The sequence below is a fragment of the Azospirillum sp. BE72 genome (assembly GCF_031455875.1).
GTDB lineage: Bacteria > Pseudomonadota > Alphaproteobacteria > Azospirillales > Azospirillaceae > Azospirillum.
In genome coordinates this window covers 1-57671 of record NZ_JAVDTO010000009.1, presented here as the reverse complement: position 1 = coordinate 57671, position 57671 = coordinate 1, and the positions used below count along the sequence as shown (strand labels likewise).

The 57671-nt window shown below is 68.5% G+C and carries 44 protein-coding genes and 1 rRNA gene; 23 read left to right on the top strand and 22 right to left on the bottom strand.

Features of this window, described 5'->3' with window-relative positions:
- Positions 1-36: 36 nt before the first annotated feature.
- Positions 37-456 carry a flagellar basal body rod C-terminal domain-containing protein gene (locus J2Y49_RS20600; RefSeq protein ID WP_310116815.1) on the top strand — a complete coding sequence of 140 codons (420 nt, stop codon included), beginning with the start codon at positions 37-39 and terminating at the stop codon, positions 454-456.
- 32 nt (positions 457-488) lie between these two features.
- On the opposite strand, the gene J2Y49_RS20595 is transcribed toward J2Y49_RS20600, so the two are convergent.
- Entirely contained in the window at positions 489-689 is a 201-nt protein-coding gene (locus J2Y49_RS20595) for a hypothetical protein (RefSeq protein ID WP_310116814.1), read from the bottom strand.
- Positions 690-715: 26 nt separating this feature from the next.
- Entirely contained in the window at positions 716-1288 is a 573-nt protein-coding gene (locus tag J2Y49_RS20590) for a hypothetical protein (protein WP_310116813.1), read from the bottom strand.
- Between the two features lie 258 nt (positions 1289-1546).
- On the opposite strand from J2Y49_RS20590, the gene J2Y49_RS20585 reads away from it, so the two are divergent.
- A complete protein-coding gene (locus tag J2Y49_RS20585) occupies positions 1547-2449 on the top strand; it encodes a tetratricopeptide repeat protein (protein ID WP_310116812.1) in 903 nt (300 codons plus the stop codon).
- 9 nt (positions 2450-2458) lie between these two features.
- Here the strand turns inward: J2Y49_RS20585 and J2Y49_RS20580 are convergent, their stop codons facing one another.
- Positions 2459-3712 carry a tetratricopeptide repeat protein gene (locus J2Y49_RS20580; protein WP_310116811.1) on the bottom strand — a complete coding sequence of 418 codons (1254 nt, stop codon included), beginning with the start codon at positions 3710-3712 and terminating at the stop codon, positions 2459-2461.
- A gap of 109 nt (positions 3713-3821) precedes the next feature.
- Here J2Y49_RS20580 and J2Y49_RS20575 point away from each other — a divergent pair, with 109 nt between their 5' ends.
- From J2Y49_RS20575 to J2Y49_RS20565, 3 genes are all read left to right on the top strand, one after another.
- Entirely contained in the window at positions 3822-7403 is a 3582-nt protein-coding gene (locus tag J2Y49_RS20575; RefSeq protein WP_310116810.1) for a tetratricopeptide repeat protein, read from the top strand.
- On the top strand, positions 7403-8095 hold the full coding sequence (locus J2Y49_RS20570; protein WP_310116809.1) for a tetratricopeptide repeat protein: 693 nt from the start codon (positions 7403-7405) through the stop codon (positions 8093-8095). Before J2Y49_RS20575 ends, J2Y49_RS20570 begins: the two co-directional genes overlap by 1 nt.
- Before the next feature lie 233 nt (positions 8096-8328).
- The gene (locus tag J2Y49_RS20565) at positions 8329-8508 is read left to right on the top strand and encodes a YdcH family protein (protein ID WP_044551486.1); all 180 of its coding nucleotides are present in this window, start codon (positions 8329-8331) and stop codon (positions 8506-8508) included.
- Between the two features lie 116 nt (positions 8509-8624).
- Here J2Y49_RS20565 and J2Y49_RS20560 read toward each other — a convergent pair whose 3' ends face one another.
- The 11 genes from J2Y49_RS20560 to pseI form a co-directional block, all read right to left on the bottom strand.
- Positions 8625-12806 carry a tetratricopeptide repeat protein gene (locus J2Y49_RS20560; RefSeq protein ID WP_310116808.1) on the bottom strand — a complete coding sequence of 1394 codons (4182 nt, stop codon included), beginning with the start codon at positions 12804-12806 and terminating at the stop codon, positions 8625-8627.
- Entirely contained in the window at positions 12803-13252 is a 450-nt protein-coding gene (locus tag J2Y49_RS20555; protein WP_310116807.1) for a flagellar biosynthesis repressor FlbT, read from the bottom strand. Before J2Y49_RS20555 ends, J2Y49_RS20560 begins: the two co-directional genes overlap by 4 nt.
- 142 nt (positions 13253-13394) lie before the next feature.
- Entirely contained in the window at positions 13395-15254 is a 1860-nt protein-coding gene (locus J2Y49_RS20550) for a flagellin (RefSeq protein ID WP_310116806.1), read from the bottom strand.
- Between the two features lie 202 nt (positions 15255-15456).
- The gene (locus tag J2Y49_RS20545) at positions 15457-16515 is read right to left on the bottom strand and encodes a ketoacyl-ACP synthase III (RefSeq protein ID WP_310116805.1); all 1059 of its coding nucleotides are present in this window, start codon (positions 16513-16515) and stop codon (positions 15457-15459) included.
- Positions 16516-16558: 43 nt separating this feature from the next.
- The gene (locus J2Y49_RS20540; RefSeq protein WP_310116804.1) at positions 16559-17320 is read right to left on the bottom strand and encodes an SDR family oxidoreductase; all 762 of its coding nucleotides are present in this window, start codon (positions 17318-17320) and stop codon (positions 16559-16561) included.
- The gene (locus tag J2Y49_RS20535; protein ID WP_310116803.1) at positions 17317-18501 is read right to left on the bottom strand and encodes an AMP-binding protein; all 1185 of its coding nucleotides are present in this window, start codon (positions 18499-18501) and stop codon (positions 17317-17319) included. Before J2Y49_RS20535 ends, J2Y49_RS20540 begins: the two co-directional genes overlap by 4 nt.
- Positions 18498-18776: an acyl carrier protein gene (locus tag J2Y49_RS20530; protein ID WP_310116801.1), complete on the bottom strand. Its 279-nt coding sequence runs from the start codon at positions 18774-18776 to the stop codon at positions 18498-18500. Before J2Y49_RS20530 ends, J2Y49_RS20535 begins: the two co-directional genes overlap by 4 nt.
- Before the next feature lie 6 nt (positions 18777-18782).
- On the bottom strand, positions 18783-19631 hold the full coding sequence (locus J2Y49_RS20525; RefSeq protein ID WP_310116800.1) for an alpha/beta fold hydrolase: 849 nt from the start codon (positions 19629-19631) through the stop codon (positions 18783-18785).
- 3 nt (positions 19632-19634) lie between these two features.
- Entirely contained in the window at positions 19635-19868 is a 234-nt protein-coding gene (locus J2Y49_RS20520) for a phosphopantetheine-binding protein (protein WP_310116799.1), read from the bottom strand.
- An 83-nt stretch (positions 19869-19951) separates the two neighbouring features.
- Entirely contained in the window at positions 19952-20698 is a 747-nt protein-coding gene (locus J2Y49_RS20515; protein WP_310116798.1) for a glycosyltransferase family protein, read from the bottom strand.
- A complete protein-coding gene (gene pseI, locus J2Y49_RS20510) occupies positions 20691-21746 on the bottom strand; it encodes a pseudaminic acid synthase (RefSeq protein ID WP_310116797.1) in 1056 nt (351 codons plus the stop codon). The genes J2Y49_RS20515 and pseI overlap by 8 nt, the downstream gene beginning before the upstream one ends.
- 304 nt (positions 21747-22050) lie before the next feature.
- Here pseI and J2Y49_RS20505 point away from each other — a divergent pair, with 304 nt between their 5' ends.
- On the top strand, positions 22051-22269 hold the full coding sequence (locus J2Y49_RS20505) for a hypothetical protein (protein ID WP_149228901.1): 219 nt from the start codon (positions 22051-22053) through the stop codon (positions 22267-22269).
- A gap of 17 nt (positions 22270-22286) precedes the next feature.
- On the opposite strand, the gene J2Y49_RS20500 is transcribed toward J2Y49_RS20505, so the two are convergent.
- The 4 genes from J2Y49_RS20500 to J2Y49_RS20485 form a co-directional block, all read right to left on the bottom strand.
- A complete protein-coding gene (locus J2Y49_RS20500) occupies positions 22287-23582 on the bottom strand; it encodes a pentapeptide repeat-containing protein (protein ID WP_310116795.1) in 1296 nt (431 codons plus the stop codon).
- Between the two features lie 61 nt (positions 23583-23643).
- Positions 23644-25917: an ATP-binding protein gene (locus J2Y49_RS20495; protein WP_310116794.1), complete on the bottom strand. Its 2274-nt coding sequence runs from the start codon at positions 25915-25917 to the stop codon at positions 23644-23646.
- Between the two features lie 552 nt (positions 25918-26469).
- A complete protein-coding gene (locus J2Y49_RS20490) occupies positions 26470-26814 on the bottom strand; it encodes a hypothetical protein (RefSeq protein ID WP_310116793.1) in 345 nt (114 codons plus the stop codon).
- A 19-nt stretch (positions 26815-26833) separates the two neighbouring features.
- A complete protein-coding gene (locus tag J2Y49_RS20485; protein ID WP_310116792.1) occupies positions 26834-27235 on the bottom strand; it encodes a helix-turn-helix domain-containing protein in 402 nt (133 codons plus the stop codon).
- 301 nt (positions 27236-27536) lie between these two features.
- On the opposite strand from J2Y49_RS20485, the gene gpmA reads away from it, so the two are divergent.
- Complete coding sequence (gene gpmA, locus J2Y49_RS20480; RefSeq protein ID WP_310116791.1) at positions 27537-28295, top strand: 2,3-diphosphoglycerate-dependent phosphoglycerate mutase; 759 nt, start codon at positions 27537-27539, stop codon at positions 28293-28295.
- A gap of 9 nt (positions 28296-28304) precedes the next feature.
- Here gpmA and J2Y49_RS20475 read toward each other — a convergent pair whose 3' ends face one another.
- The gene (locus tag J2Y49_RS20475; protein WP_310116790.1) at positions 28305-30584 is read right to left on the bottom strand and encodes a helicase-related protein; all 2280 of its coding nucleotides are present in this window, start codon (positions 30582-30584) and stop codon (positions 28305-28307) included.
- A 422-nt stretch (positions 30585-31006) separates the two neighbouring features.
- Here J2Y49_RS20475 and J2Y49_RS20470 point away from each other — a divergent pair, with 422 nt between their 5' ends.
- The 5 genes from J2Y49_RS20470 (at position 31007) to J2Y49_RS20450 (ending at position 39703) form a co-directional block, all read left to right on the top strand.
- A complete protein-coding gene (locus tag J2Y49_RS20470) occupies positions 31007-31831 on the top strand; it encodes a WecB/TagA/CpsF family glycosyltransferase (protein ID WP_310116789.1) in 825 nt (274 codons plus the stop codon).
- 3 nt (positions 31832-31834) lie between these two features.
- A complete protein-coding gene (locus J2Y49_RS20465; RefSeq protein WP_310116788.1) occupies positions 31835-34177 on the top strand; it encodes a polysaccharide biosynthesis tyrosine autokinase in 2343 nt (780 codons plus the stop codon).
- Positions 34178-34549: 372 nt separating this feature from the next.
- Positions 34550-35836: an endo-1,4-beta-xylanase gene (locus J2Y49_RS20460; protein ID WP_310116787.1), complete on the top strand. Its 1287-nt coding sequence runs from the start codon at positions 34550-34552 to the stop codon at positions 35834-35836.
- Between the two features lie 168 nt (positions 35837-36004).
- Positions 36005-36970 (top strand): class I SAM-dependent methyltransferase, encoded by a 966-nt coding sequence (locus J2Y49_RS20455; protein WP_310116786.1) that lies wholly within the window; start codon positions 36005-36007, stop codon positions 36968-36970.
- Between the two features lie 222 nt (positions 36971-37192).
- Positions 37193-39703, top strand: coding sequence for a cellulase family glycosylhydrolase (locus J2Y49_RS20450; RefSeq protein WP_310116785.1), 2511 nt, complete (start codon positions 37193-37195; stop codon positions 39701-39703).
- An 87-nt stretch (positions 39704-39790) separates the two neighbouring features.
- Here the strand turns inward: J2Y49_RS20450 and J2Y49_RS20445 are convergent, their stop codons facing one another.
- Positions 39791-40438, bottom strand: a complete 648-nt coding sequence (locus tag J2Y49_RS20445) for a serine acetyltransferase (RefSeq protein ID WP_310116784.1) — start codon at positions 40436-40438, stop codon at positions 39791-39793.
- A gap of 32 nt (positions 40439-40470) precedes the next feature.
- Entirely contained in the window at positions 40471-41949 is a 1479-nt protein-coding gene (locus J2Y49_RS20440; RefSeq protein ID WP_310116782.1) for an oligosaccharide flippase family protein, read from the bottom strand.
- 851 nt (positions 41950-42800) lie between these two features.
- Between J2Y49_RS20440 and J2Y49_RS20435 the strand changes: the two genes are divergently transcribed.
- From J2Y49_RS20435 to J2Y49_RS20385, 11 genes are all read left to right on the top strand, one after another.
- Positions 42801-44252 (top strand): exopolysaccharide biosynthesis polyprenyl glycosylphosphotransferase, encoded by a 1452-nt coding sequence (locus tag J2Y49_RS20435; protein WP_310116781.1) that lies wholly within the window; start codon positions 42801-42803, stop codon positions 44250-44252.
- A gap of 272 nt (positions 44253-44524) precedes the next feature.
- A complete protein-coding gene (locus J2Y49_RS20430) occupies positions 44525-45853 on the top strand; it encodes an O-antigen ligase family protein (RefSeq protein ID WP_310116780.1) in 1329 nt (442 codons plus the stop codon).
- Between the two features lie 89 nt (positions 45854-45942).
- The gene (locus J2Y49_RS20425; RefSeq protein WP_310116779.1) at positions 45943-46974 is read left to right on the top strand and encodes a glycosyltransferase family 2 protein; all 1032 of its coding nucleotides are present in this window, start codon (positions 45943-45945) and stop codon (positions 46972-46974) included.
- Between the two features lie 23 nt (positions 46975-46997).
- Positions 46998-48200 (top strand): glycosyltransferase family 4 protein, encoded by a 1203-nt coding sequence (locus tag J2Y49_RS20420; protein WP_310116778.1) that lies wholly within the window; start codon positions 46998-47000, stop codon positions 48198-48200.
- Positions 48201-48578: 378 nt separating this feature from the next.
- Positions 48579-49748 (top strand): glycosyltransferase family 4 protein, encoded by a 1170-nt coding sequence (locus J2Y49_RS20415; RefSeq protein WP_310116777.1) that lies wholly within the window; start codon positions 48579-48581, stop codon positions 49746-49748.
- A 71-nt stretch (positions 49749-49819) separates the two neighbouring features.
- Positions 49820-50752 carry a polysaccharide deacetylase family protein gene (locus tag J2Y49_RS20410; protein WP_310116776.1) on the top strand — a complete coding sequence of 311 codons (933 nt, stop codon included), beginning with the start codon at positions 49820-49822 and terminating at the stop codon, positions 50750-50752.
- A 331-nt stretch (positions 50753-51083) separates the two neighbouring features.
- The gene (locus J2Y49_RS20405) at positions 51084-51377 is read left to right on the top strand and encodes an acyl carrier protein (protein ID WP_310116775.1); all 294 of its coding nucleotides are present in this window, start codon (positions 51084-51086) and stop codon (positions 51375-51377) included.
- 94 nt (positions 51378-51471) lie between these two features.
- Entirely contained in the window at positions 51472-53070 is a 1599-nt protein-coding gene (locus tag J2Y49_RS20400) for an AMP-binding protein (RefSeq protein WP_310116774.1), read from the top strand.
- Positions 53071-53188: 118 nt separating this feature from the next.
- Complete coding sequence (gene asnB, locus J2Y49_RS20395; RefSeq protein ID WP_310116773.1) at positions 53189-55228, top strand: asparagine synthase (glutamine-hydrolyzing); 2040 nt, start codon at positions 53189-53191, stop codon at positions 55226-55228.
- Positions 55229-55284: 56 nt separating this feature from the next.
- Positions 55285-56301 carry an NAD(+) synthase gene (gene nadE, locus J2Y49_RS20390; RefSeq protein WP_310116772.1) on the top strand — a complete coding sequence of 339 codons (1017 nt, stop codon included), beginning with the start codon at positions 55285-55287 and terminating at the stop codon, positions 56299-56301.
- Positions 56298-57404 (top strand): GNAT family N-acetyltransferase, encoded by a 1107-nt coding sequence (locus J2Y49_RS20385; protein WP_310116771.1) that lies wholly within the window; start codon positions 56298-56300, stop codon positions 57402-57404. The genes nadE and J2Y49_RS20385 overlap by 4 nt, the downstream gene beginning before the upstream one ends.
- A 172-nt stretch (positions 57405-57576) precedes the next feature.
- On the opposite strand, the gene J2Y49_RS20380 is transcribed toward J2Y49_RS20385, so the two are convergent.
- Positions 57577-57671, bottom strand: a 23S ribosomal RNA gene (locus tag J2Y49_RS20380); the annotation flags it as partial.

The window sequence follows — 57671 nt, the reverse complement described above, 5'->3', positions numbered from 1 at the left end:
GACGCAAGACACCCGTCGTACGGAGGAAGGCCCGCCATGGTCGGCAGCATCGGCATTGCGCTCAGCGGCTTGACCGCACAGACGCGCCGGCTCGACGCGTCAGCCTCCAATGTGGCCAATGTCCGCTCCACCGGCACCATACCGGCGGCGGACGGCATGACGTCGAACGGCACGGGGGGAGACCAGCGCGCGGCCTACCAGCCGCTGGCGGTGGCCCAGACCGATGCCAACCCCGGCACGCGGGCGACCTTCACGCCGATCACTCCGGCCTATCTGCAGGAATACGCGCCGGACGACAGCGCCGCCAATGCCGACGGCATGGTCGCCGCACCGAACGTCGATCTGGCGAAGGAGCGCGTCAATCAGATCGCGGCCAACCGGGCCTATGGCGCCAACATCGCCGTGGTCCGCACACAGGACGAGATGCTGACGTCGCTGCTGAACTCGAAAGCCTGAGGACCGGAAGCCGCCTGTCCCGACCGTATCGGTCAGACGGTGATGTTCAGGTTTTGCCCGCGCGTCGGCGTCACGTTGCCGCCGCCGCTCCCGCCCTCCACGAGGGCCGCGACCGCCGCCTGCTGCTGCTCGGCATTCTGGTTCAGCGCCTTGACGCCGAAATCCATCTGGCCCTGCGCCTGCTTCAAGGCGATTGCCGCACCGGCGGTCGAGGAGGCGATGTCCATGCCCATGACGGAACCCTTGGGAGAGGAAGCTCTCAGATCACCACATTGACCCGCGCGGCGGACGTGCCGGTGGAAACGGCGGTGGTCGTCGCCGACTGTGACACAGACGCCGCCGCGGCGGAAGCATCAACACCGCCCGCCGAACCGGCAGCACCGCTGAGCCATCTGCCGCTGCCGATCGAGTTGCCGGCGGTCCCAAGTCCGGAAGCAGCCGCCCCGGCCGCCGCATTGCGACCGTAGGCCGCGGACGCGGCACCGTCGGGCCGGCCATTCTCCGGGCCGCCGCCCTGCGATCCGCCACCTTGCGCCCCACCGACCGTCAGTTTCAGCAGGGCGGCGCGTTCCGCGTTCTTTTCCTGCTGCTGGGCTTCCTTGTATTGCTTCAAGGCCGCTTCGGTCGGGATTTGCGAGACGGTCTTTCCATTCGCCGGATCACGGTACAGCATCACCAGCCGCGAGGCATCGGTGTCGTAGCTGTAGGCGATGGTCGGGAAACGGTTGACGAGAGGTTCCGCCTCCTCCGCACCGGCGGTCCTGCCGGTGGTGGTGGACGGAGTCCGGGTGCCTGCCCCACCATCGACGGCATCGCTGCCGCGGGGCGTCATGAAAGCGAACGGCCGTGAGGCCGTCGATGTGGCGGAAGCCACGTTCATGACCGGCTTACCCGAATCTGTGATAATCGGACATTAAATTACCGTAATCCCGGCACGCCGTAAAGGCTTTCTTTACTCTTATTTGAGTTTGCAAAACTAACCCGCATGGTGAAAGGGGAATACTCAATACGGGAGTATTCCTGCCTGAATCCGGGGCTGCCGTCGCGCGGACTTGCGGCCATGCCGTCAGGCGTCCTAAAGCGTTGCCCCATGGCCACGATCCTCGAAGCCCTGACTCTCGCGCTCGACCTGCACCTCGCCGGCCGTTTCGGCGAAGCGCAGGAACTGTATGCCCGCATCCTCGACGCCGAGCCGGATCAGCCCGACGCGCTGCATTACCTGGGCGTCCTGGCCGGGCAGATCGGCCATGGCGACTTCGGCCTAACCCTGATCGACAAGGCCATCGCCCTGCGGCCGGAGGCGGCCGACATTCGCGCAAACCGGGCGAACCTGCTGCGCGGCTTGAAACGGCTGGACGAGGCGGAGGCCGGCTATCGCTGCGCGCTGGCGCTACGCCCCGACTTTGCGGAGGCCTGGACCGACCGCGCTTTCGCCCGCCATGGCCGCGGCGATGCCGGTGCCGTCGATGTCGCGGCGGACCTGCTGGAACGCGCCCTGCGGATCGAACCGTCGCTGGAGCCAGCACGGGAGAAGCTGGTCGCCCTGCTGCACGCTCGCGGACGGCTGCGGCTGGAGACCGGACAGGTGATGCCGGCCCTGGTCGATCTGATCCGCGCGGCATCCCTGGAACCGCAGGACGCCGACATCGCCTTCCTGCTGGGCAATGCCCTGTTCGCGGCGGGGCTCCGGGCGGATTCGGTGATCGCCTTCCGCAACGCCCTGGCGCTGGTGCCCGATTTCCTGTCGGCGGCGTTGAACCTGGGCATCGCACTGGCCGCCACCAACCGCCCCGACGCCGCCCTGGTGCCGTTGCGGCACGCCGTCCGCATCGATCCGGCCCATCCCGCCGCACGCGACACGCTGGCCCTGGCGCTGCGGTCGCTCGGACGCGCCGCTGAGGCCGATGCCCTGACGGTGCCCGCCACGGAACCGGCAGCGGCACCCAAGCCGGCCGGCAAGCGCCCCTCCCCCCGCCGGTCGCGGAAGTCCTAGGCGGCTGACCTAGCCGGCAGGCCGTACGGCCAGAACCACCAGCCCCATCACCGGCTCCCCGCTTTCGAAGCGCAGCCGCTCATGGTCGCAGCGTCGAACCTCCAGTCCCGCTCCCGCCAGCGCGCCGCGCACATAGGCTTCGGCATGGGCATAGCGCCCGTGGGTGGCGACGCGGTGCGGGCGGGCGTCATCCGCCGCCAGCTCCTCGACCGTGAAGGCCAGCCGGCCGCCGGGGCGCAGCGCCGCGCGGGCCGCCGCGAATGCCTCGTCCAGCACACCGAAATAGCAGAACACGTCGGCGGCCAACACCAGGTCAAAGGCTCCCGGCGCAGTTGCAAGAAAGCCGACCAGTTCCGCCGCGTGCAGTTCGTCGTAGAGGCCGCGGGCACGGGCGCGCTCCAACATGCCGTCCGACAGGTCGACGCCGATCAGCCGCCGGGCGCGTGGCCTGAGCGAGGCCGCGCACAGCCCGGTGCCGCAGCCGGCATCCAGCACGTCGAGCCTGCCATCCGCCCTCTCGCCCGCCAGCAGCCCGGCCAGCAGTGCGGGTGCACGGTAGTCCAGCTCCGCCAGCTTGCGGTCGAACTCCTCCGCGAACAGGTCGAAGGTCTGGCGCACATAGTCGTCGGGCGCCCGCTGGTCGGCCTCCTCGCCGGCGATGGCGGCGCCGATATGGCGGGCCAGCGGGTTGCCGGGGTGGTCGCGCCGCCAGCGCCGGGCAAGCTCCGCCGCTTCCTCCGTGCCGCCCTGTTCGTGCAGCAGGTAGAGCACGGCGCCGAAATTGTCGTGGGCGTCCGCCCAGTCCGGCCGCAGCGCCAGCGCCAGCCGGTAGCACGCCGCCGCCTCGCCGAAGCGGTCGAGGTCGCGCCACAGGTTGCCGCGGTTGTTCCACGCCTCCGCATGCTCCGGCCGCAGGGCCAATGCCTGCTTGAACGCGTCCTCTGCCTCCGTCCGCCGTTCGGCCTGCCGCAGGACGGAGCCGAGATTGTAGTGGGCCATCCCCTCGTCCAGGCCATGCGCGATGGCGGCGCGGTAGGCGGCGGCGGCCTCGTCGAGCAGGCCCAGGGCGCGCAGGGCATTGCCGTAGTTGTTGTGGGTTCCGGCCAGCGTCGGGTCGGCGGCGAGCGCGCGGGCGTAGAGCGGCTCCGCCCCCGCCGGATCGCCGGCGGCGGCCAGCGCGTCGGCCTGCCGGCTGAGCCGGACCGCCGCCGGCAGTGCGCCCGCCCGCAAACCACCGCGCAAGGACAAGCGTGACCCGGCCATTGCGTCTTCCCCCGCCTTAAAACGTCGTCGATATCAATGGCATCTTTACCGTGATCCACCGATGATGGCACTCCCTTTGAGGGGCAGGCATCCAAGACGGGGCGGAACCGTGGCGAAGGACAGCAACAGGCTTGCGCAGGCGGTGGCGCACCATCAGGCCGGGCGCCTTGCCGAGGCGGAGCGCGGCTACCGCGCGGTGCTGTCCGCCGACCCGCGGCATGCCGACGCGCTGCACCTGCTGGGCGTGCTGTCCCTGCAATCCGGCCGCGCGGATGAGGCGGTCGCCCTGATCGGCAAGGCGCTGGAGCGCTCCAAAGGCGTTGCCGACTATTGGGACAATCTGGGCAGCGCGCTGTGCGCATCGGAGCGCGCGGCCGACGCGATCCAGGCCCACCGCACCGCCGCGACGCTCGACCCCGGCGGGGCGCAGCGGCGGCACAATCTGGGCAACGCCCTGGCTGCCCTCGGCCGCCATGACGAGGCGGAACGGGCGTACATGCTCGCGCTGGCGCTGAAGCCGGACTATGCCAAGGCCTGGTACAATCTCGGCAACGGCCGCGCTGCCGCCCGCCGCCATGCCGACGCCGCCGTCGCGCTGGATCGGGCGGTCAGGCTTTCGCCCGGCATGGCGGAGGCTCACAACAATCTGGGCGATGCGCTCGCCATGATCGGCCGGCTGGACGAAGCGGTCGCGCAGCACCGGCTGGTGACGCAGCTCAGGCCCGACGACGCCACCGCACATTACAATCTCGGCGCCGTCCTGCAGCAGAAAGGCGCCGATGAGAGTGCCGAGATCGCCTATCGGCAGGCGCTGAAGCGCAATCCGCGCCACAGCGCCGCGCTGAACAATCTGGGCAGCGTTTTGAAGCGGCTGGGCCGCCCGGATCAGGCCGAGCTGTGCCATCGGCAGGCGCTGGACCAGCACCCCGACTTCGTCGAGGCGCGCTACAATCTCGGCAACGCCCTGCAGGCGCAGGGGCGCTACGCGGAGGCGGCGGCCTGTTTCGAGGACGCGCTGGCGCAGCAGCCCGACCTTGCCACCGCCACCTACGGCCTGTCTCTGCTGGCACTTCGCCATGGCGATCTGCCACGCGGCTGGACGGGCTACGAGCGGCGTTTCGCCGCCGGGGAGGCGACGCCGGACCGCCGGATCGCAGCGCCCCGTTGGAAGGGCGAGGTGTTGCGCGGCAAGCGCCTGATGATCTGGCGGGAACAGGGGGTGGGGCACGAGATCCTGTTCGCGTCCTGCTATCCCGACGTCATCGCCTGGGCGGGCGGACCGGTCACCATCGAATGCGATCCGCGTCTGGTGCCGCTGTTCCGCCGCTCCTTCCCCAAGGCCACCGTCCGGGCCGAAAGCTGCACCGGTGACGCTTTCGGCGCCGGTCCGCGGGAGGCCATCGATCCGCCGGATTGCGACCTCCAGGCCCCGGCCGGCGACCTGCCGCACCGGCTGCGCGACAGCCTGTCCGCCTTCGAGCCGCAAGACCCCTGGCTGGTCCCCGACCCGGCGCTGGTGGAGCGCTGGCGCGCGCGGCTGGCGGCGCTGGGACCGGGGCTGCGGGTCGGCATCGGCTGGCGCAGTCAGGTGATGACGGTCGACCGCAAGGCCTCCTACGTGATGCTGGAGCATTGGGGGCCGCTGTTCGCCCTGCCCGGCGTGGTGTTCGTCAATCTGCAGCATGGCGACTGCGAAGCCGAGCTTGCGGCGGCTGAAGAGCGTTTCGGCGTGCGCATCCATCGCTGGGGCGACCTGGACCTCCGGAACGACTTCGACGGTGCGGCGGCGCTGACGGCGAATCTGGATCTGGTGATCTCGCCGGCCATGTCGGCGGGGGAACTGGCCGGGGCGCTGAGGGTGCCGGTCTGGCGTTTCGGCCACCGCGATTGGACGCAGCTCGGCACCGGCGTCCGCCCCTGGTTCCCGGCCATGCGCCTGTTCCAGCCCAACTCCGGCGAGGGGCTGGAGACGACGATGCACGCCATCGCCAGGGCCCTCCGCACTGCTTTGCCAGGGGGCGCTTTGCCGCAGCCTGCTCAGTCGCTCCCCCCACCCGCACCGCATGCCGCCCAGCCCCCGCCAGCCGACTTCGACGCCCTGCTGAACCACGCTGTCGCCTTGCACCGCGCCGGCCATGCGGCGGAGGCGGAGGCCGCCTATCGCGCCGCCCTCGCCGCCGATCCCGGGCGCGCCAACCCCGGTCATGCCGATGCGCTCCATCTGCTGGGGCTTCTTCTGCACCAATCGGGGCACAGCGCCGACGCTTTGGGCCTCATCGGCGAGGCGTTGCGGCTGGATCCCGACTTCCCCCATGCCTGGAACCATCTGGGCCTGATCCACGAGGCCGAAAAGCGGCATGCCGAATCCTCCCGCGCCTTCGCCCGCGCGCTGGCTCTGCACCCCGCCTTCCCCGAAGCGCTGACCCATCTGGGGCTTGCCCAACAGACCGGCGGCCATCAGACCGGCAAGCAGGTGGCGGAGGCCATGCGGCTGCACCGCCGCTCCATCGCGGTCCAGCCCGAGAATCCGCCCGCCTTCGCCAATCTCGGCCATGCCTGCGAGCTGGAGGGACGGAGCGGCGAGGCGACCGCCCATTACCGCCGTGCGCTGTCTCTCCAGCCGGACTCCGCCGACGCCCACAACAACCTCGCCACCATGGCGATGTTCGCCGGGCGGCAGGACGAGACGAGGCACCATCTGCAACACGCGTTGCGCATCGACCCTGGCTTCGCGCTCGCCGCCTGGAATCTCGGGCTGATCGACCTGACCGACGGCAGCCTCGCCCGCGGCTGGGATGGCTATGCCCGCCGCTTCTCCGCCCGGCAATTGCAGCGCGCCCGCAGGATCGACCGTCCGGTGTGGAATGGGGAGAGCTTGCACGGACGCCGGCTGCTGGTCTGGTCGGAACAGGGGGTTGGCGACGAGATCCTGTTCGCCTCTTGCTTCGACGCGCTGCAGGGACTGGACGGGCCGGTAACGGTCGAATGCGACAGGCGGCTGGTCAGCCTGTTCGCCCGCTCCTTCCCCGGAGTCTCGGTGCGGGCCGAAACCGCCGACGCTGCCGGACGGGAGACGGTGGACCCACCCGATTGCGACCTGCAGATGCCGGCCGGCAGCCTGCCCGCCCTGATCCGCGACCGGTTGGACCGCTTCCCGCCCCGTCCCGCCTATCTGCGCCCCGATCCGGAACGCGTCGCGCTGTGGCGGGACCGGGTCGCCGCCCTGCCCGGCCTGAGGGTGGGGCTGGCCTGGCGCAGCCAGATCGTCACAGCACAGCGCGCCGCCGCCTACACGGGTCTGGCCGACTGGCTGTCTCTGCTCGACCTGCCCGGTGTCAGCGTCGTCACGCTGCAATATGGCGACTGCGCTGCCGAACTGGCGCGGGTGGAGACGGCGACGCGCCGGCTGCATCGCTGGGACGACTTGAACCTGAAGGACGATTTCGAAGGGGTGTCCGCCCTCATCGCCAATCTGGACCTGGTGATCGCGCCGGCGACTGCGGTGGGTGAACTGGCCGGCGCGCTGGGCGTTCCCGTCTGGCGGCTGGGCACCCGCGACTGGACCCAACTGGGCGCCGGCGTGCGGCCCTGGTACCCGTCGATGCGGCTGGTCCAGCCAGCTCCGGGCGAGGGGCTGGCCGTTGCAGCCGTGCAGGCGGTGCGTGCGCTGATCGCGCTGGCCCCGGCCTGATGCCCGCCATCGGCACGCTGCTGGCGCGGGCCTTCGACCACCACCAGGCCGGCGGCTTCGATGAGGCCGAAGCGCTTTACCGCCATGTTCTGGAGAGCGATCCGGCCAGCACGGAAGCACTGCACCGCTACGGACTTCTGATTGCCCAACTCGGCCGGCTGGAGGACTCCGATGCGCTGCTCGCCCGCACCCTGGTGCTGGAACCCGCCGATGCGGAGGCAGCGGTCAACCATGCCAAAATCCTGCGCGCGCTGCGGCGGACCGACATGGCGGCTCGTCGTTTCCGCCATGCCCTGGTCCTGGCCCCCGCCCTGCTTGCCGCACAGGAAGGGCTCGGCCATGCGGAGCGGGAGCGCGGCGACGCCCCGGCGGCGGCAGGCGCCTATGGCCGGGCAGCACTGCTCGGTGCCGGTGCGGCCCTGCTGCATCAATGGGGGATCGCACTCGACGGCCTCAGCCGCTCTGGAGACGCGGTGGCGGCGCTGCGCCGGTCGGCCCAGCTCGACCCGACGGTTCCATCGGTCGCCGCGCGACTGGCTGCGATCCTCTACCGGCTCGGCCGCCATGGCGAGTCCGCATGGTGGTATCGCCGCATGCTGGTCCTCCAGCCCGGCCATGCGGAGGCCCGGCGCGCACTGAACGTCATCGCTGGGCGGGCCGTTGGACACGACGATGGACAAGATCAGGTATAACCCTTCGGGTCAAAGGGTGAGATGGCCTCCGGTTGGTGCTGCGCAAAGTGATTTCAAGATCCCACCCCTGCGACCCACTGTCATACAACCGAACGGTTGAGGCACTTTTTCGCATGGTTCGACCGCATGAAACGCAAGATTAGGGTTGTTCTGCGGTTCAGATGGGTGAACACTCATGTCACCGGCCCGTCACATTGTGGCGGGACACGGACTGATCCTATGGAGAGCGACTCATGCACACTGAAGCTCGCCTTTCGTCTCTGCAAGAAAAGCACATGCGCCTTGATCGCGCGATCCTCGACGAGGAAAAGCGGTCCTGGCCGGATGACAGCGCGGTGAAGCGCCTCAAGCTCGAAAAGCTGCACGTCAAGGAAGAGATCGATCGCCTGACGCGCTCCGGCACGATAAATTAATCCCCCCAATCACAGCATCGCCCCTGAACGGGGTTACGAAAGCCGGGTTGAGGCAATTGCCCTCACCCGGCTTTCTAATTGGCGGCTTTTCAACGGCGACTTTTACCGAACTCCGTTCAGCCAGCCGGCTTTTTGAGGCGCGACAGCTCCGACGCCACCGCCGGCAGCAGATCGGCAACCTGCTGCCCCGGGCGGGTCCAGAACAGCCGCATCGACGGGAACCAGGGCCGCACGGCCGTTCCCAATGCCGTCCAGTCTCCCGCCCGCGCCAGCCGCCAGACCGGGACGCCCAACGCCGCCGCCAGTTCGCCTGTCGAGGTGGCGGGCGCGATCACCAGATCCAACGCCGACATCAGCGCCGCGGTGCCGTCCAGATCGTTGCGCAGGTCGAGGTCGGGGAGCAGCCGCGGCGCTTGGCCGAAAGCCTTGGCCGCCACCGCCAGTTCCGTCCCGCAGTCGCCATATTGCAGGGTGACCGGAACGAGTCCGGGCAGGGTCAGCACCGGCCCCCAATCCTCGATCCGCGTGTAATCGGGCATGCGGTCCGGATCCAGTTGGCCGCTGCGCCAGGCGATGCCGAGCCGCAAGCCGTCGCCCAGCGCGGCCAGCCGCCGCCGCCATTCTCGCACCGCCGCCGGATCGGCCCGCAGAGCCGGTCCGACATCGGTGAAGTCGGCCAGCGCGCCCCCGAGGTGGCGCGACAACGAGCCGATCGCGGCATGGCAATCGACATCCGCAGCGGGTTCGTTCGACGATGCCGGACGGGGACGGACCGTCGTCTGCGGGAAGGACCGGGCAAACAGCGGGACGAAGCGCGGATCGCATTCCACCACCACATGCCCGGCACGGGCGATCAACTCCGGCAGGCGTTGCACGAACATCAACTCGTCGCCGATGCCCTGCTCGCGCCAGACCAGGATCCGCTTGCCCGCCAAATCCTCTCCGCCCCAGGCCAGCACGCCGGGGCGGCGGGCCGCCGTTACAAGATCGCGCGTGTCGAAGCGGCGGTCGTAGCCGCCCCACCCCTGCGCCAGCCGCCCCGCGGCCAGATGCAGCACCCCGCCGTTGAAGGCGGCGGAAGCGTGGCCGGGCTCCACCGCCAGGGCGCGGGCGCAGGAGAGGCCGGCCGCCGCATCCTCCCCCAGTTCACGCAGAAGCCTGCCGCGGTTCGCCAGCCCATCGGCCAATGCCGGCTGCAGCGTCAGCGCCAGACGCCCGGCGCGGTCCGCCGCACCCCCATGCCCGAGGCGCCGCAGAGCCACCGACAGGTTGATCCAGCCGGCCACCAATTGCGGCGCCCGGCGCAGCGCCTGGACATGCGCCTGCTCCGCTTCGCTCCAGCGGCCGAGCCGGGCCAGCATCGCGCCAAGATTGTCATGCGCCTCCGCCAGTTCAGGGTCGGCGGCGACCGCCCAACCCTGCACCCGCAGAGCGGCCCCGCTCCGCCCCTGGCCGTCCAGGGCGTTGCCGAGATTGGTCAACGCCACAGCGTCGGCCGGCTGGAGGGCGAGTGCCGCCCGGAAGCTCGACGACGCCTCCGCGGCCCGGCCGAGCGCCAGACGGACATTGCCGAGGCTGATATGCGCCGTCGCATATCCGGGAACGGCGGCCACCGCGGCGGCGATGCGCGGCTCGCCCCTTTCCGATGCACCCAACTGATGGTCGAGCAGGCCGGACAGGTGCAAGGCCACCGGATCCCGTGGTCGGCGGGCGAGCACACGCCCATAGAGGGCGGCGGCCCTGGCCGCGTCACCGCCGCGGTGGGCGGCGACCGCCTGCTCCAACAGATGGTCGGGGTCGATATCGGGAACCGGGTCCGGATCGGCGGCTTCGCCGTCTTCTGCCGCCACGCCGGCCGACGGACGGCCCCCGTCCGGACCAACTTTGTCCTGTGGCGAAGCGCAGTCGCGCAGAGCCTTGGCGATCCGCCCGAGCGCCGCCTCCAGACCCTCGCCGGGGTTTGGCTGGAACAGGCGCATGGCCGGGAACCAGGGGCGGACGCCGGTGCCGAGCTGCGTCCAATCGCGGTGGCCGAAACGCCAGACCGGCACTCCCAGCGCCCCGGCCAGTTCCCCCGCCGACATGGCCGGCGAGATCACCAGATCCAGATTCGCCGTCAGCGCCGCCGCACCGTCGAAGTCGTTCCGGAGGTCCAGGTCGCCCCAGCGATGGATGCGCACGCCAAAACGCTCTTCGGCCGCCGCAAGCTCGGCTTCGCAGTCGCCGTATTGCAGGTTGACGAACACCACGCCCGGAACGGCGAACAGCGGCCCCCAATGCTCCAGCATCACGTAGGAGGCCTTGCGGTCGGTCGTCATCACCTGACTGCGCCAGCCGATGCCGACCCGCAGCCCCGGTCCCAGCGCCGCCAGCCGCGCGCGCCAGCGTTCCACCAGCGCCGGGTCGGGGACCAGCCAGGGGCCTTGCGGTCCGAAGGCGGACAGGCTGTTGCGCAGCAGTCCCGGCAGGTCGCCGGCCGCCACATGGGCATCGACGTCCGGCGGTTCGATCAGTTCCCGGCCGGCCGTGTCGACCGACTGCTCCCGCACCGTCGCCGTTGGGAAGGAACGCGCGAACAGCGGCACCAGACGGCGATCGCACTCGATCACCACATGGCCGGCACGCGCAATGAGCGACGGAAAGCAGGAGGCGAACAGGATTTCGTCACCCACCCCCTGCTCCCGCCAGACCAGCAGGCGCCGGCCGGCCGGCGCCTCGCCGCGCCAGGGCGGAACGGCAAGCCGCCGGCTCACATACCCTTTCGCCCGGAAGCGCCAGCGGTAGTCGTCCCAGCCGCCGGCAAGATCCCCGCCGGCGAGCCGCAGCAGGCCGCGGTTCAGATGCGCGCTGCCCAGTGCCGGATTGATCGAGAGGGCCAGCGACATCCAGGGTTCGGCGGCATCCGCATCCTGGCGATACTGCCAGATCAGCATACCAAGATTGCCGGCGGCATCCGCATTGCGGGCGTCGATCGCCAGCGCCCGTCGGTGGGCCGCCTCCCCCTCTTCGATACGGCCGCGCATCTGCAGTGCCAGACCATAACCGGTCAGCGTCTCCGGCCGGCCGGGGTTGATCGCCAGCGCACGCCGGTACAACCGCTCCGCCTCGGCCAGATCATCGCGGTCCAACCGCCGGCTGGCCATATTGGCATAGGCCTCTACATTCCTCGGTTCGGCCGCCACCGCACGACGATAGAGATCCTCGGCCGCATCGGCCTGCCGCATGGCGCCGTGGACGCCGGCAAGATTGATCAAGGCCTTCCCATAATCGGGACGCAGCCGAAGGGCGCGGCGGTACCATCGCGCCGACGGCTCCGGATCGGCGTCGGGGTCGTACCGGTTCTCCAGCGCGGTGCCGTGGTTGTTGACCACCATCGCGTCGTCCGGGCTGAGCGCCATCGCCCGGCGCAGGACCGGCGCCGCCGCGTCGGGATCCCCCAGGTCGAGCAGCGCCACGCCCAGGTTGTTGCAGGCGCCCTGCATCGTCGGCTCGCGCCCCAGCGCATGGCGAAGCCGGGCGACGGCCTCCGGCAGGCGGCCCAAGCCCTGCAACGCGGTGCCGAGCGTGAAATGCAGCAGCGCGTTGCCGCCTTGGGCCTCCGCAGCAGGCGCCAGGACGTCGTGGGCTTCCCCATAGCGCCCCTGGGCGTTCAGCATCACGCCCAGTTCGACCAACAGTTCCTCGTCCGCCGACGCATCGACAAGCGCGCGCCGCAGGCAATCCTCGGCGTCCGGATGGCCCAGCCCGCGCAGGCAGATCGCCAGATGCCGCCACGCATCGGGATAGGATGAGTTGGCCTGCACCACCGCGTAGAATGCATTGGCCGCCGGCGCTATCCGGCCCAGTTCCCGTTGCAGGATGCCGTAACTGAAGCGGGCAGCGATGTTGTCCGGCCCGTAGGTCAGGGCGCGGACATAGTCCTCGACCGCCTCCTCCCGCCGGCCGAGCCGCCGGAGAACCGTTCCGCGGTTGTTGTAGGCTTCGACATAATGGTCGTCCTGCCCGATCGCCCGCGCATAGGCGTCCAGCGCATCGTTCAACCGGTCCATATCCGCCAGGATATTGCCGAGACTGTTCCAGGCCACCGGGAAATTGGGCTGCACCGTCAGCGCAGCCCGCAAGCGCTTCAACGCCGCGGCAGGCAGCCCGGCCTGGTGGATGATCAAAGCCGACAGGTGCAACGCATCGGCGTTCGCCGGATCACCGACCAGGATCCGGCGATAGAGGCCCAGCGCCTCTGCAAGCCGGCCGGCCCGATGAAGCGGCAATGCGGCGTCGAGAAGTTCGGCGGTGGTCACGGCATCCGATCGTTTGCCGGTGCATCGTCGTCGTCGTCGCTCGCCCCGCCGTCAGCGGTTCCGCCATCGCCGGCGCCGCCATCGCCGGACTTGAACATCTTGCGGCAGAGTTTCAGCGCCCGGTAGTAGTTGCGGGCCTCTACGAGGCGTTCGATCTCGTCCAGCGTCTTGGCGGCATCGGGCCGCGCCTGGCGCGTTTCGTCAAGGATCGATGCGAAGCGCTGGAGATTCAGCGTCGCATCTTCCGGAAAGATGTAGACGAGTTGGATGACGAAATAGAGCTTCTTCTCGATGGAGTCGATCTGCTCTTCCTTCAGGACTTCGCGCCCTCTCAGGAAATTTGCGGTGTTGTAGAGAAAGAATGAGCCCGGACGGTCGCCGGCACCGATGACGGCGCCGTTGATGATGACCTTCTCATTGGGACGAAGAACGAACTTGAGCGGCATGAGTGCGGAACCCGGGGCTTGCGGACCCTTGCCGTCCGGCCTTTGCCGACCCGGTCGGGCCCAAAAAAGAAACGGGCGGCGGCCTGATGCCGCCGCCCGCCGGGCGTGATCCTACCCGAACTCCCTACCCGAACTCTACGCCTTAGAACAGACGCAGGATCGACTGCTGCGACTGGTTGGCCAGCGAGAGGGCGATGGTGCCGAGCTGCTGACGGGTCTGCAGCATCAGCAAGCCGGCGCCTTCCTCGTTCTGGTCGGCCAGCGTCAGCTTGCTGGCGCCTTCCGACAGCACGTCGCTGAACTCCTTGGTGAAGTTCTCGCGGGTCGTGATGATGTTCAGGTTGGTCGACAGCGACTGCGACGCGGAACGGATCGTCGACTTGGCGTTGTCCAGGCCGGCAACCGCCTTGTCGATGTCCGCGCGGTCGGTCCAGTCGTTCTGCGCCTCGTCGAGCTTCAGGCCCTGGCCGCCTGTGGTCAGGTTCACGGCGTTCACGGTGATCGAGTTGGTGTTCGTCTCGTTCAGCTGGACCGTGATGTCGTTCGACGAGTTGGCGTCCGAGATCTGCTTGGTGACGATGTTGGCCGAGCAGTTGGCCGTCGCCGCCTGCTGGATCGTCGCAGCATCGACGTTCACGCGAACGGTGCCGCTGTCGAAGGCGAACGCCTGGTCGCCGCCGGCCAGCTTGCCGTCGCCCTGCTCGTTCATGCCATCGCGGGTGATCTGGGCGCCGTTGGAGTTGGTCACCTGGATCTGCAGGTCGACCTTCTTCTCGATGGTCGAGATGCCGTTGCCCTGGTTGTTCGCCGCTTCCAGCAGCTTGCGGTCGACGGTGAAGGACACCACCGTGCCCGACGCGAAGCTTTCCGAGATCCTCTTGGTCAGCGCGTTGGTCGTGCTGGCGGTCACGGTGAAGTCGCGGACCTCGCCGGCTGTGGCCTCACCGGTCAGGATGATCGTGCCGCTGCCGCCCACGCTGGCGGTGGCAACGTCCTTGCCCTGCAGGCGTCCGCCGGAAATCGCGCTGCTGATCGAAGCCGCCAGCTGGTTCGCGACGTTCGTGCTCGCGGTCTGGCCCATGGCGACGTCGCCGGCGGTCGCGGTGTAGCTGAAGGTCTGGCCTGCGACCGTGATGCTGAAGATGTCGCCTTCCTCGACGGTGCCCTTGACGTTCACACCCGATGTCTGCGCGTTGCCAGCCGTGGCGGGCGTCGCCAGGTTGGTCGTCATCGTCTGCGTGTTGTCGAAGTAGGAGATCGTGCGGCTTTCGTTGCCGTCCGACACGATGAAGTCGCGGGTGCGGCCGTTGGCGCCGCGGACTTCGATCTGGACGCTGGAGAAGCTGCCCGACGTGCTGGACATCGTGCCCGACAGCTGCAGGCCGGTCAGGCCATGGGCGTTCTCGGCCTTGCCGATGTCGGCGGTCTTGCCCTCGATCGAGCCGTCGCCCTGGATGCGGATCGAATAGGTATCGGCCCGCTGGACGTTGGTGACGCGGGCGTTGTCGACGCCAGTGATGGTGTTGACGGCGGCACGGGACTCGCTGGTGCTGTCCATGCTCATGCCGTTGCCGGCGATCAGGTTCTTGCCGCCGTAACCGCTGTCGGCGGCCAGCTTGTCGATCTGCCCGCGCAGCGTGTTGAACTGGGCGGCCAGCGACTTGCGGGTGGCCACGGAGGCGGCGTCGTTACCCAGTGCGGCGTAAGCGGCGGTGGTCAGGCCCTTGGCCTGGTCGACCATGGAGTCGATCGAGCTCAGGCCCTTGTCGGCGGCCTGGATGGTGCTGATCGACTGGCCCATCGCGTCCTTCAGCGACGTCAGGTCGCCGGCGCGCTGGTTCAGGCCCTTGGCCGAGAAGAAGGCGGTCGGGCCGTCGAGGGCGGTGTTGACCTTGTTGCCCGTCGACAGGATGTTCTGCTTCTTGTTGATCTGTTCCTGCGTGCTCTGCAGTTGCAGCAGGTTGGTCCGCATGGAAGCGGAGAGCGTAACGTTGCCAGCCATGGTAGCCACTCCTTTGGAGGATCGATGTCCGGCAGCGCCCCTCTTTGGAAGCGCCGATTACCGGAAGGGGACTAATTCCCCCTGCCAAAGGGGTAGGCAAGAAGCGGGCCAGTTCAAATTTGCCGGGTTTCCTTGGTAATCCGTACCGGTAGGCAGAAAAGCACCCGGCAAAATTTGCCGGCCTCTCGGCAGAATCTGCCGGTCAGGCGGCAGGGCTTGCCGGTGCGGCAGATTCTGCCGGGTATTTCCTGCCGGGCAGAACAACCGTTTCGCACATCGCGAGCGGCCCGACGGCGATTGCGGCACTGCCCCAGGACCAGCCGACGCCGAAGCCCGACAGCAGCAGCCGGCACGCCCCCGCCGCAAGCGGCGTCGCCAGCGCGCCGGCGATCGCCAGCGGGATGGAGGCGGAACTGGTATTGCCGACCTCCCGCAACGCCACGACCGTGCGCTCCGCCGCCACGCCCATCTTCTGGCCGAGATGGCGGATCATCTGGGCGTTGGCCTGATGCAGGACGAGGTGGTCGACCATGTCCATCGTCCAGCCGGCGGTATCGAGCGCAGCCCGCAAGCTGCCGGGCACTTCGCGCAGGGTGAAGGCGAAGACCTGGGTTCCATCCATGAACAGACGCGCCGGCCGGTCGGGATGACGCATCGCCCCGCCCTCCGCCGTCAGGTAGGGAGCGCCGGCACCGTCGCTGCCGAGGTCGAAAGCCATCGGCGCCGCGGCGCCGTCCAACTCCAGAGCGGTCGCGGCGGCGCCGTCGCCGAACAGCGGCGCCACCGCGCGGTCGTCCGGATCGACCAGATGGGACGTGGTATCGCCGACCAGCAGAAGCGCCCGCCGCCCGGCGGCCTTCAACAGCCCCGCCGCGGTCCACAGCCCATAGACGAAGCCGGAACAGCCATGGGTGAGATCCAGCACGGCAGCACCCTTCCGCAGCCCCAGCCGCCGATGCAGGAGCGACGCGGTGCCGGGGAGTGTGTGATCGTGGGTCTGGGTCACCAGGACCAGCAGATCGATGCTGCCGGGCTCCCAACCCAGCCCGTCGAGCAGACTGCGCGCCGCGGCTTCGGCAAGATCGCTGGTGCATTGGCCGGGGGCGGCGATCCGCCGCTCCTCGATGCCGGTGGCGGCGGCGATCCGGCGCGCCGCATCCTCGCCGAAGCGGCGCGCCAGGTCTTCGACCGTCTCGCGCCCTTCCGGCACGCAGCCGACGATGCCGCGCACGCATACCCCGTCGATCCGGCTGGCGACCATCTCCGCCTCTCCCCTGCCACCCCCGGATTGGACCGGCACCGCCTCAACAGGTGATGCCGCCGTCCACCGTAAGGGTCTGTCCCGTGATGAAACCGCCGCCGTCGCCCAGCAGGAACCGGACCAGCGGCACCACGTCCGCCGCGGTACCGAGCCGGCCGAGCGGCGTGCGGCGCACGATCTGGTCGCGTTGCCCGTCCGACAGGGTGCCCGACATTTCGGTGTCGAGATAGCCCGGCGCAACCGAATTGACGGTGATCGCCCGCCGCCCGACCTCGCGCGCCAGCGCCCGCGTCAAGCCGTCGAGTCCAGCCTTCGACGCCGAATAGGCCGCCAGCCCGACATAGCCGCGCTGCCCGATGATCGAGGAGATGTTGACGATGCGGCCCCCTTTCGGGCCGACACCGCGTTCCACCAGCTTGGCGCGCAGGAAGGCGCGGGCAGCCTGCAGCGCTCCGGTCAGGTTGGTCTGGATCACCGCCTCGGCATCCACTTCCGGGAAGGTCGCCAGCACGCCTTCGCGCGCGATCCCGGCATTGTTGACCAGCCCCCACAGCAGCGAACCGCCGCCCCAGGCGACGGCGGCGTCGAAGAAGGCGCGCACCTCGTCGCCCTCGCCGATACGGCAGGACCGCCAGAACAGGTCGGGGCCGGCCAGCCGCTCCAGCGCCGCGGAGGACGAACGGCTGCAGGTGGACACCCGGTAGCCGTCGGCCAGCAGCGCCTCCACCAGCGCAAGGCCGAGGCCGCGGCTGCCCCCGGTGACGATGACGTGACGCTTCGGTTCCAGGACTGCGGGCGGTGTCATGCGGCTCCCTTTCGGCTCTTCTTGCCCGCCGGACTCAGCGGGATATGGTCGGCGAAGGTCAGAGCGCGCGGGCGCGCGGCCGGCGGCAGGTCGGCGGTCGCCGCGCGCAGGACGGTCCGCAGCGACTCCCCGTCGACACCCGGCGCCGGCACGATGGTGGCGGTCAGAAGATGGCCGGTGATCGGGCTCGGCACCGCCGACACGGCGGCATCGGCCACCCCGCCCACCGCCAGCAACCGACTCTCCACCGCCTCCGGCGAAACCTTCACCCCGCCGACATTGACCAGCCCATCGAGCCGGCCGGCGAACAGCACGCGGCCGTCCTGCCGTTCCACCAGATCGCCGGTGGACAGCCAGCCTTCCGCATCGGCGATGCCCGGTGCCGCACGCGGACTGCGCACCTCCAGCACGCCATCCGCGATGCGCAGGGCAAGCCCGTCCGGGGCCTCGTCCAGCCAAGCCGCCGGGAAGCCGGCGCGGCCGTCAGCGACTGCGAACAGCGCCCCCGCCTCGGTCGAGGCGTAGATATGGCGCAGGCGCGCGCCGGGAAAGCGTTCCGCCAGCCGGTCGAGCAGCGGCTGGTCCGCCGCCTCCCCGCCCAGCGTCACCGTCCGGAGCGGCAATTCGGCATCGCCCAGCGCCATCAGAAAGGCGCGCCAGAAGCTTGGCGTTCCGCTGACATGGGTCACGGCATGGCGCCGCGCCGCCTCCGCCAGACCGGCGATGCCGCCACCGCCGGAAACGGCTCCGGGCAGGGCGATCAGCAGCGCCCCGGCCGCCGCCGCGGTCAGCATCACCTGAAGGCCGGCGAAGGCGCCCGGATCATAGGTCAGCAGCCAGCGCGCGCCCTCCTCCGCCACGCCGCGCAGACGCCCGCGCAGACGGTCGAAGTCGTGGCACAGGCGCTTGGGCGCTCCGGTGGTGCCTGAGCTTTCCAGCGTGACGGAGAACCCCTGCCCCGGCTGCCAGCCGTCCGGATCAGCGGCACCGCGGGCCAGCAGCAGTCCCCGGTCCGCCTCCTCGGCGGCGGCCAGCGCCGCCAGCACGCGCGACGGCCTGTCGGCCTGCACCACGCCGCCCGCCGGCACCGCCAGCCCGGCAAGCTCCGGCCAGCCGATTCGGTCCTCCCCCTCGATCAGGCGGAAGGCGGGATGGATCCAGGCGGGGCGGCGCCCGGTCATGCGGGGACGGCGTAGAGCGCCGCCAGCTCTCCGACCGTGGTGAACTGGCGGAAGCCTTCGCGGAAGGGATCCTGGCCGGTCCGCTGCTCCAGCACCACCAGCAGGGTGGCGAGGTCGAGGGAGTCGATGGGCAGGCCGCCATCCAGGAAGCGGCTGTCGGAGGTCAGCGGAGGCAGCACTTCGCCCTTGTCGGCGGCGATGCGGCCGAGTTCCTCGGCAATCAGGGCGAAGATGGAGCCGGTGGCAGGAAGGTGGGCGGCGGAATGGTGGGTCATGGAAGCTCAGCTCTGGCTAGGGGCATCGTCGCAGCCGTCCAGGAAGGCCCGGATCGCGGCAGTCACCGGGCTGGCTGCTTCGATATGCGGCAGGTGTCCGGCAGCGTCGAAGACCCGGAACGGAGCGCCCGGCGGCAGCCGGTCGGCGGGCGGCGGCGGGATGATCCCGTCGGCACGCCCCCACAGGATCTGGATCGGCATCGGGTAGGCGCTCCAATCCACCGGCGGGCCGCCATCGGCATGGGCGGTGAAGGAGACGTCGATGATCCGCTCCAGCCCCGCCCGGCGGACCGGGTCGGCGCCCTGCGCGTGCAGCACCTCGCCGAAGCGCGGGATCAGCGGCGACGGGCCGGCGAACAGGCGCGCCGCACAGGCCCGCCCCTCCGCCACGTCGGCCGGCGCCATGGCCCGCCTGAGGAATCCGAGGTCGAAGGGCGTGCCCAGTCCGGCGCTGGACAGCAGGGTCAGGCTCGCCACCCGGTCCGGCGCCAGCAGGGCCAGTTCGCGCCCCACGTAGCCGCCCATCGAATGGCCGATCACATGCACCCGCGCCAGTTCCAGCACATCGAGGAATTCGACCAGCCAGGGGGCGAAGTCGGAAACACGGCCGCTGCCCACGTCGGGGGTGGAGCCGCCATGGCCCGGCAGGTCCACGGCAACCGCACGCCGCCGGGACGACAAGGCCGACAGGTTGAACTGCCAGGTCAGGCGGTCGCCGCCGAAGCCGTGCAGAAGCAGGACGGGCACGCCGCCGCTGCCGACCGACAGGTAGGCCGCCGGACCGCCGGCGACGGTCGCGACACCGGCGCGCAGGCGGCTGCCTTCCGAAACGGGCTTGGAAACAGGCCGGGGCACCGGTCAGGCCGCGACCGGGGCACCCGCCAGGGCCAGCAGGTCGGCGACGGTCTTGGCCTTGGCCAGCTTCTCGCCTTCCACCACCACGCCGGTCTTCTCGTCGACCAGCGCGATGAAGCTGATGACGGCCAGCGAATCCCAGGCCTCCAGCGATTCCAGGGCCTCGTCGCCGGTCAGCGTGCCGGGATCCAGTTCAAGCATCTCGTCAAGAGCGAGCAGGAAGTCGTTGCGATCCATAAACTGATCTCCTTGATGGGCCTTGTGAAGCCAGATCGGTGGGATCCGATCGACCGGCCCCTTTTCTGAACGGGCGTGTCTCGTCAGTGCAGCGTCTTTTGCCGGACCGCACGGTTGATGTCCATCCAATCGGGGTGGTCGCGAAGCAGTTTGCAACAATCCTGCCAGCCGAAGGCGGGATTGGAGGGCAGCAGAGCCTCGATCAGGCGGCGCACCAACTCGTAGTCGGCGTGCTCGTCCACACACCAGCGCTGATCGGGCGGTTCGACCGGTTCGAGCGGCACCAGTGCGGTCCCCAGCCGGAAACGCTCCGGACGGCGGTAGATGTAGGGGGTGACATGCTCCCGCTCGGCTGGATCGGTGGCGTTGGCCGCCGCCTCATCCAGCAGGCGGTGCGGGAAGATCTCCGCATCCAGTCCGCGCGGATACCGGGTGCTGTCGATCGACAGATAGTCCAGCGACGGATCGTCGCGGAAGGCGGCGATGAGGCGGCCGACGAGTGCCGGATCGATCAGCGGACAGTCGGCGGTGACGCGCACCACCAGATCCGCCCCCGCGAGGGCCGCCGCACCGGCGAATCGGCCGAGCACATCCTGCTCGTCGCCCCGGAAGACCTGTATGCCCAGGCTTTCGGCACATGCCACGACCGGATCGTCGGTGGCGTTCACCGTCGTCGCCAACACCACGGCATCCAGGCCCGGGGTGCGGGACAGCCGGTCCAGATGGTGGGCCAGCAGCGGCCGGCCGGCGGCCGGCATCAGCACCTTCCCCGGCAGGCGGGTGGAGGTCATGCGGGCCTGCGATATGGCGACGACGCTCGGCTTATCCATTCGCATCCTCCCGCCGCGGCGCCAGCATGTCCCAGCCCAGCGGCTCCCCCCGGCGCAAGGAGCGGGCGGCACGCCGGCCCAGCACGTCGGGCAGGTGTTTCGGCGCCATGCCGAAGCCGGGGCGGATGGAGCGGACATTGGCGGCGGTCAGCGGCTCACCCGCTTCGACATCGGTGACGACATAGAGTGAGCGGCGATAGTCGCGCCCGCCGGCTTCGCTGGGCTTCACCGTGTAGTCGACCCGGCCCATGGCGGCGGTCGCCGTCCGCACGGCCTCGGCCATCGCCTTGAATTCCGCCGGCTCCAGGGAAAAGGCGCTGTCGACACCGCCGTCGGCGCGCGACAAAGTGAAGTGCTTTTCGATCACCGTGGCGCCCATCACAGCGGCGGCGACCGGCACGGCGATGCCCTGGCTGTGGTCCGACAGGCCGGCGGTGATGCCGCCGAAACTCTCCGCCAGATGCGGGATCGTCCAGAGATTGCAGTCCTCCGGCGGCGTGGGATAGCCGCTGACGCAATGCAGCAGGGCCAGCGGCACGTCCCCGGCCGCCGCCACCGCCTCTTCGATCTCGCCGAGGGTCGCAAGGCCGGTGGACATGATCAGCGGCTTGCCCGACCGCGCGGCGCGGCGGATCAGCGACAAATCGATCAGCTCGAAGGACGCGATCTTGAAGGCCGGCGCGTCCAATTCCTCCAAGAGTTCGATGGCGGTCTCGTCGAAGGGGGAGCTGAAGATGGTCAGCCCCAGCGCCCGCGCCCGTTCGAACAGCGGGGCATGCCACTCCCATGGGGTGTGCGCCTCGCGGTAGAGGTCGTGCAGGGTGCGTCCGCCCCACAGCCCGCCCTCCAGCCGGAAGCCCGGACCGTCATGGGCGATGGTGATGGTGTCGGCCGTGTAGGTCTGCAGCTTGACCGCATCGGCCCCCGCCTCCTTCGCCGCCTCCACCAGCGCCAGGGCACGGCCCAGGTCGCCATTGTGGTTTCCCGACATCTCCGCGATCAGATAGGGCGGATGACCCCGTCCGATCGGCCGACCGGCGATGGACATCGGGGGACGGGCTTTGGGGGGACGGGAAATCGGGGGATGAGCGGAGTCAGTGTTCGGCAAGGGTCGGCTTTCCAACGGGATACGGGGCGACTGGATCAGTCTTCCATGAAAACGTGAAGGAAGGTTAATTCGTGCCGGCGCGTTCGGCGCGCAACGGTGCCGGTCGCCGATCACGGCCATGCAAGCGGGCCATGCCGGAACGCGAGAGCACCCGTCTCATTGTGCGGCGCAGCAGAAGACGTTGCGCCGCAAGCGGGAATGCGACACACTCGGCAAAGACCACAATTCAATAATGGATGTTCCCATGGCTGGTTTCGACAGCGCCGCCGGACCGGCCGGCGTGGTGACCGGATTGATTGAGAAGGCGGCGGCGGAATTGGACGCGATGTCCGACGCGGCGGGCGAGATCGCTCCGGAGGTCGGCGATCTCACCGGCATTCTGGTGGAGGCGCAGCGCGTCGCCGACCGCGCCGCGCTGGAACTGCGCCGGCTGGCCCGGAAGGTGCCGCGCGCAACGGCCTGATGCCGCGCGCGGCCTGCCTACAGCTTCAGACCGGCAACCCCATCCAGGATCGCCCCCTCGGCCAGCGATCGGCGCTCCAGCTTGGCGCCGAACAGCTTGGCCCCGGTCAGGTCGGTGCGGGCAAGGTCGCAGCCGCGCAGGTTGGCGAAGGACAGATCGGCGTTGCCCAGATTGACCGAACGCAGGCAGGCACCGCTGAGGTCGGCGTAGCGCAGCTTGGCCCCCGACAGGTCGGCGGGGCGGGAGCGCTGCTCGTCGAACACCAGAGGCCGCAGGTTGACGTTGCGCAGGTTGGCGTTGTTCAGCTTCGCATGCCGCAGGCTGATGCCGCGCAGGTCGCCGTCGGCAAGGCTGGCGCCGCGCAGGTCCGATTTGTCCAGCACCGCCGCCTGCAACTGAACGCCCGACAGGTCCAACCCGTAGAGCGTCGCCCCCTGCGCCCGCAGCATCGTCAGGCACATATGGGCCAGCGACGGCGCGTGGCGCAGGTCAAAGCCCGACAGGTCCAGCATAGTGCCCTGCGCCCCGCTCGATCCGACCCAGGCCATATGGTCGGCCAGCAGTTCCTCCAGGGTCCGCCCCAGTTCTGCCACCACGCGGCCGACGGGCTTGTCGGTCAGCGCCTCCTCCACGTCGGCGTCGGTCAGGTCGGTCATCACCATGGTGGCGCCGGTCAGCACCGCCCCGCGCAGGCAGGCGCCGCGCAGGTCGGCGCCGGACAGGTCGGCGCCTTCCATGTTGGAACCGGTGAAGTTGGCGCCGCGCATGGTGGCCCGCACCAGCTTGCAGCCGCGCATCACCGCATCGGAAAAGTCGGTATGGATCGCCATGACGCCCGACATCCGGGCGTTGGTCAGGTTGGCGCCGGACAGGTCGGCGCCATCCGCCTCCGCCGGGTTGGTGTCGATCTGCACCATGTGCAGATGGCCGGACCGGTCCTTCTCGGCCAGGGAACCGTCGCGCAGATCCGCCTCGAACAGGTTGGCGCCGACCAGGATGGCGCCGCGCAGGCAGGCGCCGCGCAGGTCGGCCTTGATCAGGCTGGCGCCGTCGAAATTCGCCTGCCGCAGATCGGCGACGAAGAAGGAGGCGCAGTCCAGCCGCGCCCCCGCCAGATTGGCGCCGCGCAGGCCGGCCCCGACGAAATCCGCATGGGCAAGGTCCCGGCCCGACAGGTCGAGCCCGGATAGATCGCAGAAGGACAGGTTGGCGCGGGCACCGCCTATCCGGGCATTGCGGAACATCTCGTGCCGCCGCACCGCCTGGTCGAGCTGCGTCTGGTCGAGACGCTTGAGCGTGCGATTCTGCACCATGGCCCCATGAACTCCCTTTCCGGCACCAGTCTGGCAGCATCCGGCTTCAGAAAGGGTTAATTCAGGCCGCCGACTGGTCTTCCAGCGTCTGTTCGCCGCCGTCGGCCGAACGGCCGGCCGGCCGTTCGGATAGGATTGCGGCGATGGCGTCCCGCAAATCGTCCGGCGTCACCGGCTTGTGCAGCAGGCGGCAACCGGTCGCCACCGCGTCGCGGATGCGCTCCGGCGCGGTATCGCCGGTCAGGATCAGTCCCGGCACAGCACGGCCCAACCGTTCGCCGACCTTCGTCACCGTCTGGACGCCGGTGAACCGGCCGGGAAGGCGGAAGTCGCTGACGATCATGTCCGGATCAGGCATATCGGGCACCTCCCCGGCACCTTCCGCGAACAAGGATAGCGCCGCCTCGCCGTCGACCGCTTCGATCACGCGGTGCCCCCAGCTTTCCAGCAGCAGGCGCACGGCGTCGCGCTGGACCGGGTCATCCTCCACCACCAGGATCAGGCGGTCGCCGGTTTCGGCCGGTGCGGCATCCTGCACCGTCACCGGCGCCTGCAGCCGCTCGGTTCCCACCACCGGCACATTGACGGCGAAGACGGAACCGCGGCCGGGAAGCGACCGCACCTCCACCGCATGGCCCAGCAGCGCCGCCTTGCGCCGCACCTTGGCGAGGCCGAGGCCGAGTCCCTGCCGGCGGTCGCGCTCGGGATTGCCGAGCTGCACGAAGTCCTCGAAGATGTTGTCCAGCTGTTCGGCCGGAATGCCGGCACCGGTGTCCCACACCTCGATGCGCAGCCAACGCCCCCGGTGCCGGCAACCTATGGTGATGCGCCCGGAGTCGGTGAAGCGGATGGCGTTGCGCACCAGATCGCCCAGCATGCGGGTCAACAGCGTCCGATCGGTGCGGATTACCATCCGGGCCGGGATCGCGCGCAGCACCAGCCCCTTTTCCGCCGCCATCCCGCGGAACTCGTTCACCAGTTCCTCGAGCACGGCGGACACCGGCACGTCGGCCAGCTGCGGCCTCACCACGCCGGCATCGAGCGTCGCCACCTCCAGCAGGGCATGCAGCAGCTTTTCCCCGGCATCCAGCGCTTCGCCCATCTTCTCGGCGATGCCGCGGTCGCGGGGGTCGGCCAGACGTTCCATCAGAATGTGATGAAACAGCCGTAACGCCTGGAAGGGCTGCCGTAAATCATGGTTGGCCGCCGACAGGAAGCGGCCCTTGGCCTGGTTCGCCCGCTCCTTCTCCTCCAGCGCCCGGCTCAACTTCAGATTGGCGGAGCTGAGGGCGGCCGTGCGCTCCTCCACGCGCTGCTCGAGCTGCGCATTCGCCAGTTCCAGCTGGGCGTTCGCCTCGGTCAGCGCATGGCGGGCTGCGGCCTCGCGCCGCAGGCTGGCCAATCCCAACAGCGACAGTCCGGCAAGCGCCGCGACACCGGCGACGATCACAGCCAGTCCGCGCTCCATCCGGGCGTACCATGGTGCCAGCACGGCCGGCCGCGGGATCGCCACCGCCGACAGCACCGGCAGGCGCGTCATCCGCTTCAGGCCGAGGACCGACCGCTCCCCACCGACCGTCCACTCCGCCTCCACCCGCTCCGCACCCGGCTCCAGCCGGGGTAATATGCCAAGCGATTCAGCAACCTCGCCGGCGAGCCGCACGCCGTCCGGACGGTACAGCCCGACCACGCGCTGTGTGTCGTCGGCGAAGGCGTTCAGCACGGGGGTCAGGGCCGATACTGGCACCGCGACCAGCAGCGCGCCGTCGAGTGCGCCCGTCGCGCCGTGGATGCGGCGGGCAAGGAGAATGGAGGGCTGTCCGGCCATGTGACCGGCCGCCGACTGGATCGCATGTTCCTCATCCGGCGGCAGGGGACGGACCAGCAGGGACAGGCCGTCGGCGGTCTCAGGCTCCGCAAAGGCGACGGAGGGGCCGAACTGCACCGACCCATCGGCACCGATCAGGGTCATGCGGCCGAATCGCTCGACCGCCATCGCTTCGGCAAGGCTGCGCTCGGCCCAGGCCCCAATGCCGCGGCCATCCATGCGGCCGGCGACGCGCTCCAGCAGATTGACGCTCGATTCCAGCACGCCGCGCGCATGGCTGTCGAACAGGACCGCGGCCTGCCGTGCGTCCTGCTCGGACCGTTCCAGCGTATCCTGATAATCGAGCACCGTCACGGCGGCCCAGGAAGCGGTTCCCAGCAGGGCCAGCGTCGTACACAGGACGGCCAGCAGCGCACGGGGGGAAGAGGCGATCCGGCGTAGAAGCGTGGAGGAGCGCCGCCGGCTGTCGGCGGCGCCGTCGGATGTCGGCATGCGGAGGTCGGACATGCGATGCGATGACCCGGTCCGGTCAGGCCGGCGCCGGCAGGACCGGCGGAACCTGCCGGCACCCCATCAACGGCTTCGGGTGCATAAGGGTCATCAGGGAGCGGTCCTCGACAATGGCGTGGGCAGGCGGCGAGCCGGCTGGCATGGACAATCAAAGGTTAAGCTGAAGAAAACCGATCCCGACAAGGTGAAGCTTACGATCTCCCGAATGTTCGACCGCCAGACCGGCAGAGCATCATCCAATGGGTGAATGCCTTTGGAACAATAGCTTAGCTCTACCGCACCGGGGAACAATATCACACGAAGAAATGTAGTGCGATCCACCTTGGCGACTATGACCATCATCATAATCGATGCGTCCATTGGGTGAATGGGCAGACGCTCCGGTCTTGTCTTCCGGGCAGGTTCAAAAGGTTCATACGAGAAAAACAAAAGAAAGCCGCACGCGCTGGATGCGCGGCGGCTTTCGACAGAGGCAGGCCGTGTCGGGAGGGGGGACAGGAACCGGGACGGTCACGGGTCAAGGCGGCAACGGCTCAGCACCGCTGCGGCTCAGGGCGGCGGGGCGCTGGTGGCGGTTTCGCCGCGCACGATCAGGATCAATCCGTCGTCGGCCGCCTCAAGCTCCTTCCCGGCGTCGCGGGGAATGGGAACCTTCTGGCGGCGGCAGAACAGCAGAAGCAGCGCCAGCGTCTTGCTGGGCGTGAAGACGACCTCCCGCGACCTGGAGGCGCCGCTCTGCTGGATTTGTACCGACAGTCCGCCGTCGGGCTTGGGCGCCACCGAAGTGACGACGCCCAGCGGCAGGTCCGTCTGGTTGGGGGCCTTTTGGTACCAGGCGATGGCTTTCTTCAGGGCGGAATTTGTGAAGAACAGTTCACGGGTCTCGACGATCATTCCATCCCTGACCAAACACTCAGGCCCGGCCGCCCTCCAGTCCCGGATTCAGCCGGAACGTGATCGCGCGCCCCAGTTTGGATTCCCGCAGAAGGATCTGCTTGGTTTCCAGCAGCTTGATGGCCCGGTTCACATTGGGCCGCTGCATGCCCAGCGCATCAGCCAGCTCGGACTGAAGCACCGGAACGGAGCGATCGAAATGGAGCCTCCGGCTCAGATAAGTGAACACACGAAGCGCCTCCAGAGTGATCTCGCGGTCGGTCGACACAGCTCTGGAGATGACGTCATGATGATGCAGCATCGTGGCCTCGGTACGCAAGGTTGTCAGGTTGCTGGGGCGATAATCGGAAAGCGTGGGCGTGCCCGGCAGGCCCGCTGTGCGGTGCGAGGAGAGCTGCGTTCCGGCATCCGGTTCCGCCATCGTCCCTTTTCCTTCCGCAGGGGCCGGCTGGGCCGGCAATTTCAACAGCACTGACGCTACCGCACGATTATTGTCCGAGTATGTCGCCATGATTTCGCGGCTGACATAATTGGTGTCTCCGGAAGCAATCATGAAATCGGACTGAAACGGACCGCGTTCAGGCCGCCCCGGCCGAACAGCTGCGGCGATCCGCCGCGGGAACCCGCAGGTTGCGGACCTGTTTCAAACCGGATGCGTCCGGCCGCGGCACGCCGCCCACATGCCTGCCGAACCTGCCTGCCGAAGCAAGGGGAGACCCGCCATGCACCGACTGATCCTGCTGCGCCATGGCCAGAGCGTATGGAATGCGGAAGACCGCTTCACCGGATGGACCGACGTCGGGCTGACCGACCGCGGCATCGCGGAAACCCGTCAGGCGGCGGAACTGCTGAAGTCCGCCGGCATCGATGCCGACATCGCCTTCACCTCGGTGCTGAGCCGCGCCATCGAGACGCTGCACCTCGTCCTGCGCGACATGGACCGGCTGTGGCTGCCCGTGCACAAGCACTGGCGCCTGAACGAACGGCATTACGGCGCGTTGCAGGGATTGAACAAAGCGGAGACGGCCGAACGCCATGGGGCGGAGCAGGTGTTCCAGTGGCGGCGCAGCTGGGACATCCCGCCGCCGCCGATCGAGCCGGACGATCCGCGCTCCGCCGTCACCGACCGCCGCTATGCCGGACTGGCCCGGTCGAACCTGCCGCGCGGCGAAAGCCTGAAGGACACCACCGCCCGCGTCGTTCCCTTCTGGACCGAGGCGATCAGCCCGGCACTGCGATCGGGCGCCCGCGTCCTGGTATCGGCGCACGGCAACAGCCTGCGCGGGCTGGTCAAGCATCTGGACAACGTCGCCGACCGGGACATCCCGCTGTTCGAGATCCCCACCAGCCGCCCCCTGGTCTATGAACTGGGCGCCGACCTGACGCCGCTGCGCCGCTACTTCCTGGGCGAGAACGGAGCGGTGGAGGAGATCACCTGGCCGAAACACGAGACGGGTCGGGACAGCAGCGCGGCGGCTTGAAGCGACGCTTTATGGGGTCGCGCCGCGCCGCTTGGGACCGCCGCGACCGGTGCGGGGAGCGCCCCGACCGGCGTCCCGGCCACCCTCCTTCGCCACCGGGTGGTGGAAGTGATGCTGGTGGCCGGGGGTCTTCTCGCCGTTGCCGCGCGCCGGCCCGCCGCGATGGCCGCCGCGGCGTTCCTCGACGCGGCTGCTGTAGCAGTTGTCGCAGACGCGGAACCGGTGGTTGGCCTTCAGCCGCGTGCCGCAGACCGGGCAGGCGCGGGCGAGCGAGCGCTCGGCGAGCGTCCGCTCGATGAAGGCGTTCAGATGCGCCCGGCGCTCCTGGCACAAATCCATCTCGGGATAGGCGTCGGGGAAGCGGTAGGCCAGCCACGCATAGGCGGTCAGCTCCTTCACCGCGCGCTCGGCCTTCTCCAGTTCCACGTCGGTGCCGACGCTGTGGCGGAACCGCTCGGCCGCGTCGGGGGCGGCGTTGGGGATGCCCCGGCCCTGGTTGACCGCCCAGCCGCCCAGAAGGCGCAGGTTGTTCTGGTCGCGGGTGTCGATCGGGCAACGGGCCAGCATGTCGCGCTGCGCCAGCGGCAGCTTGGCGCGATCGACCGCGGTTGCCGCCTGGATGCGCTGCTCCAGGTCGGTCATACGGAAGGTCTGGTTGGCGCGCAGCAGTTCCTGACCCGCCGTGCGCAGCACCTTGGCCAGGCTATCGGTGTCCAGCTCCTGCGCGATGGCTTCGACATGGCTGAGGTTGGGCGAAATCCACGAGCGCGGGTCTTCCGGCGGCACCGGCGGCGAGGTCAGCGCCCGGCGCACCGGGTTGATGTTCTCGCCGTCCAGCACGGCGACGCGGCCTTCCTCATGCATCCCGAACCGGCCGGCGCGGCCGCCGATCTGGCGGATCTCCGACGCGGTCAGCTCGCGCTCCTCCCGCCCGTCATATTTGCGGGTGGTGGACAGCACGACACGGGCGACCGGCAGGTTCAACCCCATGCCGATGGCGTCGGTCGCCACCAGCACGTCGGCGGTGCCCTCGCGGAATCGGCGCGCCTCGGCCCGGCGGACCTCCGGCGACAGGGCACCGTAGATCACCGCGACATTGTGGTTGCGGCCCAGCAGGTCGTGGCGGAGCGCCATCACGTCCTTGCGCGAGAAGGCAATCAGGGCGTCGCCGGGCTTCACCTCCTCCAGCTTCACCCGCTCTTCCTGGACGCGCAGCGGCGACTTGCGGGTGAACTCGACGACCTCCAGTTCCTCGCCCATCGCATCGGCCAGACGCTTGACGTAGGGGATGGCGTCGGCGGAGCCGGTCATCAGAATTTCCGGTGCCGCCACGCCGGCCACCGCCTGGGTCCAGGCCCAGCCGCGGTCAGGATCGCCGATCATCTGGATCTCGTCGATGACGCAGGCGCCCCAGACCTTGGACGTGTTCACCATCTCGATGGTGGAGGAGGTGAAGGCGGCGCCCGGACGCACGTCGCGCTCCTCGCCGGTGACGAGGCTGCAGGGCCGGCCGCGCGTCTCCAGCGCCTCCTGCCCTTCCAGCGCCAGCAGGCGCAGGGGCGCCAGATAGCAGCCGCTCTCCGCCTCCGCCAGCCGGTCCATCGCCGCGTGGGTCTTGCCCGAATTGGTCGGGCCGACATACAGCCGCAGCTTGCGGATCATCGCGCGGGCGGTGGTGAAGCTGTCGAGATAGACGCCCATCCCGGACGCGTCCTCCAGCCGCTCCCGCCGAACCTTCAGGCCGGCGCGGGCGGCGGCGGTCGAGAACGCCTCCTCCATCGCGTCGAGCAGGGTCTGCAGGCGCGGAATGCGGCCGCCAAAGCCGATGACGCGGCCCAGCTCGTCGGCAAAGCCCTTCGGCCGCCAGGACTCGCCGAAGCCCGACGCCCGCTGCGCCATCGACGCGAACCAGCCGTCGACCCGGTCCCTCGCCTTGGCGATGGCGGGGGAGGACAGGCAGGCGCCCTTCACCCGCTTGCCCAGCGCCTTGGCCTGCGGCCGGCCGAACCCCTCGTCGGTGGTCAGCAGGCCCCACAGGTCGGCCTCGATGTCCGGCAGGGGGCCGAGCGCCACCTTGAAGCGCAGCTTCAGCTTCCGGTCGGTGCCGGGGATCTGGACGACGTGGTTGACCGCGACCGACCAGCGCGCCGGGGTGCTGTCGGAGTCCACCTCGATCCCGTCGCCGCGCACAACGGCGGCCACCGCGCGCAGAGCGACGCGGCGGTCGAATTCATCGGCAGTGCCGGGAGTACGGCCCGAGCGGGCGTTGTCGGAAGTGTCGTCGGTCATGATCGTCTTTTCTTGGAATTGCCCCGGTCATGCAAGCGCTTCGGCCGGGCATATCGGCCTAGAGGCCAGTCCGGCAGGGCGGGCGGCTCTGTCCTCGGACAACAGCCATAGAGCGCCAGGGTCTCTCTTTATGGCCGGGGTCTCTCTTTATGGGTCTGACCGGCCGATTCGGCAAGCCGAATCCCCCGAAGGGAGCAAGCCCGGGCTAATTCGAATCCGTCGCCGTTTCGCCGATCTCGCCCGTGCGAAAAGGGGGGAGCACCGGCCACATAGAGCCACGCAGGTTTGGTGGTCCGCCCCCAACGGGTTAGCCGCCGCTTCCCGGCGAACGGGCCGAACCGAACCGGCCGCCGGATCGGCAACAGGATCCGGCGTGAAACGATCAACGCTTTGCTCTGACTAATTTTCATTGGGAGATGCGCATGCCGAATCCTCGTGAGGTCCTGGAACTGATCGAGCGCATGCGGTGTATTTCGAACGACGGCGAGCGCCGGGCCCTGGTCGATCGGCTGGGCGCGGTGGACCGTCCGACGGTGCTGTCCTTCCTGAACGCGCATGGGCTGAACGTCTGCATGGGGTCGGACGAGGCATTGGCCGCCTTCGCCGCCTCGGACGTGCTGCTGCGCGACGGGATAGGGCTGCAGGCGGTCCTGCCGGTGCTGGGCATGCCGGCCGGCCTGAACATGAACGGCACCGATTTCATCCCGCTGCTGCTGAAATCTCTCACCCCCCGCGCAATCGCGATCTACGGCACCGCCACCCCGTGGCTGGACCGCGCCCGCGTCTTGCTGGAGGAGGCCACGCCGCACCGCTACGCCGACCTGCAGCACGGTTTCCACCCGGTGGAGCATTACATCGCCCAGGCGCGGGCCACCCGCCCCGACGTGATCCTGCTCGCCATGGGCATGCCCAAGCAGGAACAGGTCGCGGCGGAGCTGAAGCGCGCGCTGGACCACCCGGTGCTGATCGTCAACGGCGGCGCCATCGTCGATTTCCTGGCAGGCCGCTTCAAGCGCGCCCCGGAGGCGGTCCAGCGTTCCGGCATGGAATGGGCCTTCCGGCTGGCGCAGGAGCCGCGCCGCCTGTTCCGCCGCTATTGCATCGGTGCCTTCGGCTTCGCCTGGAGCACCCTTCGCCTTCGTCGTGCCGCATCCCTCCGCACCCGCGAAACGGGCGCCGCAGCGCCCGATCCAACCCGGATCGCTCCGTCACCGATCCGGCGGTCGCCCATCCAGAAGGAGCTTTGAGACGTGGAAAATCTTCCCCAGATCAATAACGGAGGCCATGGCGGCCCGCCGGCTCCGGCGTGGCCCACCCAGGTCGGCCACCATGTGCCGCGCGAGTTCGACGGCCCCGCTCCGGCCATGGGCCCCGACTTCCGGTTCATCCTGCGGGTGCTGGCGGCGCACAAGACGCTGATCGTCGTCATCGTGCTGGCGCTGACGGCCCTGTCGGCCTTCGCCGTCTCGCTGATGAAGGACAAGTACACCTCCGAAGCCCTTCTGCTGGTCGACAACCGTCAGGTCCGGGTCGTCCGGGCGGAAGACCAGGCGCTGAACGCCATCACGCCGGAAGACGGCGCGATCCTCAGCGAGATCGAAATCCTGAAGTCCACCGCCGTGCTGAGCCAGGCCGTCGCCGACCTGAAGCTGGCGACGAACCAGGAGTTCAACCCGCCGGTCCAGGCCGACGAGACGAAGCCCTTCGTCGAGCGCGCCACCGCCTGGACGCGCGAGCAGGCCCATGCCGTGTTCGGCCCCGAACTGCCGGGCGTCGTCCAGGCCGTGCTAGCCCACGGCGACGACATGACCAAGGACACCCAGCTGCGCGAGACGCGCGCCGCCGATAGCATCGACGGCGTCCTCGACCGCGTCCGCCGCAACCTGGAAGTCGGCGTCGTCGGCCGGTCGCGCGTGATCCAGGTCCGCTACACCGCCCGCGAACCGGAGATCGCCCAGAAGGTGGTGGACACCGTCGTCCGCCGCTACATGGAAACCCGCCAGCAGATGGACCGCGACCTGTCCACCAGCGCCGTCGCCTGGCTGGAAGACCGCATCGCCACCCTGCGCCGGGAAGTGGCGGAGGCGGACACCAAGGTCGACGCCGTCCGCTTCAAGGCCGGCCTGGTCAAGAACGGCACCAACGGCCTGATGGCCACCACCGAGCTTGAACAGGCCCGCCTGCGCCTTGCCGAGGCCGCGGCTCTCCGCGCCCGCGCCGTCGCCCAGGCCCAGACGCTGGAGCGCAGCTCCGGCAACGGCGGCAGCCTCGCCTCCCCGGTCGTGGCCCAGCTGCGCGCCACCGTCGCCTCCATCTCCACCGAGTTGGCCCAGCTGTCGCGCCAGTACGGTCCGAAGCACCCGCGCATCCAGGAACTGCAGGCCCGCCTGAACGAGGCCAACTCCTCGCTGCAGCAGGAGGTCCGCCACGAGATCGCTGGCGTCCGCGAGGCGGCAAACGTCGCCATCGAGCAGGAAAACGCCCTCAAGGGCATGATCGCCAAGCTGGAATCCGGCTATCAGACCATGGCCGTGGAAGCGGTGCCGCTGCGCACGCTGGAGGCCGAGGCCCAGGCCAAGCGCCAGCTGCTGGACAGCCTGCTCGGCCGTCTGGAAGAGGTGCAGGCCCAGCAGGACAACCGCGCCTTCCCGACCGCCGTCAAGCTGGTGTCGGCGCCGCAGGTCCCGCATGAGCCGTCGGGTCCGTTCCGCATGCTTCTGCTGCTGGCCGGCTTCGTCGCCTCGCTCGCCGTCGCCATCTTCATCGTCTTCGGCATCGAGCTGTTCCAGCGCCGCATCCGCACCCCGGACGCCGTCCGCCGCATCCTGGGCGTCGGCACGGTCCACATCGTCCCGCACCACTCCACCCGCGGCACCCGCGGCCGCCTGGACCAGATCTTCCAGAACCATCCCTTCTCGCTGTTCTCGGAATCGATGCGCGCCCTGTTCCGCAACCACCTGTCGGATCTGGGTCCGGTCGGCTCCATCGCCGTCACCTCGGCCCGCCCGCAGGACGGCAAGACCTCGATGAGCCTCGCCGTCGCCCAGGTCGCGGCCCAGGCCGGCCGCCGGGTCGTGGTGGTCGACACCGACTTCCGCCGCTCGCGCATCGACGGCCTGTTCAACCTGTCGGCCAAGAAGGGCCTGTCGGACTGGATCGCCGGCACCGCCACGCTCGACGAGATCGTGCACAGCAGCGACCAGGCGCCCTACGCCATGATCCCGGCCGGCCGCCTGATGCCGGAGACGCTGGACCGCTTCAACGTCGACGGCCTGATCCACCTGATGGCCGGCCTGTCGCCGCACTTCGACCTGGTGGTGTTCGACACCGCCCCGGCGCTGGCCGTGTCGGATGCCCGCATCGTCTGCGGCGCCGCCTCCAAGGTGCTGTTCGTCAGCCGCTGGGGCCACACCACGGCCAGCGACCTGCAGGCGGTCGCCGACCTGGGTCCGATCGACCACAGCAAGTTCGTCGCCGTCATGACCGACGTGAACCTGAAGAAGGCGGCGTCGCGCGGCTACCAGGGTCCCTACAACAGCTACATGGCGACCCGGAAATACTATGGCGACACCACCCTGCGGACCGCTCCGTAAGCGGCCCGTAGAGCGGGTGACCTGAAGCTCCTTCTACCCCGAGACCCTTTTCCTCCGGACGCTGCGGCGCCCGGAGGGAGGGGTCTCTTCATGACCACAGGCAATTGCATTCAACGTGTTCGCTGAGACAGCCCCTCTCCCCCTGTGGGAGAGGGGTTGGGGTGAGGGGTCGCAAACCCATTGATTCCCTCCGGCCTGCGGCCGCCGCACCCCTCTTCCCAACCCTTCTCCCTCAAGGGGAGAAGGGCATCCGAAGCGCGACGTCGCTCGATTAACCGTATGTCGTTGTCCTGCCAAGGACAGACTCGTCGTTGTCCTGCCAAGGACAGACTCAGCGACCGGCCACCGCGACCAGAGGAGACCCCCCTCCCCATGATCACGCTTCCGAAGCCCGGCCTTCCCAAATGGCGCCCCTCCCGGCGCGAGCTGCTGTGGACCGCCGCCGCCGGCGCCGTGCTGGCCAGCTGCCGCGGCGCCTCCGGCCCGACGCCGGCCGAGGCCGCCTCTTCCAAAGCCGCCACCGGGGCTGCGGAGCCGGCGGTGACGCTGCGCGACGCCTGCCGGGCGCTGGGCATCCGCCACGGCGCGGCGCGTGACCACTACATCGACCCGGACGACCCGATGCTGGATCGGCTGATGGCGCGGGAATGCGACGTCGTCACCCCCGAGAACGGCGGCAAATGGGGGCTCTTCCAGCACACCGAAGGCAATTACGACTGGCGCCGCTTCGATGCGGCGGTCGAGTTGGCGCGGTCGATCGGCGCAACGCCGAACTGGCACACGATCATCTGGCAGCATATGGGCATGCCGCCCTACATGAAGCTTCCGGCGGCCCGGCAGGCGGAGCTGGGCATTTCGGAAAGCGCCTATTTCTCGCCCGAAGGCACGTTGAGCGAGGAAAACGTCTGGCCGCGCTTCACCGGCGTGGTGGAGGCGGTGCGCCAGCGCTACGGCGACATCTTCTACCGCATCGACGTCGCAAACGAGGTCTTCTTCTGGGAGACGGAGGAAAGCCACCCGCGCCAGCAGGACCGCTACGGCTTCCGCCGCGGCATGTGGTGGGTGGCGGCAGGCGGCGCCGAGAAGGGGCCGGAATGGCTCGACCCCTTCTTCCACCATGTGCACAAGGCCTTCCCCAAGGCGAAGCTGGTGCTGAACGAGTTCGGCATCGAGATCGACGAGGGCTGGCAGCAGCGCAAGCGCGCCTATCTGCTGGACTGGCTGACCGGGGCGGTGAAGCGCGGCGTGCCGATCCACGGCATCGGTCTGCAGAGCCACCTGATCGGCGGCAAGCCCTATGACAGCGCGGGCATGCGCAAATTCCTCCGCGCGGTCGACAAGCTGGGCCTGTCCGTCCATCTGACGGAGATGGACGTCGACGAGACGCGCCTGCCCCGTTCCTGGTCGCGGGCGGAGAAGGACCGGGCGATGGCCCTGCTGGCCCGCAACTATCTGGCGGACGTGCTGGACAATGCCCGGCTGGAGGAGCTGTGCTGGTGGCACCTGCGCTCCGACCTGAATTTCATCGCCAGGGAGCATGCGGAGCTGAAGCCCCATCCCTCGCCCTATGATGCGAATTCCCGGCCGTTGCCGCTCTATGCGGCGGTGGTGGACACGTTGCAGGACAAGGCGCGGACCGGCAAGGCACGGTCGGGCTGAGCCGCCCGCGACCTGAAACGGTGCGGTGCGCAGCGGGGGTACGCCCTTCTCGGTTTCCACCCCCTCCGATAGGCCCGCGCCCCCGCCCCTTCGCGTGCGAGCGTCCGGTTGCGCTCCCGTTTAGAGTCCCTCAAAGCGTCCGGCACCCCCCTGAAGGAGAGGTCGATCGTGCAGAACACAGCCGACACATTGCCGATGGATCGCCTGCCCGCCGACCAAACGGGCGGAGACGCTCTCGTCGAGCGCTACCGGCGGAAGTTCCACCTCTCGCCGACCTATCCGCTGACGGCGGAGATGGTTCACCGGCACTGGGACCTGGAACGGCGCCTTGCCCGCGAATTGCTGGCGACCAAACCCGAAGAGCGCTGGGACGCATTCGAGCAGGCCTACACCACGCTCTACAGCAGCTGCCCCTGGCTGAACGAGGCGGAGGACGACGCCCACACCCGCGACGACGAGCTGGACTTCCGCCATTTCCTGACCCTGCTGGGCGGCCCGCAGGACGTGTACGAGGTGGGATCGGGCAAGGCGCGCCTGCTGCGCTATCTCGCCCGCCACGGCTATAGCTGCGTCGCCACCGAGGTGACGCGCGAACGCGGCGCCAGCTGGATCGAGCAGGATTCCAACATCACCTGGAAGAACAGCGACGGCGTGCATCTGGCCCGGTTCGAACCGGCCGACCGCTATGACAGCGTGATCTCCACCCATGTGGTCGAGCACATGCATCCCGAAGACGTCGTCACCCACATGACGAATGTCCGGACCATCCTGAAGCCGGGCGGGAAATACGTCCTGAGCATGCCGCACAAGTTCGCCGGCCCGGCCGACCTGTCGGAGGTGTTCGGACTGGACGAGCCGGTCTGCATGCATCTGCGCGAATACCGCTGGGGCGAGACGGCGGCGATGCTGCGCCAAGCCGGTTTCGACCGCGTCGAGGCGGTCTATGTGGTGCCGATGGCGGTGCGCCGCCGGTTGAACCTGCATTTCGCCAGCCGCGCCTATTTTGGCTATGTGCGGCTGGTTGAGGCATTTTTGGGACGCTTGCCGTTAACCCTTAATCGCAAGCTCGGAAGGGTTGGTCAGCTCTTTATGTTCCGCCCAGAGGTGTTCGTGGTGGCTCACAAACCGAAATGACCGCTTTTCGCGCACTTCTAAAGCACTGAAAAACAAAGATTCAGGGACACGATCTACCCCTTTGTTGCAGCAATGCATCGACAAAGGGGTTTTTCGTGTCCCTTTCTTTTCACAGGAGACAGTGGCATTAGAGCCGCATTTCCCTAAAATTTGAAATACCTCGTTAACCTTTTCCGGCCACTCTGAGCTCCAGAGAAAACACGGAAAAGAGGATTACTTCCAATGGCAACGAACCCCGTCGATATGACTTTCGTCGTCAATGCCTCGGGTGTGGCTGCCGGAGGAGTCTGGCCGCACTTCAAGTTCCTCGTCGACGGCGTCTCCGTCGGCCAGGCGACGGTCAATTCCACCAGCGCTGGCAAGTACAGCTTCACCACCAAGGTGGCGCCCGACGCCGCGCACAAGGTCCAGGTCGTGTATGACAACGACTGGCTGTCGACCGACAAGGCCGGCATGTACCGCGATCTGATCGTCAAGTCGATCGAAGTCAACGGCAAGACCATCGCTTCCAACAGCTCGACGGTCTCCTACGCCGCTGAGGGCCAGGGCACCCTGTCCGGCCGCGAAGTTCTGTCCTGGAGCGGCTCGCTCGACTTCAACATGTCCAAGGACGTGTTCGCCGGCGCCGCCGGGACCCCGACCATCCCCACCACGCCGACCACCCCGACCACCGGCGGCACGCCGATCGTCGTGAACGCCTACGGCAATGCGGCCGGTGGCGTGAACGCCCACTTCAAGGTTCTGGTCGACGGCAAGGTGATCGGTGAAGCCACCGCCGGCACCGCCGCGAAGGACTTCACCTTCAACGCCAATGTCAGCGCCGACGTGGCCCACAAGGTCCAGATCCAGTACGACAACGACGGCGTGGTCGGCGGCATCGACCGCAACCTGTACGTCAACAAGATCACCATCGGCGGTCACGCCGTCGCCCCGACCGACAGCATCGTGTCGATCGACAAGGGCGCGCTGGACGGCAGGGACGTCGTCGCCGGCCAGAAGGCGATGTGGTGGAACGGCACCATGGAGGTGAAGGCCGACAAGTCCTGGTTCGGCGGCACCACCACCACGCCGACCCCGTCCAACCCGTCGCAGCCGAGCCTGTCGGTCAACGACGTGTCGGTGACCGAGCCGACCGGCAGCACCTCCTCCGGCGGCATCCAGGGCTTCCTGAGCACCAAGGGCAACCAGATCGTCGACGAGGCCGGCAACACCGTCCGTCTCACCGGCATCAACTGGTTCGGCGGCGAAGGCTACAACTACGTGCCCGCCGGCCTGTGGGCCGACAGCTACCAGGGCCACCTGGAGAAGATGAAGTCGGTCGGCTTCAACACCATCCGCCTGACCATGTCGGACGAGATGTTCACCAGCTCGGCGGTGACCAACGGCATCGACTATTCGAAGAACCCGGATCTGGTCGGCCTGACCCGTCTGCAGGTCTATGACAAGGTCATCGACCATGCCGGCAAGCTCGGCATGAAGGTGATCCTCGACCACCACCGCAACGACGGCGGCGCCGGCACCAACGAGCACGGGCTGTGGTACACCAGCCGCTTCCCGGAATCGAAGGTCATCGAGAACTGGAAGATGCTGGCCAAGCACTATGCCGGCAACGAGACCGTCGTCGGCGCCGACCTGCACAACGAGCCGAGCGTCACGGCCACCTGGGGCGGCAGCGCCGCCACCGACTGGGCCTCGGCCGCCGAGCGCATCGGCAACGCCATCCAGACCGTGAACAAGGACTGGCTGCTGTTCGTCGAAGGCACGGAGTGGAGCAGCACGCTGGCCGGCGCGCAGTCCCGCCCGATCCATTTCGACACACCCAACAAGCTCGTCTACTCGCCGCATGCCTACGGCCACAGCGTCGGCAACTTCAGCTGGCTGAACGACCCGGCCTATCCGAACAACCTGCCGGCCCAGTACGACAAGATGTGGGGCTACCTGTACAAGAACGACACCGCGCCGATCCTGCTCGGCGAATGGGGTGGCCTGTTCAACAGCTCGGCCGAGCAGACCTGGGCCCGGACCATGGGCAAGTACCTGAACGGCGACTGGAACCTGGACGGCAAGAGCGACATCGCCGCCGGCGACAAGGGCATGAGCTGGACCTTCTGGGCCTGGACGCCGGAATCCGGTGACGTGGGCGGCATCCTGATGGACGACTACAAGACCATCAACCAGTCCAAGATCAACCTGATCAAGCCGGCCATGGAAGGCGCGATCTTCGACACCAACAGCGGTTCCAGCAGCCCGAGCACCGCCAACGCCACCTTCACGGTGAAGCTGTCGGCCGCCTCCAGCACCCCGGTCACGGTGGATTACGCCACGGTGGACGGGACGGCCAAGGCCGGTTCGGACTACGCCGCCACCAGCGGCAAGCTGACCTTCGCCGCCGGCGAAACCACCAAGACCGTCTCGGTCAAGGTGCTGAGCGACAGCGTGACGGAAGGCAACGAGACCTTCAGCCTGAAGATCTCCAACTCGACCGCCGCGACCATCGCCGACGCCACCGGCACCGGCACGATCACCTCGGCCGCCGCCAAGGCCGCCGCCGCGTCGCTGAGCTCGGCCGACCTGCTGGCCCACTCGCTGACCACCGCGAGCAGCACCGCCGCCGACCTGCCGACGGCGTCGGTTGCCAGCATCGACAGCTCGGTCACCGACCTGTCGCACGCCGCCTACGACACCGGCTACCACGGCATGGAGTGGCACGACCCGCTGGCGCACGCCGCCTAAGGGTCTGTCCTTCCGGACATCAGGCGTAACGGGAAAGGGCCGGCAGCCACGCTGCCGGCCCCTTCGCCGTTCCTGAAATCAGGAGCTTCAGCCCGGAACCGGCGAGGCGGCGGCGGTCGCCGCCATGGCGGACGGGCCGCCGACCGGCGCCGGATGCGGGATGTCGGGGATGGCGACCTCCGCCACCGCCTTGCCCGGATTGCCGGCGACGACGGTGCGCCGCGGCATCGGCTTGGTGACGACGGAGGACGCGGCGACGATGCACTCGTCGCCGATGGACACGCCGATCACCACCGCATGCGGACCGACCCAGACGCCGTCGCCCAGTTCCGGATAATGGGTCACCCGCCCGGTGGGAAGCAGGTCGTCCTTCTGGCCGAGCGTGACGCCGTGGAACAGGGTGACGTTGGCGCCGACGCGGGCGTTGGCGTTCACCACCAGCCCCCAGCCGTGCAGGATGCGCAGGCCGGGCCCGACCTCGGTTTCCCACGGCAGGTCCATGGCGGCGGAATGCTGGGTCCAGCGGTGCAGCAGCCGGCAGGCGGCCAGCAGCGGCTTGCGCAGCGGCCCGGCCATCCGGTCCGCCGCCTGGCAGCTGCGCAGGGTGAAGGTCACCCGGAACATGCGGTTGCCGGCCAGCAGTTTCAGCACCGCCCCAAGGCCGGAGCCGCCGCCGTAGCGGACGGCGTCCGCCGCGACGGTCTGCCGATAGGAGTAGCGGGGAGCGTCCTGCATCGCGGTGTGATCCTCCCGGGGGTCAATCATTGTCACGCTGTCTGCGGGCGGCGAAGAAACCGGCCGGCCATGCGGAACAGCATCGCACGGTCGGTCTTGCCGAAGCTCGGCCCGAACAGGGCGACGATGGCGAACAGCATGGTCAGGCCGACCTTGGCCGCGGCGTAGGTGGGGTTCACCTCGAACCCGAACAGGGCCAGCCCTGCCAGATAGGCGACGGCGCCGGGCGCCAGGATGCCCAGGATGCGGAACACGCTCAACGGCGGCTCCTTCGGGCTTAGGCGGCGGCACAGCGCCTCGGTCGAGACCAGCATCACCAGCTCGCGCCCCAGCACGCCGATGGCCCCGCCCATCAGGCCGAGCGGCCCCAGGGTGACGGCCATGATCAGCACGCCGACCGCCAGCCCGCCCAGCGAGATCGCCGGCAGCACGCCGACCTTCTTGGTCTTAACCAGCCCGACCTCGGCATGCATGCGCACGCCGTGCACCACATAGGCCAGCACCAGCAGCGGCATGCAGGGCAGCACCGTGTCGTACTCGCTGGATGCGATCAGCCACAGCACCTCCGGCGCGGTCAGCGCCATGCCCAGCGCCGCGGCCGACAGCAGGACGACGAACAGGTAGAAGACGAACTCCGACTGTTCCCGGCCGGCGGTGTTCTCCTGCGCCTCGATCCGGCTGACCGACCAGATCTGCAGGAAGGACGCGGTCAGGAACATGTAAAGCATGGTGGCGAGCCGCAGCCCGAAGGACAGCACGCCGACCGCCGCCACGCCCATCAGCAGGTTGACCAGATAGCGCATGGCGAACTGGTTGCCCATGTCCAGCATGGTCTGCGGCATGAAGGGCAGGCCCAGCACGGCCACCCGCTTCAGCAGACCGAAGGAAAATCCCAGGCCGTTCGCCACCAGGATCGCCACGGTCAGCCCGACGCCCAGCCCGACGAAGGTGATGGCATTGGCAAGGAAGATGCCGGTGACACCCAGGTCCATCCACAGCAGGAAGCTGAGGTTGAGGCCGATCAGCCCGACCGCCTTGCCGACGGAAATCAGCAGGCAGGTGCCCGACCGTTTGTGGACCCGGTAATAGGCCAGCGCCAGCTCGAACACCGCGCTGAAGGCGATGCCGGCGAAGGCGAAGGCGATGATCGGTCCCTGGTCCCGGTTGCCGAACAGCAGCTCGCTGGCGCCCCAGCCGGCCGGCAGCGCCACCGCCAACAGGGCCAGCGAGGCGGCCCACAGCCCGATCATCGTCGTGCTGACAACGCGGGACCGGCCGGGCTCGTCCGGATGTTCGAAATAGACGACGGTGAAGGCGTTGATCATTCCGATCATCAGCATGACGGCGACGATGTCGCCCACGACGCTGATCAGGGCGTAGACGCCGAACTCCGCCGGTGACAGGACCTTGGCATAGAGCGGCAGCAGAAGCAGTCCCGCGGCGCGGTTGACCACATTCGCCACCATGAACATCCAGCCATGCTTGATGATGGTGCCAGCTTCGAGAGCCATCCGGTTTCCTTCGCCCCCTGTTACCCACCGTCCCTCCCCCGCCCCGCTCGCCCCGGTCCCACTCGGGATGGGGGGCGCGGCGTCCGGTGCATCACACAGGCGCACAACGGGAATGGAGCGCGGGAAAGGACCGCGCCAAATCTCGGCGGCGGTCCGGAAAGCGTCAATTCGGCCTTGAAGCGACGACGGCACTCTTCGGTGCTAGTCACCACGGCTTCGGTCAGCGAACCCGCCAGAGGAACCGGACCTTCAGATTAGGCATTCCGGCGGACTGGCACGCTGCCTCCTACGCCCTGCAACAGGCAAGGGTGCGTTCGCGCCGCGCCTTCGCTCGGAATCGTTGACCACCCTCCATAGGGAAAGCCGGGCAGACACCCCTCCCCGCAAGTTTGGCGATTGCCCCCTTCCGCGCCACGGCGATCCAACCGGTCGAGGGAGGCCGCCGCCCATTTCTACCCACAATTCGCGGTGGGTTCAGGTGGCGACAGGGGTGCGGCACCACCTTGCCCTTACCCCGAAACGCTATCCCCCCCGGGTACAGCATCCAAAAGTATCGCCATTAATATTCGGGTGTGCGCACCCTTTGAAACTCCGGTGGTATCGCGGACGCGAAATCAACGTCCGTATGCACTGTTGCTGCCTGCGCCTCCTCATCCTAATTCGTCCTCAACGAACCGCGGATCGGCTGACAAAAATCATGAAAGAGCGATCTTTACACAAATGCGCCGCTGCGGACTTCGCGGCGCAGCAAAGTAAAGACCGGCCGTTTCCCAAGAGACGCTGATGACGAGCGACCACCCGCACGAATAGCCGTGCGGTGGCTGGCATTCCCTTCAACCACGGGACCTGCGATGAGCAAACTGGACCCAGAAGCGGTCATTGATCTGACCTCGGCAAAGAAGGCGACGTTCCCGACGATCGCCCCCGGGCTGTTGCTGGCACTCTCCGATGGCCTCGTTCTCGCCTTGGTGGGTTGGACGCTCAACCATTTCCTCGGCACCGACCCGCTGGTCGATCCGGTGGAGGCCGCCGCCTGGCAGCGGTCGCTGGTCACCGGCCTGATGCTGGTGCCGCTGGTGAAGTCGGTGTTCGGCATCTACACCCTCGGTCGTTTCGACTACATGGAACGGACGAGGCGGACCTTTCAGGCGGCCTTCCTGTGCTGCGCCGTCCTGGCCGTCCCCTTCATCGTGATGGAAGGCTTCCGCTCCTTCTTCGTGGAGGCGCTGTCGATCGCGCTGCTCGGCTTCGCCGTCACCTATGTGGCTGACCTGCTGCTGATCCAGGGGCTGCTGTCCAGCGCGCTGGACTGGCGCACGCCGGTGATGATCGTCGGCGCCGGCCCGCAGGGTGCCGCCATCGCCGAGAAGCTGCAGCGCCTGCCCTGGCTCGGCATGCGTCCGGTCGGCTTCGTCGACGACGACGACAGCCTGTGGCAGACCCGCGTCGCCGGCCTGCCGGTGATGGGTCCGGTCGAACTGCTTGCCAAATCGCCCGCCGTCGCCCGCCAGGCCACCGCCGCCATCGTCGCCGACATGGGACGCCACGGCAGCGACCTGACCGGTCTGGTGCGCACCCTGCCCTTCCGCCAGGTCTATTGCGTGCTGGGCGAGGGCAACGTCAGCGCCGTCGACGCGACCTATCACAACCTGCACGGCTCGCTGGCCCTGCGCGTCAGCGTCCGTCCGCCGACCGGCTACCTGCGCATCCGCCGCGCCATGGACATCGTGCTGTCGGCGATCCTGCTGGTCGTGGTGGCGCCGCTGATGCTGGGCCTCGCCGTCGCCATCAAGCTGGACAGCCCCGGCCCGGTGATGTTCCGCCAGAAGCGCTGGGCCGGCGGCAAGCAGACCTTCGACCTGCTGAAGTTCCGCTCCATGCATGTCGATGCCGAGGAACAACTGCAGCAGTTGCTGGAGAACGACCCGGTCGCCCGCGAAGAGTACATGACCTACCACAAGCTGACGGTCGATCCGCGCATCACCCCGCTCGGCCGCTTCCTGCGCAAGACCTCGCTCGACGAGCTGCCGCAGCTGTGGAACATCCTGATGGGCGACATGAGCCTGATCGGCCCGCGCGCCTACATGCCGAAGGAACTGCCGGAGGTGGGTGACTCCGCCACGGTGATCGGCTCCGTCCGTCCGGGCCTGACCGGCTATTGGCAGGTGTCGGGGCGCCACCGCACCACCTTCCAGGAACGCGTGTCGATGGATGTCTTCTATGTCCGCAACTGCGGCCTGCTGTTCGACTTCTTCATCCTCTGCAAGACCGCGGTGATGGTGCTGAAGGGCGACGGTTCGTAAAGCCGCCGCCCTCCCGGACCGAATGCCAGCCGGACCCCCGCGCCACCCGCGCGGGGGTCTTTTTTTCGTCAATGCCGCGCCGTTCCGGAAAATGCTTAGGGTCCATTCCCTTTTTCGGGCGGTAACGGGAGCGGGAAACGCGATTCCGGCTACCCCTTTCGGGCGCGACCTCCTTCGGTCTAATGCCACCGCCCGGCTACGAGATGGGGGGTGGCAACCGCATCTTCAGTGCTGCAAAGCCGAACCCGGAACGGCAGCCTAAGGGAAAGCCGATGAAAATCCTCGATTTTCTGGAAAAAAGCATCGCCGTCATCGGCATCATGGCCTTCGGGGGCTCGGTGCTTCCGCTGATGCTGACCGGCGGCGACCCGCTGGCCGGCGACCTGGAAGCGGCCGGGGTCACGGTCTTCTACGGCGGCATCTATGTCCTGCTGCTTGCCGCGATCGCGCTGAGGCCGGCGATCGCCTTCCAGATTCCCTTCGCCAGCCCGGCACTGACGGCGATGATCGCCTTCGCCTTCCTGACCGCATTGTGGTCCCTGTTCCCGGACGTGACGCTGCGCCGGTCGATCGCCTTCCTGTTCACCACGGTGTTCGGCATCTGGCTCGGCCTGCGGTTCCGCTTCCCCGAGATCATGCGGTTGATCGTGGTCGGGCTGTCGGTGCTGATGTTCGCCTCCTTCTTCATGATCTTCGCGATGCCGGAGATCGGGCTGGACAGCGCCCAGCATGTCGGCGCCTGGAAGGGCGTGTTCTTCCAGAAGAACGTGACCGGCCGCATGATGGTCTGGCTGATCCTGGCCCTGGTCTGGCTGGACTGGCAGAAGGAGCAGAGCCGCTGGGTCACCCGGCCGCTGATGATCCTGGCCATGCTGCTGATCGTCATGAGCCGGTCGGGCACCGGCCTGATCACCTCCATCCTGGTGTCGGTGGCGCTGCTGTCCACCACCATGCTGCGCGGCAGCATCCGCAACTTCGCCCCCACCATGGCGCTGCTGCTGGCCCTGCTGGTCATCATGGTCACGGCGGGCGCCACCTTCTGGTACGACGTGCTCTACGCTCTGGGCCGCGACCCCACCCTGACCGGACGCACGGTCCTGTGGGAGCACATCGTTCATTCGGTCGGCGAGCGTCCGCTGCAGGGCTACGGCTATGCCGCCTACTGGTTCGGCTTCAACGGTCCGGGGTCCAGCTTCACCCGCGACTGGGGCATCACGTCGGCCCACAGCGGCTGGCTGGAGCTGACGCTCGACCTCGGGCTGGTGGGCGTGGCGCTGGTGCTGGTGCTGCTCTGCCGCCTGCTGTTCCAGGGCTTCTTCGCCGCCCGCTACGGCAACAGCCGGCCCGAGGCCGCCTGGACCTTCGCCGTCGGCTGCGCCCTGCTGGCGGTGTCGGTGTCGGAGAGCGTGTTCGCCGAGCGCCATTCCATGAATTGGGTGATCGCCACCATCGCCGTGGTCCGTCTGGTTCAGCAGAGCCGTTGGCAGCGGCTGCTGAACGACCGCGCCGCGGAACAGGCCCGACTGCACCGGCATGCCCCGGCCGGGATGAACCCGTCGGGCATGGGGCCGGCCTACGCCACCCAGAGCCGGGGACTCTAGCCGCCGCATCCGCCCTTCGAACATCCGGCCTGCACAAGGCCCAAGTCACCAGCGACCTTTCCCATTTTCCTTCGACCGAAGGCAGACCCATGAGCCAGAACAACGAGCCGGCAAGCTTCAACCGTCCGGCAACCGGCAAGCAAGGCGCCGGCAAGCAAGGGGCCGGCGAACAGGCGGCCAACGACGAGGCGGCGCCCAACGAGCAGGTCACCGTCGTGATCCCCACGCGCAACCGTCCGGACATGGTGATGCGGGCGGTGCGCAGCGCGCTCGACCAGACCTACCGCGATCTGGACGTGATCGTGGTGATCGACGGCCCCGATCCTGCCACCGCCTCCCATCTGGCGACATTGGCCGATCCGCGGCTGACCGTGATGGAACTCGAGACGAACCACGGCGCGGCGGAGGCCCGCAACATCGGCGTGCGCAGCGCGCGGGGCGACTGGATCGCCTTCCTCGACGACGACGACCATTGGATGCCCGAGAAGGTGGAACTGCAGATGGCGGCCCGCCCGGCCGACGTCCGCTTCCCCATCATCAGCTGCCGCTGTCAGGTGGTGACCGCCCGCGGCACCTTCGCTTGGCCGCGCCGGCTGTCGACGCCGGCCGACGCCATCGGCGACTACCTGTTCGTCCGCCGCGGGCTGTTCAAGGGCGAGACCTTCGCCCCCACCACGACCCTGCTGACGCCCAAGGCGCTGCTGCTGCGCAACCCCGTTCCCAAGTCCCGCTTCGACGATTGGGAATGGCTGATCACCTGCGGCCGGATCGACGGCGTGGCGCTGATCCATATCCCGGACGTGATGGCCGTCCATTACACCGAGGAGAACAACCGGGTCACGCTGTCGACCTGCCACAACATCAACCACGCGCTGGAATGGGCGGAGGAGATGCGCAACCACCTCTCCCCGCGCGCATACGCCAGCCTTCTCCTCCAGGCAACCGGCGGCGAGCAGGCGGCCCGCACCGCAGGCACCCGCTGGCGGATCCTGAATTCCGCCTTACGCGACGGGCAGCCGACGCCGATGGCACTCGCCACCTTCACCATGCACTCGCTGATGCCCGTCGGACTGCGACGCCGGCTGCGCCAAGCCCTGTTCTCCGCGTCCGACGCTGCCTGAGCCGGAAAAGGACCCTGACGCCTATGGACAGCATCAACGACAGCCGTGCCCCCAGCCGCCAGCCGGAAACGGCCAAGCGCACCGTGGTCGTCTTCGCGACGCCGGGTGCGCTCGACGGCGGCGGCGGCATTGGCCGCATGACGGGCTATGTGGTCGACCAGTTCGACAAGACGGGGACGACCCAATCGATCATCCTCGATACCCGCGGCACCGGGAGCGTTCTGCTGTCGCCCTTCTACCTCGGCTTAACCCTGGCGCGGATGGCATGGATCCTGGCCCGCCGCCGGGCGTCGGTCGTTCACATCAACGTGTCGGAGCGCGGCAGCTTCCTGCGCAAGGCGGCGGTGCAGGCCGTGGCCGGGGCGCTGTCCTGCCCGACCGTCGTCCACCTGCACGGCGCGTCCTTCGTCGAATATTTCGAAGGCGGCGTCTTCGCCCGCGCGATCAGCCGCTGGCTGTTCAACCGCTGCGGCCGGGTCGTCGTGCTGGGCGACAATTGGCGGGACTATCTGGTCCAGTCGGTCCGCACCGATCCCCGCAAGATCCGGGTGCTCTACAACGCCGTGCCCGACGTCGGCGCCGATCTCGGCACCCGTCCGCCGCCGGAACCGGGGGCCGTCCTGTCCCTGCTGGTGCTGGCCAACCTGTCGGAACGCAAGGGCATCGGTACCCTGCTGCGCGCCTGCGCCCTGCTGAAGGAGCGCGGCCAGCCCTTCCGGGTCACCATCGGCGGCGGCGGCGACGTGGACGGCTACCGCGCCATGGCCGCGGAATTGGGAGTGGCGGAGGAGTGCAGCTTCCTCGGCTGGATCGGCCGGGAGGAGGCGCACGCCCACATCCGCTCCCACGACATGCTTCTGCTGCCCTCGACCCATGAAGGCCTGCCGATGGTGATCCTTGAGGCGCTGTCGGCACAGCTGCCGGTGATCACCACCCCGGTCGGCTCGATCCCGGAGGTGCTGGCCGATGGCGAGACCGCGCGGATCATCCCGGTCAACGACGCCGCCGCCCTGGCCGGCGCGATCATGGAGGTCGGCAGCGACTCGGCGCTCTACAGCCGCCTGGCGGAGCAGGGGCGCCGGCTTTTCCTGAAGCAGTTCGTGATCGACGCCTACGCCAAGTCCCTTTTGGCCATCTACCAGGAGCTGGACCGCAGCGGAACCGAGCTGTCGGGGGAGCTGGACAAGCTGGCCGGGTCGGCCGCCGCGGCCTCCAAACGGAGGTGACGGCGACCCGCCGCCGGTTCGATGATCGGGTTAGGAAACAATCAGGAAGCGTATAACCGGAATGGAGATTGAACATGCACAGGTTGGGTAACCATACCGGCAGGCCAACCCGTTCGGTCGCTCCACAGCGTGCGGGTGCGGCATCGCGTAAACTTGCACCTGCACGTCGCCCGGCCCCCGGCCGCGGAACGTTCCAACCGGCGGCAGCCGACCGGCCGCACCACTGTTTGCAGTCCCCCGGCGCCTGACCGACAGGCAAAAGGGATAGAGGCCGAAAACAAAACAAGCCCGCCGCTGCCGTCGAAGGACGGGCGTCAAACGGCTAAATGCCGGGACGCGAAAGAGGAAAGGCGGGCCGGGAAAGGATCAGGAGTGGACATGATTTACATCGTCTCCCCCGGCGGCACCCAGGAGAAAGGCGGAATGGGCCGTGTGGTCGACAACTTCACCACCGATCTCCGGCAGAACTGCCCGGACGTGAAGTTCGAAGTGGTCGACAGCTACGGTCCGGGCAAATTCCACCTGATGCCCCTCTACTTCGCACGGGCCACCGCCCGCCTCGCCGGCTGCTTCGTCGCCGGAAAAGCCGACCTCGTCCACATCCACATGGCGGAATATGGCAGCGTCCTGCGCAAGGGCATCCTGATCGCCATGGCCCGCGCCTTCGGCGTGCCGGTCGTCCTGCACCTGCATGGCGGGCGTTTCCCGAAGCACTTCAAGGACTCTAGCCTGGTCATGCGCTGGGCGATCCGCCGCATGATGGCGATGACCAGCGAGATCGTCGTGCTGGGCGAATTCTGGCGCGACTGGGTCGCCGAGGCCTTCGGGCCGGAAGCGCGCCAGCGCACCACCCTGCTGCACAACGCCGTTCCCGGCCCGGCGAAGCCCCCCGTCCGCGACGATGCGGAGGACGGCTTCGCCGGTCCCGTGCGCCTGCTGTTCCTCGGCCGGCTGATCAAGCTGAAGGGCATCGACGTCCTGCTGAACGCACTGGCGTCCCCCGCCTGCCGCGACCGCAATTGGCAGGTCACAATCGCCGGCGACGGCGACCTGGAGACCTACCGCAGCCTCGCGACGGAGCTGGGCATCGCCGACCGCGTGACCTTCACCGGCTGGCTTGATCAGACCGGCTGCCGGCGCGAACTGGCCAACGCCCATGTCCTGGTCCAGCCCTCGATGTTCGAAGGCCTGCCGATGTCGGTGCTGGAGGCGATGGCGGAAGGCCTGACCATCGTCGCCACCCCGGTCGGCAGCGTGCCCGACGCCATCGCCGACGGCGAGACCGGGCTGCTGGTGCCGCCGGGCGACGTCGCCGCGCTGGCCGACACGCTGTCGCGGGTGATCGACGACCGCACCCTGCGCCGCAACCTCGGCGCCGGGGCCCGCGCCCGGTGGGAACGCCAGTTCGACGTCGCGGTGTTCCGCGAACGGCTGCTGGAGATCTACCGCCGCAACGCCCGCGGCAGCCTGAGCACGACACCCGCCGTCCCTGCCGGGCCTGTGCCGGCCTCCGGGCCGACCGGCCACTCCAAGAGCACGACCGGCTGAAGCGACGAGACCAGCCCTACCCCCGGTCCCGGCACGGACCGGGGGCATCGACAAGAAGGAGGGTAAGCACCATGAAGAACGCCATCGCCAATCTGGTGCGCTGGTCGGGGTTCGGTGCGATGCAGCGGTTCCTGAAGGCGCGCCACGGCGTCACCATCGTCGTCTACCACGACCCGACTCCGGAAGTGCTGCGCGAGCATATGCGGTGGTATTCGAAGCACTATGGCTTCACCACCCTGGACGCGGTGGCGACCGCGATGGAAACCGGCCGGTGGGACAAGCTGCCCGCCTATCCGCTGGTGATCACCTTCGACGACGGTCATCGGAACAACACGGAACTGGCGCCGGTGTTCCGCGAATTCGACCTGCGTCCGACGATCTATCTCTGCAGCCAGATCGTCGGCACCGCCCGCCCCTATTGGTGGAAGACCCCCGCCGCCGACGGCATCGGGGTGGAACGGCTGAAGCGGGTCGCCGATCCCGAACGCCGCCGCCTGCTGGCCGAGGCCGGCAACGATCCCGACCGCGACGGCGCCGACCGCCAGGCGATGACCTGGGACGAGATCGCGCGGATGACCGACGTCGCCGATTACGGCGCCCACACCCGCACCCACCCCATCCTGCTGCAATGCGACGACGGCCGCTGCGCCGACGAGATCGCGCTGTGCCGCACCGAGTTGGAAGAGGCGCTGGGCCGGCCCTGCCGTCACTTCGCCTTCCCCAACGGCGATTTCAGCGACCGCGAGGTCGAGGAGATCCGCCGCGCCGGCTACCGCACGGCGCGCACCATCGATCCCGGCTGGAACGACGCCTCCACAGATCCCCTGCGGCTGAAGGCCTTCCCGGTGTCCGATGACGCGACGGTGGAATGGCTCAGTGTGCAGCTGACCGGCATCCCGGCATGGCTGCGCAAGCGCAAGGGCGGCACCGGCGGCGCAGAGGCCGGAGAGGTCATGTCCGGATGGTCGGGGTCGATGGCGAAGCCCAAGTCTGCAGGCGTATGACCGCCAATTACTTTCGCACGCCAAAGGTCAGGACACCGTCATCTAGCCCTATAACCAGACAACAGAGTGGCTAACCACAGACTTCAAGGCACTCCTATCCTTTGATCCCTCGCAAAGCAGCGCGATCGTCACAATAAAATTGCATATCACGCCGATGCGAAATCGAAGGCCGGAACGACGAAAGGACAGCAGGCAGGGGGTCAGCCGGAACCCGCCCCCGGACAGTCCCGACGAAGCCCCAGGACCCGGTTTCGACCGAACCCTCTTTCCGACAGAACCCCTTTTGCGACGCAACCCAAGTCGACCGAACCCAGCAGGAGTTTTCAGAGACATGCGGACCGCCACCCTGACCGACACGACCCTGACCGCTCCCGCCCTGCCGGAAATCCGCGCGTTCATCGTGGAGAACTTCCTGCTCGGCAAGGACTCCGGCTTCGACAACAGCGAATCCCTGCTGGAGTCGGGGATCATCGACAGCACGGGCATCATGCACGTCGTCGCCTTCCTGGAAGAGCGCTTCGGCATCGCCGTCGATGACGACGACATGATCGCCGACAACCTGGAATCCGTGGACCGCATCGCCGCCTTCGTCGGCCGCAAGCAGCAACTCCGCAACGCCGCCTGATCCCGCGGGAACGACGGCGGAAGCGGCCCAAGACGGACATGGCCGAGACGGGCGCGGCCAAGAAGACGGGCAAAGGCAAGAAGGACATCCTCCCATGGCCCATCTGGTTCACCAGCTCCTCACCGACACGGCCCGGCGCGATCCCGACCGCACCGCGCTGATCGCCGGGGATGCCCGCCGCAGCTTCGCCGAGCTGGATCGTGAAAGCGACGCCGTCGCCTGCGCGCTCCAGTCGGCGGGGATCGCCCGCGGCGACCGCGTCGCGGTGATGCTGGAGAACTCCATCGAGTATGTCGCCGGCCTGTTCGCCACCCTCAAGGCCGGCGGCGTCTTCGTCCCCGTCAATCCGTCCACCAAGGCCGACAAGCTGACCTACCTGCTGGCCGATGCCGGCGTCCGGGTCCTGATCGCCCCGGCGGCGCTGGCCCGGCAGGTCCTGCCGGCGCTGGAGGCGGTGGAAACTCCGCCGGCCGTCCTGTGGGTCGGGGCCGGTCTTCCGGCCGGTGCGGCGGGGCTCCTCTACGCCGACGCGCTGGCGGCCCCGCAACGGCAGCCGATCGATCCCGGTCTGATCGACCAGGATCTGGCGGCGATCATGTACACCTCCGGCACCACCGGGCGACCGAAGGGCGTGATGCTGACCCACGCCAACTACGTCAACACCAGCTGGGCGATCTCCACATATCTGGAGAACACGCCCGACGACGTGGTCATGTGCGTCCTGCCGCTGACCTTCGGCTATGGCCTGTCCCAGGTGATGACCGGCGTCCGCGTCGGCTTCACCCTGGTGCTGGAGCGTTCCTTCGCCTTCCCGATGGAAACGCTGAAGCGCATGGTCCAGCATCGGGTCACCGGCCTGCCCGGCGTGCCGACGGTCTTCTCCACCCTGCTGGGGCTGGACGCGGCGAAGACCGCCGATCTCGGCAGCCTGCGCTATCTGACCAACGCCGCCGCTCCGCTGCCGGCCGCCCATCTCCGCCGTCTGCGCGAGCGGTTCCCGCAAGCCGTCTTCCATTCCATGTACGGCATGACGGAGTGCTGCACCCGCATCAGCACGCTGAGCCCCGCCGAACTGGACGCGAAGCCGGCCTCCGTCGGCCGCGCCATCCCCAACTGCGAGGCCTTCGTCGCCGACGAGGAGGGCAACCGCCTTCCCCCCGGCCAGGTGGGCGAGCTGGTGGTGCGCGGCGCCAACGTGATGCGCGGCTACTGGAACCGGCCGGAGGAGACCGCCCGCCGCCTGCGCCGCGGTCTCCAGGGCGAGACGCTGCTGTTCACCGGCGACCTCTTCACCCAGGACGCCGAAGGTCACCTCTACTTCGTCAGCCGCAAGGACGACGTGTTCAAGTGCCGCGGCGAGAAGATCAGCCCCCGGGAAGTCGAGAACGCACTGTACGAGTTGGACGGCGTTCTGGAGGCCTGCGTGATCGGCGTCCCCGACGATGCCGACGGCTTGGCGGTCAAGGCCTTCCTCGTCCCGCGCGACGGTGCGGCCCTGTCGGAAGCGGCGATCCGGCAGCACTGCCGCGGCCGACTGGAAAGCCACCTCGTGCCGAAATTCATCGAGTTCCGGGACAGCCTGCCGAAGACCGACTCCGGCAAGATCAGGCGGGCGGAGCTGATGGGGGAAATGCGGGCGGAGCCCCCCACCCTAACCCTCCCCCGCTGGGCGGGGGAGGGGACAGGCGCCTGATCGATAAAGCAGCGGCAGTCCCTCCCCCGCCCAGCGGGGGAGGCTAGGTGGGGGTCTAACCTCCCCTACACAGAACACCACCACGAACAACACCCACCCCAGGACAGAGAGCACGCTCATGTGTGGTGTCGCCGGAGTTCTCGCAGGATCGCATGCCGAACCGCCCGGTCTGGACGAGCTGAAGCGCATGATCGCCATGCTGGGCCACCGCGGTCCGGACGGCTACGGCTTCTATCGTGACGACCGGATCGGGCTTGCCCATGCGCGGCTCAGCATCGTCGGCCTCGCCGGCGGCTTCCAGCCGATCCACAACGAGGACCGCACCCTCTGGATCAGCTTCAACGGCGAGATCTTCAACCACGTCGAACTGCGGCGGGATCTGGAGGCGCGCGGCCACCGCTTCTACACCCGGACCGACACCGAGGTGATCGTCCATGCCTTCGAGGAATACGGCCCCGCCACCTGGGCCAAACTGAACGGCCAGTTCGCAATCTGCCTGTGGGACACCAAGCGGCGCGAGCTGTGGCTGGTCCGCGACCGGCTGGGCATCCTGCCGCTGTTCTATGCCCGGCGCGGCGATCATCTGGTCTTCGCGTCGGAGGCCAAGGCCCTGTTCGGCGGCGGCCGGGTGACGCCCGCCTTCGACCCGGCCCGTCTCGCCCAGGTCTTCACCCATTGGAGCACCGCGCCGCATGGCAGCGTGTTCGCCGGTGTGGAGAGCGTGCCGGCGGCCACCGCCATCCGCGTCGACTCCACGCTCGCCCTGCATGTCGACCGCTACTGGCAGCCCGACTTCGCCACCGATCCGTCGCTCGCCAAACTGTCGCTGGACGAGGCGGCCGACCGGCTGGAGGAGAAGCTGCTCGACGCCATCCGCCTGCGGCTGCGCGCCGATGTGCCGGTCGGCGTCTATATCAGCGGCGGGCTCGACAGCTCGGTGATCGCCGCGCTGGCCCGGAAGCTCGACACCACCCACATGCACAGCTTCGGCGTCCGCTTCACCGATGCCGGCTTCGACGAGACGCCACAGCAGCGGCTGGTCGCCGGCCATGTCGGGACCGAGCATCACGACATCCTCTGCAGCCCGCAGGACATCCAGGCCGCTCTGCCCGACGTCATCCGCCATGGCGAGACGCCGCTGGTCCGCACCGCCCCCGCCCCGCTCTTCCTGCTGTCGCGTCTGGTGCGCGAGAGCGGCATCCGCGTGGTGCTGTCCGGCGAGGGCGCCGACGAGTGGCTGGCCGGCTACGACATCTTCAAGGAAGACAAGGTCCGCCGCTTCTGGGCGCGACAGCCCGACAGCAAGGCGCGGCCGAAGCTGCTGGGCCGCATCCACCCCTTCGCCGCCGTCAACGGCCAGAAGGACAGCCCGCTGTGGCAGGCCTTCTTCAAGCGCGGGATGATGGATACGGAGGAGACCTTCTACGCCCACCGCACCCGCTGGCGGAACACCGCCTGGTCGCAGCGCCTGCTGTCCGCCGACGTCCAGGCCGCAGCCGACGATGCCGCTTTCGAGGCGCATGTGGCGGCCCATCTGCCGGACGGCTGGTCGCGCTGGTCGCCGCTCGCCCGCAGCCAGTGGGCGGAGATATCCTCCTTCATGACGCCCTATTTGCTTTCGGCCCAGGGCGACCGCGTCGCCATGGCCAACAGCATCGAGGTCCGCTATCCCTTCCTCGACCCGGCGGTGGACGACCTCTGCGCCGCTCTACCGGACCGGGTCAAGATGCTGGGGCTGCGCGACAAGCTGGCCCTGCGCCGGCTGGCCGCCCGTCACCTGCCGGCCGAGATCTTCCAGCGGCCGAAGCGCCCCTACCGCGCCCCGATGACCACCGCCCTGTTCGGCGACGGCGCTCCGGACTATGTCCGCGACCTGCTGTCGCCGGACGCGCTCGCCCGCTACGGCCTGACCGATGCCGACGCCGTCTCCGCACTGGCCGACAAGGCCCACCGCCAGAACGGCCGCATGGCCGGCGAACGGGAGGAGATGGCCCTGGTCGGCACGCTGACCCTGCAGATGCTGGCGCATTACGTCCATGACGAGCTTCCCCAGCGCATCCGCGACCTGCGCGATGCCCTGGATCGTGCCGAAATCCACGTGCTGGAGGATCGGGCCGGCGACGCCCGGACCGCCACGCTTCAGCCTACCGCGGCCTGACCGCCGCGATACATTTCTGACCGACGATGCATCAACCCCCATCGGGAACCGTGACCATGCTGAACGCCCTGTCCTCGCCCCTCGCTCAGTTCGACTCCAAGGCCCTCGATCTGGATTGCGCGGCCGCGGCGCGTGAGATCGAAGACGCCATCCAACGCATCGTCGCCCAGGATCTGCGCCGCCAGGGCATCGTGCTCGGCGTGTCCGGCGGGATCGACAGCTCGGTCTGCGCCACGCTCGCCGTCCGCGCCCTGGGGCCGGAGCGCGTGCTGTGCATCTTGATGCCGGAGAAGGAAAACTCGCCGAAGAGCACCCGTCTCGGCACCCTGCTCTGCGAGCATCTCGGCGTCACCCCGGTGATGGAGAACATCACAGGTCCATTGGAGGCTCTCGGCTGCTACGAGCGGCGCGACAACGCCATCCGCCGGCTGTTCCCGGAATTCGGTCCGGGCTGGAAGCAGAAGATCGGTCTGGCCGGCAACCTGCTGGACGCCGACCGTGTCAACTACTTCACCCTGACCGTCGAATCGCCGGACGGCGAGCGCCAGACCAGCCGCATGCCGGTCGATGTCTATCTCGACGTCGTTGCCGCCACCAACCTGAAGCAGCGCATCCGCAAGACGGTCGAATATACCCACGCCGACCGCCTGAACTACGCCGTGCTCGGCACGCCGAACCGGCTGGAGTATGAACTGGGCTTCTTCGTGCGCGGCGGCGACGGTCTGGCCGACCTGAAGCCGATCGCCCACCTCTACAAGTCCCAGGTCTACCAGATGGCGGCCTATCTCGGCCTGCCGGCGGAAATCCAGGCCCAGTCGCCCAGCACCGACACCTACACGCTGCCGCAGTCGCAGGAGGAGTTCTACTACGCCCTGCCCTACGACAAGCTCGACCTGGCGCTCTGCGCCTACGGTCGCGGCGCCACGGAAGAGGAAGCGGCGGCGGCCCTCGATCTGACGGTGCAGCAGGTCCGCCGGGTCTACAAGGACATCACCGCGAAGCGCCGGACCTCCGCCCGCATCCTGCGCGATGCCCATCTGGTGCAGCCGGTGTCCGTCGGGGATGAGGCATGAGCGTCATCGACTGGAAACAGCGTGGCGTCGGACGGTACGAGCCGGATGACCGTGCCGCCCTCGACGCGTTCCAGCGGGCGCATTTCGGCGCCGAGGCCATCCAGCTGTGTCCCGACCACTTCCACTGGCTGTTCGAAGAGCCGCCGGAACGGGAGCATGAGGGACCGCAGCTCTGGCTGTGCAAGCGCAACGGCGCCGTCGTCGGCCAGCAGGGCGGCATTCCGTTCGCCCTGAAGGTCGGCGACCGCAACCGCCGGGCCTCCTGGGCGATCGACCTGATGGTTGCCCCGGAATGGCGCCTGCGCGGCGTCGGTCCCGCCCTGTCGGAAACCCATTCCAGCGCCAGCGACCTCGCGGTGTCGCTGTCGATGACGGAGGCCGCCTACAAGTCCTACAAGCGTGCGGGGTGGCTCGACCTCGGCAATGTGCCGACCTATCTGCGTGTGATCGATCCGTTGCGCTGCCTGCGCGTCAGTCCCTATGGCGGCGGACTGGCCAAGCTGGTCGCGCGGATCGGCAAACCGGCGCTCGCCACCGCCTCGATGGGCTACGGGCTGTCGGCCAAGCTGCTCGGCGCCAAGCTGGTGGAGATCGACCGCTTCGACTACCGGGTCGACGATCTGTGGGAGGCCGCCTCGCCGCAGCATCCCGTGATCGCCCGGCGCGACTGGGCCTTCCTGAACTGGCGCTTCGACACCACGCCGCAGGCCGACCGCTTCCGCCGCTTCTATGTCATGCGCGGCGAGACCGTGCTGGCCTATGTCGTGCTGCGCGTCGATCATTGGAAGGGGGAGCCGGTCGGGGTGATCTGCGACTATCTGGCCCGGCCGGGCTGGCTGGTGGCCGCATTCTCGCTGATGACCGAACTCGCACGCCGGCAGGGGATGGTCGCGCTGATGTGCCGGACGCTGAACGCCCAGGCGGCGCGGCCGCTGTCGATGATGGGCTTCCTGTGCCTGAAGAACGGCCTGCACACGCCGACCCGCATGATGGTGCGGCCGGCGCTGGACCAGCCGGAGCTTGCCGGGCCGACCGGCGATCCGAAGAACTGGTTCGTCACCGTCGCCGACAGCGATATGGGGTTCAAGGGCCTGGGCGAGTAGAGGAAGCCGGAAACTCACTTGCAGTGTCACTTGCAGTGCCAAACGCGAAAAGGCCGCCTTCCCACAAGGGAGGCGGCCTTTTCGCTGTTCGCGATAAAATCGAGTTTCAAGTGACGGGATGCGTCTTCGATGACGTCCATAGAGCGGCTTACCGCTGTGCATGGCGCTCGGTGAGATCAAGCCGATCGAGCGATTAGTAAGGCTTAGCTTCAAGCATTGCTGCCCGTCCACATGCCTCCTATCGACGTGATGGTCTGTCACGGCTCT

Excerpts from the sequence above, each read along its gene's own strand:
- J2Y49_RS20515 (WP_310116798.1), bottom strand. The coding sequence starts at position 20,698 with ATGGATAAGCCGAGCGTCGTCGCCATATCGCAGGCCCGCATGACCTCC.
- J2Y49_RS20475 (WP_310116790.1), bottom strand. The coding sequence starts at position 30,584 with ATGACCGACGACACTTCCGACAACGCCCGCTCGGGCCGTACTCCCGGC.
- J2Y49_RS20580 (WP_310116811.1), bottom strand. The coding sequence starts at position 3,712 with ATGGCCGGGTCACGCTTGTCCTTGCGCGGTGGTTTGCGGGCGGGCGCA.
- nadE (WP_310116772.1), top strand. The coding sequence starts at position 55,285 with ATGCTGAACGCCCTGTCCTCGCCCCTCGCTCAGTTCGACTCCAAGGCC.
- J2Y49_RS20505 (WP_149228901.1), top strand. The coding sequence starts at position 22,051 with ATGGCTGGTTTCGACAGCGCCGCCGGACCGGCCGGCGTGGTGACCGGA.
- J2Y49_RS20585 (WP_310116812.1), top strand. The coding sequence starts at position 1,547 with ATGGCCACGATCCTCGAAGCCCTGACTCTCGCGCTCGACCTGCACCTC.
- J2Y49_RS20430 (WP_310116780.1), top strand. The coding sequence starts at position 44,525 with ATGAAAATCCTCGATTTTCTGGAAAAAAGCATCGCCGTCATCGGCATC.
- J2Y49_RS20555 (WP_310116807.1), bottom strand. The coding sequence starts at position 13,252 with ATGCCGCTCAAGTTCGTTCTTCGTCCCAATGAGAAGGTCATCATCAAC.
- J2Y49_RS20450 (WP_310116785.1), top strand. The coding sequence starts at position 37,193 with ATGGCAACGAACCCCGTCGATATGACTTTCGTCGTCAATGCCTCGGGT.
- J2Y49_RS20490 (WP_310116793.1), bottom strand. The coding sequence starts at position 26,814 with ATGATCGTCGAGACCCGTGAACTGTTCTTCACAAATTCCGCCCTGAAG.
- J2Y49_RS20595 (WP_310116814.1), bottom strand. The coding sequence starts at position 689 with ATGGGCATGGACATCGCCTCCTCGACCGCCGGTGCGGCAATCGCCTTG.
- J2Y49_RS20530 (WP_310116801.1), bottom strand. The coding sequence starts at position 18,776 with ATGACCCACCATTCCGCCGCCCACCTTCCTGCCACCGGCTCCATCTTC.
- J2Y49_RS20535 (WP_310116803.1), bottom strand. The coding sequence starts at position 18,501 with ATGACCGGGCGCCGCCCCGCCTGGATCCATCCCGCCTTCCGCCTGATC.
- J2Y49_RS20440 (WP_310116782.1), bottom strand. The coding sequence starts at position 41,949 with ATGGCTCTCGAAGCTGGCACCATCATCAAGCATGGCTGGATGTTCATG.
- J2Y49_RS20460 (WP_310116787.1), top strand. The coding sequence starts at position 34,550 with ATGATCACGCTTCCGAAGCCCGGCCTTCCCAAATGGCGCCCCTCCCGG.
- J2Y49_RS20600 (WP_310116815.1), top strand. The coding sequence starts at position 37 with ATGGTCGGCAGCATCGGCATTGCGCTCAGCGGCTTGACCGCACAGACG.
- J2Y49_RS20425 (WP_310116779.1), top strand. The coding sequence starts at position 45,943 with ATGAGCCAGAACAACGAGCCGGCAAGCTTCAACCGTCCGGCAACCGGC.
- J2Y49_RS20500 (WP_310116795.1), bottom strand. The coding sequence starts at position 23,582 with ATGGTGCAGAATCGCACGCTCAAGCGTCTCGACCAGACGCAGCTCGAC.
- J2Y49_RS20435 (WP_310116781.1), top strand. The coding sequence starts at position 42,801 with ATGAGCAAACTGGACCCAGAAGCGGTCATTGATCTGACCTCGGCAAAG.
- pseI (WP_310116797.1), bottom strand. The coding sequence starts at position 21,746 with ATGTCCATCGCCGGTCGGCCGATCGGACGGGGTCATCCGCCCTATCTG.
- J2Y49_RS20550 (WP_310116806.1), bottom strand. The coding sequence starts at position 15,254 with ATGGCTGGCAACGTTACGCTCTCCGCTTCCATGCGGACCAACCTGCTG.
- J2Y49_RS20565 (WP_044551486.1), top strand. The coding sequence starts at position 8,329 with ATGCACACTGAAGCTCGCCTTTCGTCTCTGCAAGAAAAGCACATGCGC.
- J2Y49_RS20495 (WP_310116794.1), bottom strand. The coding sequence starts at position 25,917 with ATGTCCGACCTCCGCATGCCGACATCCGACGGCGCCGCCGACAGCCGG.
- J2Y49_RS20420 (WP_310116778.1), top strand. The coding sequence starts at position 46,998 with ATGGACAGCATCAACGACAGCCGTGCCCCCAGCCGCCAGCCGGAAACG.
- J2Y49_RS20590 (WP_310116813.1), bottom strand. The coding sequence starts at position 1,288 with ATGACGCCCCGCGGCAGCGATGCCGTCGATGGTGGGGCAGGCACCCGG.
- asnB (WP_310116773.1), top strand. The coding sequence starts at position 53,189 with ATGTGTGGTGTCGCCGGAGTTCTCGCAGGATCGCATGCCGAACCGCCC.
- J2Y49_RS20400 (WP_310116774.1), top strand. The coding sequence starts at position 51,472 with ATGGCCCATCTGGTTCACCAGCTCCTCACCGACACGGCCCGGCGCGAT.
- J2Y49_RS20470 (WP_310116789.1), top strand. The coding sequence starts at position 31,007 with ATGCCGAATCCTCGTGAGGTCCTGGAACTGATCGAGCGCATGCGGTGT.
- J2Y49_RS20570 (WP_310116809.1), top strand. The coding sequence starts at position 7,403 with ATGCCCGCCATCGGCACGCTGCTGGCGCGGGCCTTCGACCACCACCAG.
- gpmA (WP_310116791.1), top strand. The coding sequence starts at position 27,537 with ATGCACCGACTGATCCTGCTGCGCCATGGCCAGAGCGTATGGAATGCG.
- J2Y49_RS20445 (WP_310116784.1), bottom strand. The coding sequence starts at position 40,438 with ATGCAGGACGCTCCCCGCTACTCCTATCGGCAGACCGTCGCGGCGGAC.
- J2Y49_RS20410 (WP_310116776.1), top strand. The coding sequence starts at position 49,820 with ATGAAGAACGCCATCGCCAATCTGGTGCGCTGGTCGGGGTTCGGTGCG.
- J2Y49_RS20520 (WP_310116799.1), bottom strand. The coding sequence starts at position 19,868 with ATGGATCGCAACGACTTCCTGCTCGCTCTTGACGAGATGCTTGAACTG.
- J2Y49_RS20545 (WP_310116805.1), bottom strand. The coding sequence starts at position 16,515 with ATGGTCGCCAGCCGGATCGACGGGGTATGCGTGCGCGGCATCGTCGGC.
- J2Y49_RS20385 (WP_310116771.1), top strand. The coding sequence starts at position 56,298 with ATGAGCGTCATCGACTGGAAACAGCGTGGCGTCGGACGGTACGAGCCG.
- J2Y49_RS20540 (WP_310116804.1), bottom strand. The coding sequence starts at position 17,320 with ATGACACCGCCCGCAGTCCTGGAACCGAAGCGTCACGTCATCGTCACC.
- J2Y49_RS20485 (WP_310116792.1), bottom strand. The coding sequence starts at position 27,235 with ATGGCGGAACCGGATGCCGGAACGCAGCTCTCCTCGCACCGCACAGCG.
- J2Y49_RS20415 (WP_310116777.1), top strand. The coding sequence starts at position 48,579 with ATGATTTACATCGTCTCCCCCGGCGGCACCCAGGAGAAAGGCGGAATG.
- J2Y49_RS20405 (WP_310116775.1), top strand. The coding sequence starts at position 51,084 with ATGCGGACCGCCACCCTGACCGACACGACCCTGACCGCTCCCGCCCTG.